Genomic DNA, 57,671 nt, shown 5'->3' with positions numbered 1-57,671 from the left:
CCTGATTTGGCTTTTCAATCGGGTTGTACGGTACATAATCAGTTGGGATCGCCTCATCATCTTCACGTGGTCTTCGAGAAGCTGAGTCAGTGGGTGGACGACGCCTTCTTGGTCTAGGAGCAACATCATCTTCCCGGCTTTCTGGACGTTGAGAACCGTTATTATTACGGCGAGAAGGTTTTCTGACTTCTCCACCCGAACTTTCCCAATCATCAACTTGCCTAGATGAACCCCAATTTTCATCTTCAGAGGTTTCAGAAGGGCGATTCACAGGACGGCCAGAAGTCCGCCGCCGTGTTCTGTCAGTTGGAGGCTGTCTTTCACTACTGCTGCTGCTGTTGCGGCGTTCTGAACGACGGGGGGGTTGCTCCTCGTAGTAGTTATCACGAGTGGAAATCTCATCCCTGCTACCCCGAATCCGCGCACGCACGGGGCGTTCTTCCTCGTCTTCATAAGGTAATGGATCTAAGTCTTCAATTTCAGCTTGATAGTTTCTGCGATTTTTGTACTCATAGTTTCTGCTTACCTCTCGCTCATCGTCCACAATGGGAGTGTTGCGCTTTGCTTGCTGGGTAGCTATACTCCGCAGGCGAATACTTTCAACTGCAAAAAACACAGTTGTGCCAACTAAAAGCAGTTGACCAAATTGCAGAATCGGGTCTAGCCGCCATCCTTGAAACACGAGAATAAAGCCGCAGAGCAAACCAACTGCCGCAAAAAAGATATCTTGATCCCGTGACAATTCTGGACGCACAGTGCGGAGAAAATACAGTGCTGCCCCAGCCACAGCCAGGAAAATTCCTAGAATACTGGCTGAATTTGCCCCAAAATTTACCTGAGCCAGAAAACTGGCTGAGTTCAGCCCAAAATTTATCATTGCTGTTTTCCCAATATCAAATCTATGTTAGCGAGTCACAATTAAAATCACTACTGTAATTAGGCACGATAAATATTGAAGCTTCAAAGCCTCTGGCAAAGAAGCTCTGAAGCTGTTCACCGAAAAATTAAAAAACCCTATGTCTGTTAGCTACAAATGCTTCTAGCGGCAAATACTGCTGCTTGTAGCGCAATTATAAATAGCTGACAGACAATCGGTTGTGAGAGTTAAATTAACTCTCATAAGCATTATGAACGCTGAATTTTATCTTTTTGGCTAATGAAAATTAGACCAACTGTAACGGGAATCACAACAATTGCAGTACCCCATAGCAGGCTCCAAAGAAAATTTGCTAAAGAAGGCGTCATACTTCTAAACCTTTTTTTACACACTTCATCCTAATTTTAATAGTGTATTACTTTCTTGAGAAGCCTCTAACTCGGAACTGCTAAACTTGGAAACTGCTGTAAGCGAGTTTACTTTTTTATTCCAGAAGAAAATCACAGCATTTGGTTAAAATGATGATGAGAGTGCTTTACAAAGCTTAAAGTTTTTGTGGCGTTCGCGAAGCGCGGCTTGCCGTTCGCCTAAGTTTTACTTTCTTTACAGATAGATAGTACCTTAAACCGATGACTGGTGTTGACCTGACTGCTTGGATTCTTGGCCCTGTGTTAGGGGTGATGACATTTTTATTTATATTTCGGATCATTCTCACTTGGTATCCGCAAGTGAATCTGAATCGTTTGCCCTTTAACTTAATAGCTTGGCCTACCGAGCCATTTTTAGTACCATTGCGAAAACTGGTACAACCTATAGGCGGAGTGGACATTACACCTATTATTTGGGTTGGTATCTTCAGCCTGCTAAGAGAAATATTACTAGGTCAGCAAGGATTGCTGACTATGATATCTCGTGCGAATTAGGGAATTGGGGATTGGGAATGGGGCATTTGGAATCGGAGAGAAGTAAAAATTACCTCTTTCCCCTCTGCTCCCCTCTCCCTGCCCTATTGCCAATCCCCAGTCCCTTACCCGTTCATCTCCTGGACAAAATTTGTATAGACATTACCCTGCAAAAATTGTGGAGTTTCCATGATTTTTTGATGAAACCCAATAGTGGTAGGCAGTCCAGTAATTGCACATTCCCGGAGTGCGCGTTTCATGCGGTTAATAGCAGTGGGTCGGTCTGGGGCCCAAACAATTAACTTGCCGATTAAGGAATCGTAGTAAGGCGGGATTTGGTAATCGGTGTAAACGTGAGAATCAATCCTAACACCAGGGCCTCCAGGGGGGAGATAGCCACTAATCCGTCCAGGAGAAGGGCGAAAGTCATGATCTGGGTCTTCAGCGTTGATTCGGCACTCAATTGAATGGCCCCGCAAAACTACTTGCTCTTGAGAAAGCTTGAGTCTTTCTCCTTGGGCAATCCGAATTTGTTCGGCAACCAAGTCTATTCCAGTAACCATCTCTGTTACAGGATGTTCTACTTGAATCCGGGTGTTCATTTCCATAAAGTAGAATTTACCGGATCTATCCAAGAGAAACTCAATAGTACCTGCCCCACTGTAATTAATGAATTGGGCAGCTTTGACAGCAGCTTGTCCCATTTTCTCACGCAGGTCTTGGTCGAGAGCCGGACTTGGTGCTTCTTCTAGTAACTTTTGGTTCCGGCGCTGAATTGAGCAATCCCGTTCGCCCAAGTGAATAACATTACCGTAGTTATCCGCCAAAATTTGAAATTCAATGTGGCGGGGACGTTCAATAAATTTTTCGATGTAAACGCCAGAATTCCCAAAAGCTGCTCCTGCTTCCCCTTGCGCTGCCAAGAAAAGTTTGACAAATTCATCTTCAGAACGGACTAGGCGCATACCTCGCCCACCGCCACCTGCTGTGGCTTTAATCATCACTGGATAGCCGATTTCCTTGGCAAATTTTAATCCTTCTTCCTCGGATTCTACTAACCCCTCACTACCTGGTACTGTCGGGACTCCAGCTTTTTGCATGGTTTCTTTGGCAGTGGATTTATCGCCCATCAGCTTGATAGCTTCTGGAGTTGGGCCGATAAAAGCAATATGATGGTCGGCACAGATTTCCGCAAACCGGGCATTTTCTGCCAAAAAGCCATAACCTGGGTGAATAGCAGTCGCATTGCGCGTCAATGCGGCAGCAATAATATTGGGAATATTCAAATAACTTTTACTGCTAGCAGGTTCGCCAATGCAAACTGCTTCATCAGCAAGTTGGACGTGGAGAGCATTCCGGTCAACGGTGGAGTGAACCGCGACTGTCGCAATTCCCATTTCTTCACAGGCGCGGAGAATGCGAAGGGCGATTTCTCCCCGATTGGCAATTAATATTTTGTCAAACTTCATTTTTTAGTTTCGATATCATTACCAGTAGATTCACATTTTCTCTGATCCAACTTGAAACGACGCTTCCGCATTATTTCAAATTATCACAGGAGATTCGCCACCCTGACTCTAAGCAAACTCGCATATTGCAGGCTTGCTGCCTCTACGGGTTTTACTACACTAACAACATTGCTGCTGTAAGTCTTGGCTAGCTTACCAAACTGGGTTTTTGCGATACGCCATCGCACCGTTTCTCCCACAGTCGCTCTACCCTTTTTAATATCACTTGTGCAGATGCCAAATTTCTGTCAGTCTGATACCGACCTTGAAGAAATTTATATTTTTGAGAAATATAACTTTAGATATCACCTTACTATAATTATTTTCTTATGCTATAGTCTATCTTTAGACAACCCGTGCGGATGTGGCGGAATTGGTATACGCGCACGCTTGAGGTGCGTGTGGGCTATGCCCTTGCGAGTTCGAGTCTCACCATCCGCATATTTTGTTGATTAGTCAAGGGTCAATAGTCAATGGTCAATAGACCTGAGACTGTTGACCCTTAAATCTTGGTATAGCTCTGGTTTTTTATGCTTTTATAGAGATACGTGAAGTTTTGTAAAAAGCATTGAGTATTACTTTTACGCCGACAAACAACTTAACACAGCCAGCAGCTTGGCATCGCCTCACTCCGATTTGGCAAGGAGGGGAGGAAGTAATTCAAAAAAGTTTACCTCACACTCAGCTAGCACCTGCTTGGCAGCTCATGCTTTTGGGTGACGGCTCTCCAACACGTCACCTAGAATTGCTTACAGGCGAGCCTGTAGAAGTAGATGTCATTGATATGTCATTGATTGGCATGGATTTGGATGCTGCACCTGATTTAATCCAAGCTGTTCCAGGGCCGCGACTACGGCGACAAGTGTGGCTGCGGACTGCTTCTGGTCAACGATTAGCTTATGCTACCTCGTGGTGGGAAGCCAGTCATGTAGATGAATATTTGCAAAATCGTTCATTACCAATTTGGGCAAGTTTAGCTCGTCTCCGCACAGAGTTATATCGGGATGTTCGAGGGATTTACTATGGTGACTCATCGGCGCTAGAGTCTGGTTTTGACGTAACTGGGCCTTTTTGGGGTCGCCACTACTTGTTTTGGCATCATGGACAGCCACTAACCTTAATTTATGAAGTTTTTTCGCCTTATTTAACTAAATATTTGGGAGCGATGCAATTGAATTCCCAAAATCGGTAAAAAGCCATGATGTGGTGCGATGGCGTAGGCGATGTCTACGACGGGCTGCGCCTACGCTATCGAGCAAAACCAAGTAGCCGAAATTGTACAGTTAAACATCAAATAACATTGAATTATTGTTGCAGCGATCGCCTCTGATAGTAGTGCTGTTAAATTAGTGAGTTTTCGGTAATGATTTGCCGTTGTTAGTCCTACTGATGTTCACAAGAAAGGCATGAGGAAAGGTTTAATGAATACTGTTGTGCTAAATCTAGAACCAATTGCTCATTTAAGCGATGAGCAATTTTATCAATTGTGTGTTGCCAATCGTGATTTAAGCCTGGAAATGAATGCAGCTGGAGAATTAATAATTATGCCACCAGTCGGAGGAGAAAGCGGGAATCAAGAAGCTGGACTGATCGCTGATTTAGAAATTTGGAATCGTCAAGCTAAATTAGGGAAAGTTTTTAGTTCTTCAACTATATTTATACTTCCAAATGGTGCAAAACGTTCTCCTGATGCTGCTTGGGTAAAATTGGAGCGGTGGGAAGCTTTAACACCAGAACAACGAAAAAAATTCCCGCCACTTGTACCTGACTTCGTGATTGAACTGCGTTCGGAGACAGACCGGCTGTCACAGATTCAAGAGAAAATGCAGGAATATATCAAAAATGGTCTGCGTTTGGGTTGGCTGATTAATCCTCAAGATCGTCAAGTTGAAATTTACCGACTTTTGAAAGCTGTAGAAGTTGTGCAAATGCCGGCGATTGTTTCTGGAGAGGATATATTACCTGGATTTGAGTTGCAATTATAGTTGTCCCAAAAAATATTGTAGTCATTATGTGGTGCGATGGCGTACCCGCCCATCGTAGGCGATGTCTACGACGGGCTGCGCCTACGCTACCGAGCAAAGCCAAATAGCTTAAATTCGCTTGCAGCTTTGTCCAGTTAGTTATATTCTTTAATTGCTTGGAATCACAGATTTACTTGCGGAAATCTTCCGAATGAGGCATTAATCTTAGCGAAACGTCCTACGAAATTCAACAAAGCGTGTTAAAAATGGTAACTGAATCAAAAACACAGCTTTTGAAAGACTAGGGAAGATTGATTACGGAAGTATCATCAACATTTAGGGTGGAAAATTTAATCTAATTAGCTGTCCTAAAGAATGGTTAAACCAGTTGGTGTACTTAACTAATCAAGCAAGTAATAAGTTTGCAAGTATAAGGTATAGGTTTCGATGGCACCGCCTCTTGTGTCTGTTCCAATGAAGAAAAATAAGAAACCCTCTCTGGTGCTGACGCTCTCGGCTGCTGGGCTATTAATTGGTGCAGGGAGTGTCGCATACTGGTTGTTAAGCCAGAGACAAATATCTTCCAGTGATTTGCTCGTAGGTGCAAATATTATTCCTGGTGATGCACTGTTTGCGGTTTCTCTGACCACAGATCCCCAGCAGTGGAAGAAATTGCGGGAGTTTGGGACAAAAGAAACCCAAGCAGAACTGGACAGAAATTTAGTAGAATTGCGCGATCGCTTTCTCACTAATAATGGTTACGACTTCCAGAAAGATATCGCCCCTTGGGTAGGCAATGACATTACAATCGCAATTCTTGCCCCAGCAACAGCAAGCAAAGCTGTACCCAAACCAGTTACCACTAATGAAGATGCTGCTAGCGATCAGCAGTCGATGGTAATGGTATTACCAGTAAAAAACCCAGAAATCGCCAAAAATATTTGGGCACAACCCAAAACCCTTAAACAAGGCAAATGGATTGACCGTATTTATCAAGGGATCGCCATCAAACAAAGTGAAGGGCAAACAGGGGAAAACTTATCAGCAGCATTAATAGATGGGCGTTTTTTAGTCATAACTGATAGTCCCAAAGCCACAGAACGAGCGATCGATGCCTACAAAAATCAAACATCCCTAGCGACAACAGGGGGCTTTGCTGAGAATTTTCCGAAAATTACCAATTATCAACGCTTTGGCCAGTTTTACATCAATGTGCCAACAGCAGCTAAAATAGCCGCAGCTTCTCCAAACCGGCCTTTACCCGCTCAAGTTTTAGCTCAACTGCAAAATAACCAAGGTTTAGCAGGGACAATGACTTTAGAGGCAGAAGGAATCCGCTTCAAGGGCGTTTCTTGGCTAAATCCTAATAGTCAACGTGTGCTGGCGGTGGAAAATAAAGCTGGGAAAATGCAAAGTCGCGTACCAGCAGAAACCTTAATGATGCTTTCGGGAGGAAACTTACAGAGGTTGTGGGGAGATTACGTTTTAACATCTCAAGGAAATCCCCTCTCACCGATCGCACCAGAACAACTCAAAGGTGGGATAAAATCTCTTACCACTCTAGATTTAGATAAGGATTTGCTCAGTTGGATGAAAGGCGAGTTTTCCTTATCAGTGATTCCTAATACTCCCAAAGAAGGTTCACCAAATGATTTTCGTGCGGGTTTGGTGTTCATGGTACAGGCCAGCAATGCCTACGGCGGGCGAAGCCTCCGCAATTCAGCCGAAGCATCCATAAAACAATTGGATGATGTGATGAGAAATCAATACCAATTCCAAGTGCAACCTGCAAAAGTTGCAGGGCAACCTGTTGTCAACTGGGTTTCACCTTATGGTACTTTAACTGCCACCCACGGTTGGTTAGATGGAGATGTCGCCTTTTTAGTAGTGGGCGCTCCCATCACTGATAAAATTGTTCCCAAGCCCAACAACACACTAGCTAGCACGATCCCATTCCAACAAACAGTTCCTACAGAACCAAATCCAACAAATGGTCAATTTTTTCTGGATGTAGAACGAACTGTGAACAATTTCCCTTTGCCAACTCTAATTCCCAATCAACAAACTTTGCTAGCTGCAACACGCTCAATTGGGATGACATCTGCTGTCAGCGACAGTCGTAGTAACCTCTACGACATTTTTATAGCACTCAAAAAAGTTAGTAATACGACTCCCTTGCCTAGTCCAGAAAGCAATAAGAACAACTCTACTAGATAGGAGATTGAAAAATAGGGAGTGGAGAGACAAGGAGAATAACCGATGCCCAATGCCCTATTTCCAATTTCTCCTGTTTCATAACCCTGTAAGCATATAGGATCAGAACAGTCAGAATCCATATTTTAAATTATCCACGGAGAGAACACTTTATGAATCTGGTTGTACTCCAGAACTGGCTGGACAATGCCTCCTTTGCCATATTATTCCTAACAATGCTGGTGTATTGGGGAGGAGCGGCTTTTCCGAATCTGCCTTATCTAGCCGCTTTGGGGACAGCTGGGATGGCGATCGCTAATTTGTGTATGGCGACTCTACTAGGGGCAAGATGGATAGAAGCTGGTTACTTTCCCCTAAGTAATCTCTATGAATCCCTGTTTTTCTTAACTTGGGGTATTACCACTGTCCATCTAATTGCTGAAAGTAGTAGCCGTAGCCGCTTAGTAGGAGTTGTGACATCTCCGGTGGCAATGTTGATTGCTGCTTTTGCGACGATGACATTACCATCCCAGATGCAAGCGTCAGAACCCCTAGTACCTGCCTTAAAGTCAAATTGGTTGATGATGCATGTCAGCGTCATGATGTTGAGTTATTCTGCTTTGATGGTGGGTGCGTTATTAGCGATCGCTTTTCTGATTGTCACTCGCGGTCAAAACATCCAGCTACAAGGCAGTTCTGTCGGTACTGGTGGTTATCGCAGCAATGGCTACCGCTTGCACAAAGCAGCTGAACTAATTTCTCAACCACCAGCCCCTTCTGCTGAAAATAACGGCTTTGCTCGTTTTGAAAGTAGTAGCAACGGCAACGGTAACGCTAACACCGCCGTTTTGAATTTAGTAACTACTTCTGAACCTCAAACAGTAGCATCAGCCGAACCTCTTTCACCTCAGCGCCTTAGCCTTGCCGAAACCCTCGACAACATCAGCTATCGAATTATCGGGCTCGGATTTCCCTTATTGACAATTGGCATTATTGCCGGTGGCGTTTGGGCTAACGAAGCTTGGGGTTCTTACTGGAGTTGGGACCCTAAAGAAACTTGGGCATTAATCACCTGGTTGGTGTTCGCCGCCTATCTTCACGCCCGAATCACTCGCGGTTGGCAAGGTCGTCGTCCCGCAATTTTAGCCGCCACTGGCTTTGTTGTTGTTTGGATTTGCTATCTCGGTGTGAATCTTTTGGGTAAAGGTTTGCATTCTTACGGCTGGTTTTTTTAATAACCTCACCCCTAACCCTCTCCAGCAATGGAGAGGGAGAAAGGAGCAGATTTAAATTTACTATTATCTCTTGGGAATTATTTCGGATGAACTGTTATATCACTGGAAAATATAGATTTAGTGATAGGACATTTTTATGGAAGATGGATTTGAGAGACTTAATCACGATGAAGTTGTGTCTATAGAACCAGACACCTTTAATAAATTAGATATTGCTAAAACTTTTAAAGTCCGTGATTTGATTACCGCAATTAAGGAATATATTGGAGCGGAAGAAACAGACGAAGTAAATTTGTATACCCAAGGATTAAATTGTGAAGTTTTGCAATTTAGTACTCAAGGATGGAAAAAAGGAAAAGTTAGACTTGCTTTAGAATTTTGTCCTGATGAATCAGAATCACCACTTGATGAAATTTTTCAAAAGCTCAAACAAGTAGAAAAATAAAATTATTTGTAATTGATAATTTAATTATCAATTACAAACAGTTATAAGTCCTTTTTTAGCAGATGAACAATATGGTTCAGACTCCAGTGAAAAAACTAACTATTGCTTGAAAACCAATACTAAGTCCAAAAATTTACGCGCAATGACCGAATTATCTCTACTACTTTCCCCGAACTAGAACTAGCTCTTAAAGAAGTTGTAGCTGCCAGCCAAATTCCAAAACTATGAGGATTTATAATTAATTTGTCTCTCCTGGGAAATATAGATTTAGTTACAGGAGCAAGATTTATGAATGATGAATGGGAAACTCTAAATCCTGAAAAAGATGTTGTGCATTTTCACCAAGAAGCGTTTGAAAATTTACCCCGCACTCAAATAGTCTTTCAGCTTTTAAAGGAAGTAAAAAAATTTTGGGCAAAACACTGTACTTCATCAGGTTCAAGAGTATTTGACGAAGGATTTGAATGTTATGTTTTAATACCTGGTAAACAATGGCGGACAGGTAAAATTAGAGTCCGCCTAGAATTTTGCCCTGATGAAACTGAACTTGAAGAAAAACAAGAAAATAATCGCTCAGATATCAATCCAGAAAGTTCTCCGCTCGACGACCTTCGCCAGCAACTTAAGGGAGGTGAAAATTAATACCCAAATCGTAATTGTCGATGCACGTAATATAAGAGACAATTATCTATGTCCGTCGGCGCTAAAAAATCCAAAATGGTATGGACTTCTCTACACGCAAAAATACATCGCACCATCCGATCGCGCCAATTATTTGAGCGCAACCAGCGACTATTAATCGCTGTCTCCGGCGGACAAGATTCTTTGTGTTTAATAAAATTACTTTTAGATTTACAATCCAAATGGGGATGGGCTTTAGGTATTGCTCACTGCGATCATCGTTGGCGTTCTGACTCCCAATCTAATGCTCATCATGTTGAAAACCTAGCTGAAACTTGGGGTACATCCTTTTATTTAGAAACAGCGAACGAACCTATAAATAGTGAGGCTACTGCACGTGATTGGCGCTATCAAGCTTTAAGTGCGATCGCTCAGGCGAACAATTATCAGTATATAGTTACAGGACACACCGCCAGCGATCGCGCCGAAACTCTCCTCTACAACTTAATTCGGGGTACTGGTGCTGATGGTTTACAAGCCCTGACTTGGCAACGCCCTCTGACTACAGGCATTATGCTAGTGCGCCCACTTTTAGAAATCACTCGAATACAAACAGAGCAATTTTGTCAAGAGTTTAAATTGCCAATTTGGGAAGATTCCACCAATCAAGATTTGCAATATGCCCGCAACCGCATTCGCCAAGAATTATTACCATATTTACGAGAGAATTTCAATCCCCAAGTAGAATCAGCCTTAGCTCAAACAGCAGAACTTCTCCAAGCAGAAGTAGAATATCTCGAAAAAGCTGCCCAGCAGTTGCGGGAAAAGGCTTTGGATATGGGGGATGACGAAGATTCCCTTATTCCTCTTCTTCCCTTACGGTTAAATCGTCGGGTCTTGCAGAAAGCACCATTGGCACTGCAACGTCGCGTGATGCGTCAGGTGTTGCAGCAAATACTTACTGATGCAGTGAGTTTTGAACACATTGAGAAATTAACGGCTTTAATTACAGCGCCAAACCGTTCGCAAACCGATCCATTTCCTGGTGGTGCGATCGCTCAAGTAGAAGGTGACTGGATTTATTTAAAATAGTTAGGAGTTAAAAGTTATGAGTTAAAAATCTTTAATTCATCACTCCTAACTCCTAACTTATTAAGACGCTAATAATTCTGGCTGAGGCATTAAACCTTGGAGAGTGTGGCGCAACTGGGCGATGGCTTGGACTTGATGATCGCCAGTTTCCTGGAATTTATCCAAAGATTCTGCAATTCCTTGCAGCTTTTGCCGTAAGCCATCAAGAGAATCCTGAATTGGTTGTAGTGCTTCCTGATAAAGATTTACTCGACCACAACATTCAGCAGTTGTTCTTCGCAGGGAAAGCAAATTTTCTTCGAGCGCTTTCAGTTCTTGGCGCTTTTCATCCAAATCGTGGGTTTGATTGTCAATCATTCCCTGATTTAGCTCAACACCAGAACGGATTTGATCAATTTCACGTTCTAGCTTTTGGATTTCCTGCGAATATTGTTGTCGCTGGGTTTCTATTTGTAATAGAACTGGTTCTAAATTAACTTTATTACCCTCATCTTCCTCAACAACAGTATGTCCTTGTCGCCGTAGCAATACAGCTTGGTGTTGCTTGAGAAACTTCTGATGCTGTAACATATTGCGGCGTTGTCCCACCAAACTGGAGTTTAGCATCTGATAAAGGTCTTTTTCATCTGTTAATTCCAGTTCTAAATTGATGTGATCTTGGTCAGATGCTTGGCTTAATTTATTTTGCAGTTCTTCTATAGCTTCTTGTTTATATTCCAGTTCTTGTTCTTGATCGTGAACAAAGGTAGCATCTATTTCTAGCTTATGCTGCAAGTCTTGGACTATCTTTTGTAGTTCTTCTAAAGGCATTTTATCCAAAGCTTCCACATTAGCTTGCTGGCCGAGAACTACATCACTAGAGGTTGCAGCTAAAGAGTGAATTTGTTGATATAACTCTTCAGCATTTCGTAACTGCTCTTTGATTATCCGGGCATACTCTTGCTTGCTAGTCAGGTCAGCTGTATTTATTTGCAACTGGGCTGTTTGCTGAACTAGAGTATTTTGTGCTTCTTGCAATGCATTTTGGCGATCGCTAAATGTTTGTGACAACCGCTCCACTTCTTCTTGCTGCTGTGTGATCGCAGTTTTTTGTTCTTCTAGTTTTTGCCAGTGCGGGGTAAGAGTTGCTTGCTGCTTTTCTACCAATTCAAAAGCTTTATGCAGGTGTTCTCTGACTGTTTCTGTGGGAGCTACGCGATTAGATAAGCGATCAAGTAACTCACTCATTACTCGACTTTGCTCTTCATCCAAAACCGTCCCTTGTTTAAAATCTGCTTGACGTTCCTCTAGACGGCGCTGCTCACCCCGCAAATGTTCCCAAGCGCCTTCCAATTCTAGGCGGTTGCGTTCAACTTCTGTTTTTAACTGTTCAATTTCCTGGCGGGATGTGTCAACTTCTTGTTTTTGCTGCTCTAGTTGTTGCAACTCCTCTTCCATGTTTTGCAACTGTTCTGAGCGTACTTCCATATCCATTTCACGGCGATTCAACTCTTGCGCCTGAAACGTTAACGACTGTTTCCACTGATCGATTTCATCTTCCTTGAGCTTAAATTTCTCCAATTGGCGGGAAAAATTCTGCAAAATATTGACTAGTGGCCGCCCTGCTTCTTGAATTCGCTGCACTTGACGATTTGGATTCAGTTCAACCAGTACCAAAGCGCCATCATTTAATTTGCTTGCGTCCTCAGCAGCAATCACTTCTTCCGACACAGTACTCCAATTCTGGTCAGTTCGCTGACAAGCTAGCAGTTTCAATTCAGTTTTGCCGCTGCCACTGAGTAAACCACCTTTCTGTTTTTGTACTTCTGCTAAATACAGCACACCGTTAGTCCTTTATTGATGCACTTAAAGTTCGTGTTTTGAGATATACCTTAAATAATTCTGTTAACTTGTCTCCCTGAAACCATGTTTAGGAAAACAAGACAGACAAAACTATAGACGCAATATATTACGCCTTGATATTTATAAAAGCGATTTGGTCACGCCTTTATATTTTGTACTGATGACAGTGATGATGACTTCCGTGTTTACACTAGCTTTGTCAAAGTGTATTACGAAAGATTAAGCTTTATAGTTGAATCTATTCCCTAATGCCAACAAGGAGAAGGGTAAAAATCTTGCCAATACTCCATAATCAATACTTAAACTACCTGCTCTAAAAATGGAAAAATTGCAGGACACAATTCAAAAATAATATTTAACGGTATTACAAGGAGTACTTTTTAGGTAAATGCAGGGAAATTTAAGTGAAATTGATATTTGCAGTATCCTGCAATTAATTGCGTTGGGACAGCGAACTGGGCAACTATGGGTAGAAGCTCATAGCTCTCACCATAACAACAAGCTGAGTGGAGAGGGAGCAAACATTTATCGCCCAAAACAACAGTCTTGGTTCGTATTTTTCCTCAATGGTCAAATTATCTATTGCCGAGAAGGTGAGAGTAATTTATCCAGAATTAATGATTATTTACGTCATTATCGAGTCGAGATCCGACTCACCGACAAACAGATAGCCTCTCTACCATCAACCGACTCACCAGAGTATGCCTATCTGTGGGCACTTTTGGAGCGGAATATTATCAACCCCAAGATAGCTGGTAGTATCATTCACGGCTTGGTGCATGAAACTCTCTTTGATCTGCTGAGTTTACACCAAGGGAACTTCATTTTCCATCAGGGTGCGGCACTTGCCCCACAATTAAACACTTTCGAGATTGCTCCATTTGTTACAAAAATTATGAAGCAGGTGCAAGAGTGGAAGGAACTCTATCCGCACATTCAGTCTCCCGAACAATTGCCAGTGCTATCTGACAAAGTTCAGCTACAATCATCGCTACCAGAAGCAACTGTAGAGAAATTACAACATTGGGCTGATGGTAAAACATCCTTGCGTCAACTGGCTCGCTATCTCAACCGAGATATTTTGACAGTTGCTAAGGCAATATATCCTTATGTACAACAGAGTTGGCTACAACTAGTATATTCAGTCACAACTAAACCAGATACCCACAATGACAACTGGGAATTGAAGGGAAAACACAGAGGGCGGATAGTATGTATTGACGATGCGATCGCCATCGGTGAGACTATAAATTCGATCTTACAACCACAAGGCTATGAAGCGATCGCTCTCACCAATCCCTTAGAAGCACTGAGTCTGGTTTTTCAACTCAAACCCGATTTAATTTTGTGCGATATAGCCATGTTGGAATTGGAAGGGTACGAAGTTTGCGCCATGTTGCGACATTCCACAGCATTTCGGCTCACACCGATTATCATGCTTACTGGTAAAGATGGATTTATTGATCGAGTCAAAGCTAGTATGGTCGGGGCAACAGATTATTTAACAAAACCATTTACCGACACTGAATTACTCATGATTGTAGAGAAATATCTCAAAATAGAATTCTATGAAAATGGGGATTAGGGAATAGGGAGTAAGGGCTGGGGGAAAACATAACTTGTTGATCTACTAAAAGATCAGTTAAAAGATGTTATCACAGAGTCAGCCAACTCAGTGAAACCTCAATATCCAGGAAAATAGTGAGAACATACAATTAATTTATACAGTTAATAATTGCGGAGGAATCAGGGAATGTTCCAAATAGGAACGTCTACATCAGGAGGTAAATAGACATTTATGAGTACAGTTCTGATTGTGGAAGACAGTATCGCGCAAAGGGAGATGATTACAGACCTCCTAAAAGCAACTGGCCTAACAGTTACCCATGCCAGCGATGGATTAGAAGCATTGGAGGCAATCCAAATAGCACCTCCCGATTTAGTGGTGTTAGATATTGTCATGCCCCGAATGAACGGCTACGAAGTTTGTCGGCGGTTAAAATCCGATCCCAAAACCCAAAATGTCCCGGTGGTGATGTGTTCTTCCAAAGGCGAAGAATTTGATCGCTACTGGGGCATGAAGCAGGGTGCAGATGCCTACATAGCCAAGCCGTTTCAACCAACCGAGTTGGTAGGAACAGTCAAACAACTGCTGCGAGGATAAGGATAAAAGCAATATGGTCAGCAAACCGGACTTTTTAAGTGGTAGCGGTCAAGACCACTTCCGACCAGAATTACAAGTGGAAAGTCCTGAAGGTGAGTTACATTTGAGATTTTACATTCCCTCGCATCAGGAGTTTGCATTACAAGCTACTGGCATCCGGGAGGTAATTGAACTAAGTCCTGATAGAATCACCCCGATTCCTAATGCTTCTCCTTTACTTTTGGGTACTCTAAATTTACGAGGTCGAGTTATTTGGGTGGCTGATTTGGGTCAATTTCTGGGGGAAGCAAGTGCATTAAACACGGATAGAGCAGAAATTTCAGTGATTGCCATCGAGGAGCAAGACACAATAGTGGGTTTAGCAGTAGAGGAAATAGGTGGTATGGACTGGTTGGATGTCCAGAATCTTATGCCACCAACTGGTGTTCCAGATACTATGGTTCCCTTTTTACGTGGAGAGTGGTTACTAAGTGCTAAAAATAATCAGTGTCTACGACTGCTCGATCAAATGGCAATTGTACGGAGTGCTAGGTGGGCAGGATGAAATTGGAGGAGGAAATGGCAGCAAGTATTGATAATTACGAACCAACATATCAACAGGCGATGACCGCCTATGTTCAAAGGAATTATGAGGTTGCGGCCACTTTAGTTGACCAAGTGGTGCAAAATCTACCAAATGACCCCAACACTCATTTGTTAAGGGGTCACATCTACTATGTTTTGCAACAGTACGATGTTGCAAAAGAAGAATATCAACAGGTATTAAGCTTGACTAACGAACAAGAAATTATTGGTTTTGCCAATAATGGAATTGAGAATATCAATCAATATTTACAGTCATTCGGTGGACAGATTGATACATCAGGAAGTCAAGAGCAGATAAATTCCTCAGAGATGTCCGATCCACTGGCATATAGCGAACCAGAATTAGAAGATTTGGGCGCTAGTGAGGAGTTTGACAGTAATAACCTTGATTTGAACTTTTTTGGAGAGCATCAAGAAACTGTGGATGGGGTTACAGAACTATCTTCAAATAGTCCATTTGACATCCCCACGGAAGATAGTATTGGAATGGGAAAAATATCAGATTCTTCTATAACTTTTGGTGACGACCCTTTTGCTTTGGATGAAGAATCAGAGGAACAAAATTTATATAGCAGTAGTTATGAGGAAAAAACAGAATTAGATTTGCCTGCTTTTTGGCAGGAAGATATTTCAGAAGAGAGGCAAGAAGAATCATTAGTAAATAGTCAGTTTTCAGAGAAAGAGATAAATCTCGATGGTGGAAATTCAGCTATTGAAAATAATAGCTATTCATCTTTTAATTCACAAACTAGTACTAGCGAAAATAATTTCTCTGATTTGTTGAGTGAGCCAAAGTCTTCAGAGCCTCGGATTGGGAATTTAGAATATAATAAATCTAATTTTGGAGACGAGACTTTACTTATTGTTGTTGAAGAAGAACCTATAAATAGTTCAACAGCTACAAATAACAATAGTAGATATGATTTGCCTGAAACCGAAGCACATGATTGGTTGAAGTCACAAGATTTAGAAACAGAGCAAGAGTTTCAACCAGAATCATCTGATAATTATTCATCTTTTAAGAGCGATATTCCTCTGAAAGAAAAGCAGATTAAATCAAGTGAAATCATCAGCAAAAATAGCTTTGATGATGAAAATTTTGATATGGAAGCATTTGAGTCTGCCTTTGGCTCAGATGGTTTAAGTTCTTATGAAGACTCAAACAATATACTGAATGGAGAAAATTCTAAGAGCAATATTGACTTTTTAGATGACTTTGAAGAATTTGACGATTTAGGAAACATTCCAGGGTTTGACCTGATCGAAGAAGATTCTAACTTCGGTGATGCAGCAATGTATTCTGCTCCAGCAGAAACTAGTGGCAGCATACGCTCTCAAAGCACGGATACTTCTGGAAGCAATGCAGCCGATCGCGAAGAGGAACTATTTTCGATGACTGGTTCCCATGAAGGAGTTCCAGTCTTTAGCCAAACAGATGTCTCGAAACTAGAACCCAACGTTAGTGTCGAGCAAGGCTGGTTAGCACCATTAGAAAATGCTTCTATAGAACGGAAACAATGGTTGATTGCTGGAAGTGTGGGCATTGTCTCAGCGCTAGTTGTAGCCACAGTTAGCTTTGTCGCCACCACATTTTCGCCAGCCCAACAACGTGAATCAGTACGAAACACAGGTTGGGCAATGTCCCTAGCAGCCGGGATTGCCGGTTTTACCACCGCAGGCTTTATGGGAAATCTTGCACTCAAACAAATTCGGCGCACAACCAATGATCTGCAAGCTCAGTTTGAAGCTGTACGCCAAGGAAATTTGAATGCTCAAGCCACAGTGTTTTCTGAAGATGAATTGGGGCATTTATCCACTGGCTTTAATGAAATGGCACGGGTAATTTTCACAACGACAAGTGAAGCCCAACGGAAAGCCGATGAACAAGAGGAAGCCAAGGAAAACCTGCAACGTCAGGTGATTCGCCTTTTGGATGATGTGGAAGGAGCTGCTAGAGGCGATTTAACAGTCCAAGCTGAAGTGACAGCCGACGTACTAGGAGCCGTAGCCGATGCTTTTAACCTGACAATTCAAAATCTGCGAGATATTGTGCAACAGGTAAAAGTGGCAGCGAAGGATGTAACAAAAGGTGCAACCAACTCTGAAACCTTTGCTAGAGCCTTATCTAGTGATGCTTTGCGTCAAGCAGAAGAGTTAGCAGTAACGCTGAATTCTGTACAGGTAATGACCGACTCGATTCAGCGAGTGGCAGAGGCGGCGCGGGAAGCTGAAACCGTTGCTCGTGATGCTAGTACGATCGCTCTCCAAGGTGGTGAAGCGGTAGAAAATACCGTCGCAGGTATTTTAGAAATTCGAGAAACCGTTGCCGAAACCACTCGCAAAGTGAAGCGGTTGGCGGAATCTTCTCAAGAAATTTCTAAAATTGTGGCGTTGATTTCGCAGATTGCTTCCAGAACCAACTTGTTAGCACTCAATGCTAGTATTGAGGCGGCAAGAGCGGGAGAAGCTGGACGCGGTTTTGCGATCGTAGCAGACGAAGTGCGCCAGTTAGCAGATAAATCTGCCAAATCCCTCAAGGAAATTGAACAAATTGTGATGCAAATCCAAAGCGAAACAGGTTCTGTAATGACCGCGATGGAAGAGGGCACACAACAAGTAATTAAAGGGACAAAATTGGCAGAAGAAGCCAAGCGATCGCTCGAAAATATTATTCAAGTGGCGAATCGCATTGATATTCTTGTGCGATCTATTACTAGCGACACTGTGGAACAGACTGAAACCTCCCGCGCTGTCGCTCATGTAATGCAATCAGTAGAACTAACTGCACAAGAAACTTCCCAGGAAGCACAGCGAGTTTCAGGTGCCCTACAACACTTAGTAGGTGTATCCCGTGACTTGATCGCTTCCGTTGAACGTTTCCGAGTGGAAACGATGGAAACCAGATAAAAAAGTTAGGAGTTAGGAGTGAGGAGTTAGAACTAAAAATCACAACTCACTACTTGAAATAAAGTTAGGAGTTAGGAGTAAAAAGTTAGCAATAAAAATTACAACTCATAACTCATAATTCATAACTCACAACTCATAACTCATAACTCACAACTAACAACTAACAACTCATAACTCATAACTTTTGCTATGCTGCCGGAACAACAACAGCGGATTTTGGGTTACTTTATCGAAGAAGCCAGGGATCACCTGAATACCATTGAGCAGGGGTTACTGAATCTAGAAGGTACCCTGAACGACCCGGAAATGATCAGTGAAGTCTTCCGGGCGGCTCACTCCATCAAAGGAGGAGCGGCGATGCTTGGATTGACTAGCATCCAGCATACCTCCCACCGTCTGGAAGATTGTTTTAAAGTTCTTAAAGATAATCCGGTTCAGATTGACCAAAAGTTAGAGTCTTTATTTCTTGGTGTATCTGATACCCTGAAATCGCTGTTAGAGCATTTGAGCGGGCCTTACGGTCTTTCTGAAGATGCAGCGAATACTTTGATGTCAGAAACAGAGCCAGTCTTTCAATGGCTATATGAACATCTAGAACTACTTGTACAACAAGGAAAAAGTGGGGTATCTAGCAATCCTGACGCAACAGAACTACACACAACCTCTGTAGAGAATGTCTCCACACTTACAGAACTTTTCCTGCGGCGAGATATTCCTAGCTTGGTAGAAGACACCCATCAGGAATCTCCAGAAATATCTGTCTCAGTAGCACCTCAGCAGGTGCGAGACGCTCGCGGACTCGCTAACGCTGCGCTATCGCCAGTCACCGCCAAAGAACATAATAATTGGGGCGAGTTTCAAGCCCAAGTGCTGCAAACACTGCGAGAAATGTTGCAACTGTTTAAGCAAACTACAACACCCTCAACTCGGCAAAACCTTCAACAATGCTGTTATCAGTTAGTCAAACTTGGTGAGACTTGGAATTTGTCCAAGTGGTGTGGTTTGTGTCAAGCAGCAGCCAGTGCGATCGGCAATCCTGAAAATAGTTATCTGACTTTAGCTAAAATTGTCATTACCGAAATCAAGCAAGCTCAAGAATTAGTCCTGCAAGGTAGAGAAGCCGAAATTGCAATTAGTCAGCAACTAGAAGCACTTTTGAGCTTGGCAGAAATTGATCTGTTAGAAGTTACTCCTGATTTGTTTGATGAACAGTCTGCGGTTTTGACAGAATCATCAACTACGTCAGAGGCAATTTTTGAGGGTAACACCGAGCAGTTAGACCTAGCCCAAACAACCGAGGAACTTGATCTAGATAAGGATACTAGCGATAGTACAGCATTAGTGAGTGGCTACGCCAACGTCAAGGGCGATCGCCCCTATGTTCAACAAGGGACACCACTCAACGCTGCAACTCACAATAGTTTTTCTTTCACCACACATGACGAAGCACATCCAATCAGTAACAATCTTGACCCCAATGGGCCAGAGGTAGGAATAGCTGAGTTAAATACTCTTGCCGATTTATTTGCAGGTGAGACTCCCGAACTAGATGAAAGTTGGCATCAAGAAGAAACTTTAGATATTGTTGCCAGCGATGATTTTGGAATTGATTTCAGCAGCACTGACGCTGAGGATGCTCATAGCGATTTATCTGATTTACTCTCCTTGGATCAAGTAGCAACTAAAGCCACGACGGAAGATTTATCCCTGTTATTTGGCGACAATTTCCTAGAAAAAGAGAATTCAGAACCGCAATATCAACAAACATCTACTACGATTCCAGAGTTAAGTTCTATTAACGTACTTGATATAAATTTAGACTCTTCTTCCGAAGATTTACAAGAATTTATTGATATTCCAAGTGAGACAAACCAGCTTGCTGGTGTCAACAAAAATGATGATGTAGTTGAAGATTTGTTGACACTAGGACTAGATGATATAGAAATATTGCCTACAGACGAAGTGACTCAACCAGAAACTGAAGCATTCGCCAGTGTGGAACTATCGACCAATCAACCAAATAGTTTTGATAACTTATTCTCAGAAAATAGAAATGCAAATTGGGTAGAAGAAATTACCCCTAGTGACTATATAGAATTCCCCCAAGAAACAGGCTTCTCTTCAGACAATCTGTTTGCTGAAATGGAAGAAGAGACATTACTGCCTACAAGTGAATCAGAAATCGTTGATTTATTTGATATATCTACAGTGACAACACCTGAATTCTCTCAATCAGAAAATGATCTGAGTAGCTTCTGGAATCAGGAAATTACAGAGGAACAGGACGATTTCAATTCCTTAATTGAGCAGAATGTAGAAAGAGCGTTAGAGGAAAGTTTGTTTGCTACGACTGATGATATTTTTAGCGACAGTCAGCAGCCTATACCTTCTGATAGAGCTAGTTTTGGCTTGGAAGAATTGGATATCAATTTCCAGCACGAAGAGCAGCTAGATTTGATATTCTCATCAGATTCTGGAGATGATTTATTTGATGAATTAGCACAGAGTGACTCAAGTATTTCCTCGGTAATCAGCAATACCTCCACGCCGGAAACTCCTTTTTTCACGCAGCATCTAGGGGAAGAAACTCTCAGACCGCAACAACCAGAAGCTTTAGATTTTGCTCCAGAATTTACTCATCAGCCCCCAGAAATATCTGCTGTTGATCTGGAACTTGATTCATTCGGCTCTTTCGATGAAAATTCACAACTGCTGTTTGAAGATGTAGCTATAGACTCAACCTATATTCAGGTGGAAACCACAGAGAATACTGTGGATGAACTATCTCTTACAGAAACTTTAGATTCAGTCCAAGCACAACCAGATGATTTGTTCGGCTCTTTCGATGAAAATTCACAACTGCTGTTTGAAGATGTAGCTACATCAACCTATATTCAGGTGGAAACCACAGAGAATACTGTGGATGAACTATCTCTTACAGAAACTTTAGATTCAGTCCAAGCACAACCAGATGATTTGTTCGGCTCTTTCGATGAAAATTCACAACTGCTGTTTGAAGATGTAGCTACATCAACCTATATTCAGGTGGAAACCACAGAGAATACTGTGGATGAACTATCTCTTACAGAAACTTTAGATTCAGTCCAAGCACAACCAGATGATTTGTTCGGCTCTTTCGATGAAAATCCGCAACTGCTGTTTGAAGATGTAGCTATAGACTCAACCTATATTCAGATGAAACCCACAGAAAATACTGTGGATGAACTATCTCTTACAGAAACTTTAGATTCAGCCCAAGCACAACCAGATGATTTGTTCGGCTCTTTCGATGAAAATCCGCAACTGCTGTTTGAAGATGTAGCTATAGACTCAACCTATATTCAGATGAAACCCACAGAAAATACTGTGGATGAACTATCTCTTACAGAAACTTTAGATTCAGCCCAAGCACAACCAGATGATTTGTTCGGCTCTTTCGATGAAAATCCGCAACTGCTGTTTGAAGATGTAGCTATAGACTCAACCTATATTCAGATGAAACCCACAGAAAATACTGTGGATGAACTATCTCTTACAGAAACTTTAGATTCAGCCCAAGCACAACCAGATGATTTGTTCGGCTCTTTCGATGAAAATCCGCAACTGCTGTTTGAAGATGTAGCTATAGACTCAACCTATATTCAGATGAAACCCACAGAAAATACTGTGGATGAACTATCTCTTACAGGAACTTTAGATTCAGCCCAAGCACAACCAGATGATTTGTTCGGCTCTTTCGATGAAAATTCACAACTGCTGTTTGAAGATGCAGTTACAGACTCAACCTATATTCAGATAGAACCCACAGAGAATACTGTGGATGAACTATCTCTTACAGGAACTTTAGATTCAGCCCAAACAAACTTAGAAAATTTAGGAGCGGAAGAGAATAATAACTTAGAAACTGCTTTTGAATTACCAACAAACCCGAATTTGGAAGACACACATCTGGGTTTTGCAAATGCTTTATTATTTACAGAAACTGCTCTATTAGAAGCAACAAACCAGGAACAATTAGAAGAAAATGCGGCAACAATTGATTCGCAAGATGTCAATGATTTCACACAAACGATTATTCAGGAAGATGTAGAAACCGATTTATATGATTTAGGAGAGATATCTGAATCTGTAACAGTGTCAGAGGACGAAAATGCTATTGTTGCCTCAACGGAAGAATTGGTAACTACAGAAACCGTTGAAGTAGTTGCTCCAGAAGATAATTTTGCAGACTTGGAAGCATTACTAGGAGAGGAAGTAACACTTAACCCCAAAGCTACCTCAATACCAGAAGTAGATTTTGCAGCCCTGGAAGAATTGCTCGGTACAGATAACGACAGCAATGTCCAAGACGGGCTACGCCAACGCCAACCCTTCAATACTCAACCAGTCTTGGCGAAAAATGACGTTCCATCACCAGCTATAGATGAATTTGGTGACTTGGAGAAGTTATTGGCAGAAGCGGATCAAACAATATCCCATTCACCAGCAGCAAAATCCAACACCAGCAAACCTCCCCGTCCCTCTACTCGTCGGGCTGCAAGATTTGAAGAAACGATGAAGGTTCCAGTTAAGCAACTGGACGATATGAGTAATTTAGTCGGGGAGTTGGTGGTAAATCGCAATACCTTAGAGCAAGATCATGAACGACTACGGCAGTCATTAGATAATTTGCTGATTCAGGTACAACAACTCTCGGATGTGGGCGCAAGGATGCAAGAGTTGTACGAGCGATCGCTTCTAGAAGCCTCTCTATTAGCTGGACGCAAACAGAAAGACTCTGGCTTACAAGCGCCTGATTCCAATGCTGATAGGGGTTTTAGTGAGTTAGAAATGGATCGTTTTACTCCCTTCCATACACTCTCCCAGCAGATGATCGAACGCATTGTGCGAGTCCGTGAGTCGGCAAGTGATATTGATTTTGTCACCGAAGAAACCGAGCGAGTCGCAAGGCAGTTCCGCCAAGTAACCACCCAGCTACAAGAGGGATTAACAAGAGCGCGAATGGTTCCTTTTGCCCAAACTATCGATCGCTGGCGGCGAGGAGTACGCGACAACGCCATCAAGTGTGGCAAACAAGTGGAGTTGGTAATCGAAGGTGGCGATACCTTAATTGACAAGATGATTTTGGATCATCTGACCGATCCATTAACTCACATGCTGAATAATGCGATCGCTCACGGTATTGAAACGCCAGAAGAACGACAAGCTGCTGGTAAACCACCTGTGGGAATCATTACTATCCGTGCCTTCTACCAAGGCAACCAAACGATCATTTCTGTAGGCGATGATGGCGCAGGTATCGATTCCGCCAAGGTTAAGGCTAAGGCGGTGAAGATTGGCATGATTACAGAAGCGCAAGCAAAAGCTATGTCTCGCCTGGAAGTCTACGATCTGCTATTCCAGTCTGGTTTTACAATCAAAGACCAAGCAGATGAAATTTCCGGTCGTGGTGTCGGTATGGACGTAGTGCGTTCTGAGATTAGCGAAATTCGGGGGACGGTGAACACCGATTCTGCGATCGGTAAGGGAACCACCTTCACAATTCGTCTACCACTGACTTTGAGTATTTGTAAAGCTCTCTGCTGCGTCTCCGATCGCTCCAGGATCGCCTTCCCGATGGATGGTGTGGAAGATACGCTGGATATTCCCGTCAAAAATATTCAGCACGATGCCAATGGACAATCATTTATTTCCTGGCGCGATACAGTGCTGCCATTCCGACCCCTGAAGGAGCTTTTAACCTTCAATCGTCAAATCAGTCGCGGTAATGTCTATGGTGGTACGCGAGATGATGATATGGTTTCTGTGGTTGTGGTGCGATCGGCAAATACCTTGATTGCTCTACAGATTGACCTGGTGTTAAGTGAACAAGAAATTGTAATTAAGCAATTTGAAGGCCCAGCGCCTAAACCCATTGGTGTCGCTGGTGCTACAGTCTTGGGTGATGGTCGGATTATGCCTATTGCTGATGTGCTGGAAATAATTGACATCTTCCAGGGACGGATTTCTACACAAATAGGTGGCAATTCTTGGCAACAGAAAGGGGCTCCCATAGACACCTCTCCTGCGAAGATTGACCCGACAGTGCTGATCGTCGATGATTCGATTACAGTCCGAGAATTGCTATCCCTGACATTTAACAAAGCCGGTTATCGCGTAGAACAGGCGCGTGACGGACAGGAAGCTTGGGATAAACTCCGCTCCGGTTTGCCTTGTGATATCGTATTTTGCGACATCGAAATGCCCCGTTGCGATGGTCTGGAATTACTCTCTCGCATTCAAAAAGACTCTAACCTCAATCACCTACCGATCGCTATGCTCACCTCGCGGGGTGCAGACAAGCACAGACAAATTGCAGCTCAACTCGGTGCTAGTGGCTACTTTACCAAGCCTTATCTCGAAGAAGCTCTCCTTGAAGCTGCGGCGCGGATGTTAAAAGGGGAAAAACTTGTTAGCACTACGAGCAATGTTTAGTTAGCAATGAAAAACTCCATCCTCTTATGGGTGGAGTTTTGAGGTATGGGGAAGAGTTAACAATACCCCTGCCGACTTTCAATAAAAAATAATTACTCAGTTTGAATAAATAATCGAAATACACTATACATACATTTTTTGTGGCAAAACCAAACTAAGATAATTATCTTTCCAAATTTATCTGCTTTGGTTCATACCACTTTTTGAGGATAATCCCAAAATAGCTGAAAATATTGCCTAAATGGCAACATCGCTCTGCTGAGTTTAGCTACTGTCAGTGTTAAGTTGATCCATTCTGGATTCTACACTCCGACTTGTCTATCTGTTACGTGAAGCTTGTATAAAGTACTGTACTTAATCTACTTTTAGTACTGAATCTCAAATTTGCACTGTCATCTGCTCAACTTTATATATACGGGAGGAAGAAATTTGGTATACCTAATTATTGGTTTATACCAAAATCTACGTTAGAAAGAGAACAGATTAAACATCTAAGCAAGAGAGACTATAACGATGCAAAACTACGTTATAGCCTTAAATAACACTTAAATTGGCTGCACATCATCCGTAAAAACTAAATATGAAGCTTTTCTGTACTTGACTAGTGCTAGATTTAAGTTACTCTTAAAGCGGAATGCTTCATGTAAGAATCTACCCTGACAGAAGTGTATAAAGATATAGTTAAATTTAGCAATTCTGTCCGAGATTTTTAATTTGCAAACTGAATAGTTTGATACGGCGCTCAAAACCTTGATCTACTACCCTAAACAAGGTAGTCAATTAACGACTCAATATTATCTGTCTGGTAATTGTAGTGAATAGTTTACAATACCAGTGGATGAGAAAATCTAAAGAAAATATAAAAGAAACTCAAATGACTGTGGTGTCTGGAGGACAAAAGTGTTTCTGAGACTAGCACATCAACATCGACAATTCGTCCAAGACTTGGTAATGAACCTGCAAGCCTTGGCGGTCGTATTAGAGCGGCGCGGGTATCCTGCTTCTTGTTATACCTGTGGCGACCAAATGAATAGTGCATCGTTTATGGTTAGCTTGGGTGATAACCACCTGATTCGGTTTTTGGTGTCCGATTACGGGATTACTTGGACGGAAATGCGGGATGACCGCGAATTAATGAAGCTAGAAGGCGCAGAGGCAATTAGCCAACTGGACGAACTGGCTGATCTTGTCAAGCAATCTATGCAAACCGATACAGACTCTAAAATTCTTGCCAAGAAATATTAAGGTTCCAAAGGTCGATCGCAAATTAGAAATCGATTATCGGTAATTGGTAATGATGGCTTAGTTAGCGATCGCTCTTAGTCTGTTCTCCATTACCATCAAGTGATTGGCTCGTAGCCCATCGCCTATTTTTTCTATCTGCTAAAACCTCACGAGCCTGATTTTGAGCTTTTAGCTGAAAGTTAAAAAGCACTGTTAATCAGAATCAACATAATAATTAGTAATTACTAATTCATAATTCCTAACTAAAAAATAGGTTAAGAAAAATTGCAACTATCAAGCAACCAACATAATTATGCTTGGGTTAAAACCTATTTACATAAAAAAATTATGAATTATAAGTCATGAATTATGAATTTTTAATGAATTTTCTCGGTGGCAATCAGCCACAAAGTTGAACAAGCCATCCTTTGACAGAGATGGGAAACGATCAATACCTAAAGTCCATTGCCAATTAAAATAAAGGATGCCCAGTAGTACGGGTGGCTAAAATTACTAACTGCTGCCACGGGTACATTGCGGCTTCTTATTTTCCAGTCTCCAGTAATTAATGAGACTTGGGCTTGCCGTAAGGTTTCAGCTTTAGTCAACTTATCTGTGGTAAGTATCCCATAAAAAGCACTCATAAGCGCTTGTGTCCCACCATCATCTACAGACCACAGCGAGGCGATCGCGGCTCTTGCGCCAGTTTGTTGCATCTGATAGCCAAAGCCCAAAATTTCCTCACCGTTACCTAACTTACCTCCCAAGCCGGTTTCACAGGCGCTCAACACTACCAAATCTACATTGGGAAGTGACCAAGTAGCGACATTTCTGAAGTTAACGCGATCGCCATTTCCGAATAAAATAAACGAATCTTCTGGTTTACCGACTACAAAGGCTGCATGAGTCGCTAAATGGACAATTGTATAATCATCCATTTGGGGTACAGCGACTTTGGGGCTAAAAGCATCGTCTAAAAGCTTCGTAGTTTCAGGAACCGTAGCAGCTAAGTTTTCCACTTCTTGCGTTGCAAAGGGCAAACCAGCAAAAGCAACCTGTCGATTCCCAACTTTAATTTGATAATTGCCTTTAGTAAAAGCACCAGCTAAAACCCGCAAAGTAGATTCTTTTGGGGTATTTAAGTTAGTCAGACTGGCAGATGTAATGTGATTGACACCCAAACGCTGCACTAGCCATTGTTTGCCATCATATAAAGCTGTTAAAGGAATATAACGTAACTGCTCATCTGGAGCGTAAATCAGAGTTTGTGTACCTGATTGCTTCAGGTCTTTTTCTATAGGTTTAATTAGCCAGTCATACAATTGGCGTGCAGGTGCTTTGATATTCCGGCTGGGGTTGATTAAAGCTTGGCGGAAAGCAGCAATTGTTTGATGGAGGTTTTCGCGTTTTATAGCAACAGTGCGATGAATCGGTGGGGATTCAGGAGTGACTAATACCAATTCCAAGCTATCTTTTAAAATCAGTGGATAGAGGATTGCAGATTTTTGAGGCAATCTCGCCAAATTATCCCGAAGTTCGTTGAGATTCTCCAAATCTAAATTTTGCCGCCTAGCTGTACGGCTAATTTGCTCTATCTGTGATTTCACTGAAGGACTATTGATAAATTCGTTAAATTTATCCAAAAGTTGCTGTTGATTTAAGACTAATTGCTCAATGCGTTGTTTCTGTTCGAGCGATCGCTCCTTGGGAGAAATTTTCCGTAGTTTTGTCAGTTCTTTACCCAACGCAACAGCACTATCCAAGGTTTGATCCAACTTTTGCTTAATTGGTTTTTCTGTAGCTGCTATATTAATACCTTTGACAGTACGTTTATTACCTGGCACAGTCTGGAGATATTCTTCTAGTTCTTCAACTTTGAGTAAATCCATTGTCCTTTGTGCTTCAGCAACACGTTCTTGTTTGAGCAATCGTTCACCCAAAATCCGATATGTCTGGCTAACAGTTATGCTGTAAGCATTTGGTTGTGGCGCACTCAGTGCTGATGGATTCAAGCGAGCTTTTTCACGGTTAATTAAGCAATGCTTGTAGAAAAAAATTGCTAATTCTGGTTGATTTTGGATATCAAATAAGTAACCTATGTTACTGTAGGTTTTGCCAAGTCGAACGAGATCGCCAAGTTCTCTATTAATTAATAGGGCTTGCTGATAGAATTGAAGTGCTTCAGGATACTTTCTTTGACTTTGGTAGATTCTGCCGATGTTATTGAATGTTACCGCTTCCCAAGAGCGCTCTCCATGTTCTCTTGTAATGGCTAGTGCTTGCTGTAATCTCTGCAACGCTTCTTCCGATTGACCTTGCCGAGATTCTTTGATAGCTTCTTCATTGAGCCTTTCAATTTCTAAAAGCTGATTATTCTGGGGTAAAGCTTGAGCTTTTTCTCCAAAGTTGTATTTCAACCTTGTATTTGTACTTACCTGGTTATTGTCTGGGTATGCCATCCCAAAACCGAGTAAACTAAGTAGAGTTAAAGTAATAAGACTAACATACCGGAGATTAGGCTGCATAACAAAACACTCCCTATACTCGGAAGTGTAAATATTAAATCAATAAGTTATGGAACGCAATTAATTTTTATGCTATTCCATATTTGAAAAATTTATAGGTGCTTAAAAAAGTGAAAATGTCACAAGAAAAACCCAGCCAACCAAAATTACCACCCACCACTGCCCTTGACAATCCATCAAGTCATGAATTTGGGAATTGGTTTGAATATCCTCTAAGAGTGCAACCCCACCACACTGACTATGCTGGTGTTGTCTGGCACGGTTCTTATCTAGCTTGGATGGAAGAAGCGCGGATTGAATGCTTGCGATCTATAGGGATTGAATTTGCTGATTTAGTTGCGATCGGTTGTGATTTACCAGTTGTAGAGCTGTCGTTGCGTTATCATCGTTCAATTCAATTGGGTATGGCAGTGGTAGTAAAAACACGCATGGCTGAGGTAACAGGTGTCCGAATTAATTGGGATTATGCCATTGTCTCAACTGATGGGCAAGAATTATACGTTACTGCCAAGGTGACTTTAGTAGCTTTAGATCGCGAAAGAGGCAAGATTATGCGTCAGTTGCCGCCAAGTTTTAAGGATGCATTAGCCAAGATTTCAGCATTAAATAATGATTGAGCAGTACGCTGTATCAGAGTTTAACTATCCTTAATAAGTTGCTAAAGTAGGGGCAATTCATGAATTGCCTCTACTTGTCTAGTAATATAATTAATCTTACTTTTTACTTGCCACTTTGGATATTTGATAAACTTTGAGTAAACTGCATGATGTGATGCCAAATATCTTGCGGAGTAATGCCAAAACTAATGTTTAATAAAATCAGAATTGCGGCAATGGTTAATGCGTTCTTCAGAGTGGCTTTCAACAACTTCCACAATATTACGAAGACAATCCAAGCTACAATCAACGTAGCAATCATAATATATAAATTCCTTAACAATAGCCCTTACCTGAAAGGATATTTATTCAGAAAGGGTAATTTTATCTGAACTAAAAATTACTAGTGCTAAAGCTATTAGACCTAATTTTAAATAGCTACTAAAGCCAAAATTTTTTGTCTAACTGTACCAATGTCATATTATCTGAAAATGAGACAATAATTCAGAAGAGAGGCAACTTATTTGGCAATTTGGCAGAATTTATGCAATATTTTTTACTGGTAGCTTTGTATTAATCATTACAATAATATAATAGTTATATTTTTAGAAGGATATATTTTGTTCGATTTCTAACGAATCAAAAGGCTCAAAGTAGAACGTATGACCGGAAAAGTATATACCAAACTTGGAAAGTGGTACAGCCTAGTATATTTATTGTTAGTTGCCCTAGCTTGTGCAACTGGTGCAATGATAAATTGGATTATAACTCGAAGTCAGACTGCTGGTGGTGAGACATCTTTTGCTACAACATTTTTTCTAGCGATCGCTTCTGTGGTGGCGGTTGCCGCAATAGTTGGAATATTTCAAGAAAAGATGTGGGCAAAATGGATTACACTGGGAATCTATAGTTGGTATATTTTTGGTAATGTTTATTCAATCATCCAGCCATCTTTATTAGGCTCATTGGGAATAGATGCAAGAGGCTTTAAAGTAACGCATCTAATCGCTTTACTTTTCCCGGTTTTAGGAATTATTTTCTTATTAGAAAAGCCAAAAACAAATGTCTCTAGTTAATCAATAGGTTTTTCAGATAAAGAGTCTAGTAACACATGGTAGAGGATGGGAAAAAATGAATTTAGCTGTTAGCCTTCAGGCTAATGCCGAAGGCTAAATAAGAATTGGTCAAAAGCCAGAAAATCTGCCTTTTGGGTATCTGATTGAAGGTTTTTATCGCAGAGAAATTATCCGCGAGTGAGTTTCTAATTTTTCAGTCGCTGTTAAAACTTCTTGTCTTGCCCATTTATCTGCTGCCAAAATGTCATCTAAAGAGGGATTTGCCCGGTTATCATTTTGATGGCGATCGCACACCAATTCGATACACCGGGGAATATCTAAAAAGCGAATTTTTTCATCTAAAAATAAAGCTACAGCTTGCTCATTTGCAGCGTTTAACACAGCTGGCATCGAACCACCAGCTTTACCCACAGCATAAGCCAACTGCATACAAGGATACTTTTGGTGATCTGGTTCCCGGAAGGTTAAATTTCCAGCTTTGACTAAATCTAGTCGTTCCCAGTTGGTATAGATGCGATCGGGCCAAGATAGAGCATACAGTAAAGGTAAGCGCATATCAGGCCAACCGAGTTGGGCTAAAACGGAAGTATCTTGCAGTTCAATCAGCGAGTGAATAATGCTCTGGGGATGAATGACAATTTCGATATTGTCATAATCCAACCCAAACAGGAAGTGAGCCTCAATTACTTCCAGTCCTTTATTCATCAAAGTAGCAGAGTCTACTGTGATTTTCCGCCCCATCGACCAATTAGGATGCTTGAGAGCGTCAGCAACGGTTACATCTGCTAACTTTTCTACATCCCAGTCCCGGAAAGCTCCACCAGATGCAGTGAGCAAGATTTTCCGCAAGCCAGATTTTGGTACACCTTGGAGACATTGAAAGATTGCCGAATGTTCGGAATCGGCTGGGAGTAATTTTACACCGTGTTTTTCAACTAGGGGTAGAACCACAGGGGCCCCAGCAATCAGGGTTTCTTTGTTCGCTAAGGCAATATCTTTACCAGCTTCAATAGCTGCGATCGTGGGTAGCAAACCGGCACAACCAACAATCCCAGTGACAACAGTTTGAGCATCGCCATAGCGAGCTACTTCTATCACTCCAGCCTCGCCTGCTAGTAAAATCGGTTGGGGATCGAGGTCAATGATAGCTTCTTTGAGCGCTGGTAATTTATCTTCTGAGCAAATTGCTGCTATTTTCGGTCGAAATTGACGAATTTGAGCAGCCAACATCTCTACATTGTTCCCAGCTGCCAATCCCACAATCCGAAACTGATCTGGGTACTGAGTGACAATATCTAAAGTCTGAGTACCGATAGAACCAGTGGAACCAACAAGAGTAATCGCTTTCACAATTGCTTAAGGATTTACAGACAACTCCCACTATAAATTGCGGGGGACTCTTTAATAACAGCAATGACTATAATCGATACACTGACGCAGACGAGTAGAGACGCGGGGAGGGGGAGATCAGAGATACAAAGGGAAATTTATCCATGCTTTCCTGGCTGCGCCAACCCCAATCGGTTGATTTTAACTCCATAGACTGCTAGCCATAAAGTACTAAATTTGCTCAAATTTCATATAACTAGACAAAAAATGTACTTATAAATACTATATTTTTAAAGATAAACTCTGAGAGAATTGGCAAAAGTAACCAAATAGGAAATAATTTCAATTAATTGCTAATTTGTCCAGTTTGTTAATTATGTTGGTGGAGGATTTAATATGCAAAATGTTACTCATAAATTGCTGTGTTACAGCCATAGGTAAAAGGATGCAGAAAGGAGTTTGTTGAAGTACTCAACCCTATGGTCAAAGTTCAAATAGTTATAAAAAAAGTTTTATGGAAAAATGATTTCCTATTTCCAGCAGCAATATGGCTTGCCAGTCGAATATTCATCTGGACTGTTATGTTGCTGGTTGCGCCAAAACTACCGTTACCACCAGAAGAATTTTTGCCTCATTTTGGCTGGGGGGTTTTTGATGCCTGGGATAGTATGCATTATCGAGCGATCGCAACTTCTGGATATGAATTTGTGAATGACGGTAAGCAACATAATCTTGCCTTCTTTCCCCTGTTTCCCTTAAGCATCTGGGTTTTGATGAAACTGGGCTTGCCGTTTGAATTAGCAGGTACGTTGGTCAACAATCTGGCATTTTTCGCAGCGCTTTACTGTTTGTATTTTTGGGTTAAGGAGCATTATGGTATCAATGCGGCGCACTGGACTGCTGCTGTAGTTTCTTTATATCCATCATCCATGTTTACGGGGGTGGTTTACACAGAGGGGCTGTATTTGTTTTTGAGTACATCGGCTTTGCGGGCGTTTGATCAAAAGCAGTATGGCTGGACTGGGCTTTGGGGAGCGATGGCGACAGCAACACGTCCTACAGGTATGGCACTAATTCCAGCATTAGCGATCGCAGCGTGGAAAGAACGCCGACCACCAATAGCCTATATTGCTGGTTTTGTTACTGCCACTGGCATACTGCTATTCAGTTTGTATTGTGCGATTTATTTTGGCAACCCTTTAGCTTTTATCGAAGCACAACGAGGATGGCGACCAACTCTAGGATTTGATTGGCAGGGTTGGTTAAATATGCTGATGCAAATTGCAGTTGGCACACAAAACTGGCAATATGGTTGGGTTCAAAACTCCTCTGGCGGGATTCAAGACCCTTGGTATCTCTTGTTGTTAGGCGTGATTGTTGTCAGTGGCTATCTTTTATGGCACTTCCGTCAACATTTGAATTTTGTGAAATTATTCTATGGCTTTTATGCTTTAGTCTTATCTCTATTGCTCCTAGCAAGCGAAGAGTGGATCAATAACTTGCTCAACTTATTCATGGTCTTGGGTGGTGGCTATGTGTTATGGCGCTTACGCACGCAACTGACCGCAGTTACCGTTATTTATGGCTTTTGCGGTATTGGTTTGCTGCTAGCTTCGGGAGGTACTATCTCCTTGAGCCGTCTCGCTTATGGTATTGTGCCTTTGAATATAGCCATTGGTGTACTGCTATCTCGCCATCCTCGTCAGGGATATTTAATTTTGGGTGCTTTTATGACACTACTAGCCAAAATAGCTATAGGATTTGCCCAAGAACGTTGGGTTGGTTAGAGGTTTGATTCTTTATTGGTGAGAAGTTGAATTTAAATTCCCTAATGAATGTATCCAATCAAAGGAAGATAGCCCTAGCTGCATTATTTGTCGGTGTAGGTGCCATATCTTTTGGCTCTATTTTTGTGAAATTGAGCGAAACTCAACTCAGCCCCAATGCTACTGTATTTAATCGCTTGTGGCTTGCGAGTGTGTTCTTCTTGCTCTGGAATGGATACAAGGCTATACGTCAGCGACTTTCCTTAGACAAACCTGAAGAACAGCAATTTTACACCAGCCAGGATCTCTGGCTACTGGGAAGTGCTGGGATCTTTTGGGCTGGCACTTTAGTTTCTTTGGCTTGGTCTTTGACTGAAACTAGCGTCGCGATCTCTAGTGTTTTACATAATCTCGCCCCCATATTTACTAGCTTAGGGGTGTGGCTGTTATATCGTAAGAGTTTTGAGAGCCAATTCCTGATTGGGATGGTCATCGCCCTTGGGGGAGCGATCGCTATAGAATTTGAAGAGTTGCAAATCGCCACAGACGAGGTTCAAGGGGGCTTTGCTGCGATCGTTTCTGCAATTTTCTTGAGTGGATACCTGCTAATCGTAGAAAAATTACGAACTAAATTTTCTCCGGTCACAATCCAGTTGTGGATCAGTGCGATTAGTGCCCTAATTATCTTACCCATACTTTTGTTTACTCAAGATCAGCTTTTCCCTTCTACAGTAAGTGGGTGGCTTTGGGTCATTTCTTTAGCGCTGATCTGCCAAGTTTTAGGTCATGGGCTTTTGACCTATTGCCTTGCCAAGTTTTCCTCTGTGGTTGTTTCATTGGTGCATCTGTTAGAGCCAGTATTTAGTGGCATTTTCGCTCTGATCATATTTTCGGAAAAATTAACTTTCTCGAATTGGATAGGTTTCGCTGTAGTTTTAATGGGTTTATACTTAGCCGTATCTAGCCAAGGTGTTGTTAATTTCCCGTTCCAGAAATCAGTTACAAATATAGTTAACACTTTCTTTAAAAGTATGACGAGCAAACTGTCATTACTAAAGCAACAATTCTCCGAAACACCAGCTTTATTAGGAACTGCATCATTATTATTTGCCCTAATTCCCATATCTTTAGCACCATCTCTGACTAAATTATGTCAACAAGAAATTGGTGCAAATGCTGTAGTATTTCATCGCAGTTGGATCGCCACAATTGTCTTTGCCTTGTGGAATTTACTTGAGGCTTTCCGTAGCCAACAATCTGAGAATGAACCTATAGAAAATGAGCCTTTTACCAGTCAAGAAGTGTGGCTATTGTTGGCAATGGGAACCTCTGCTGGAACCTACCTTCTTTTGTGGGCTTGGTCGCTGAGTCAAACTAGTGTTGCTAATGTTGCTTTACTCTCTAATTTGAACTCCTTATTTGTTGCTTTGGCTGGATATGTGTTATTCGGTCGGCGCTTCGATAACAGATTCGTGATTGGACTGGTCATAGCCTTGGCAGGAGCGATCGCATTTGAACTCAATAAGGTGCAATTTGCAACTGATCAAATACTGGGTGATACCTTAGCATTGTTAACTGCCATTTTCATGGCTACGTGTATGCTGCTGATAGAACGACTCCGAACCCGTTTTAGCACGGCAACTATCATGCTGTGGCGCTGTGGAGTGACAACAATGTTTCTACTACCCGTACTCCCATTCCTGGAAGATCGGCTGTTACCCTATTCCTGGACGGGTTGGTTTTTCATCATTTTCCAAGCCCTCTTCTGCCAAGTATTGGGTCAGGGACTTTTAGCTTATAGCCTCAGCAGAATCTCTTCCAGCGTCGTCGCCGTCACACTTCTCCTCGAACCAGTCTTAGCTTCTATTTTTGCTTGGTTCATTTTTTCAGAACAGGTAGGTTTGTTTGATTGGGCGACTTTCGCTGTAGTTTTAGTGGGTATCTATCTAGCGCAATCTAGCCAATCCATTGTTCAAATAACAAACGAAGGATCTTAGTATAGAGCTTCCGGCACGCTGAAGCGAACGCTAATACACAAAAATCATGAAAAATCAATAGTTTTAACCCCACGAGATGGGAAAATTTTTGTAGCCGCGATTTCTAATCGCTTTCTCTTGATTTAATATTTCGACACCGCCAACTTGACTGATACAATTTATAACGAAAACTTCCGGCAATACATTATTAAAATTGGTGAAACATCAGTTCAATAGGCTGTTAAACTCTTTCCCATCCCAGGTTAATAGATACTTTACTATTGGTATTATATTAGCAGTGGTAATTCGATTAGTTTGTGTTCCGAGTAAATCGCTTGATTATAAATATTTTTTAGAGCCTTGGTATGATTTCATTGCATCTCATGGCGGCTTCAGCTCTCTAAAATATAGTTTTGCCGATTACACACCCCCTTACCTCTACTGGATTTTAATCTCTGCAACCCTGCTGTCTGGATTACCGAAAATCTTCGCCATCAAGCTTTTTGCTATAACTGTTGATTTTCTTTGTGCCTTTTTTACTTACAAAATTGTCAAACTAAAATACCCAAAAGGGAAAATACCAATTTTTGCTTTTTTGGCAGTTATATTGAGTCCAAGTGTTATTTGTAATAGTGCAATTTGGGGACAATGTGATGTTATCTATACAACAGGATTGGTTGCCTGTATTTATTTTTTATCTCTTCAAAAACAAGTTTTAGCATTAATTAGCTTTGGCATAGCACTTTCTTTTAAGTTCCAAGCTATGTTTTTAGCACCTTTATTATTAATAATGTTGCTAAAAAAAAGAATTTATTGGTATTATTTACCATTGATTCCATTAGTATATGTAGTTTTAATATTGCCAGCTTGGTTTGCAGGCAGACCAATGTCAGAATTGCTGCTAATATACTTTAACCAAGCTAATAAATATAAAGAACTCACTAAAAATGCACCTAATATTTATCAATGGGTTCCCAGTAATTTTTATAATATTGTTTTTCCTATAGGTTTAGCCTTAACTATATCTGCGATATTTTTATTTGTATACATTGTCTATAAAAGTAGACTAGAAATTACTCAAGATAGACTGATACACTTAGCGACAATATCAGTTTTCTTTATGCCATATATCCTACCCAAGATGCACGACAGATATTTCTATCCTACCGATATATTTTCTCTTATCTTTGCCTTTTACTTTCCTCAATATCGTTGGGTAGCTATCGTAGTACAAATGTCCTCATTTTTTGGCTATTTGGGAACTCCTATATATATCCAATTGTTTTCTATACCTTTAGGTTTTACACTCTGGTTTGTTGTGCGAAATTGTGACATGATTTATCCAAAATTAAAAGCTGAATTTTTCTAACGCATCAATTAAAACTTAATTTATCTATTTAAAAGAAATGAATATAGAGAGAAAAATTTTGCCGGATGGCTTATTTTTTGTCATAGCAATGTGGCTTTCTAGTAGGCTTTTAATAGCAATCGCTATGTTACTGATAGCCCCATTATTTCCAAGTTCATCAAATGGCGTGGCTTCCACATTCAGTTGGGATGTTTTTCATGCTTGGGATAGTGTTTGGTATGAGAAAATTGTGACTTCTGGTTATGATTTCTCTAGTGAAGTAAAGGAAATTCATACAGTTGCATTTTTTCCCTTATTTCCATTGTTAAGCCGGATCATTATGTTCACTGGCTTGCCTTTTAAAGTGGCAGGTATATTAGTTAACAATTCAGCTTTTTTAGCTGCCTTAATCATACTTTATTTTTGGGTGCAGGAGCTTTACGACACAAGCACAGCACGATGGGTAACAGCTACTTTAGTATGGTGTCCCTATTCTCTTTATGGAACTGTAATTTACACCGAAGGCCTGTTTTTGTTGTGTACCACATCTGCCTTACGAGCTTTTGATAAAAAGCAATATATTTGGGCAGGATTCTGGGGAGCATTATCTACAGCAACCCGACTACCTGGAGTTGCTCTTATCCCCGCTTTTGTATTTGTTTCTTGGAAAGAACGTAGAGGTATAAAAGCATATATTGCCAGTTTAACTGTTGGTTTTGGTATATCTCTGTATAGCCTTTATTGTCAAATTAAATTTGGTGATGCTTTGGCTTTCATCCATGCACAAAAAGCGTGGCGTGGTGATGCAACAGGGTTTGCTTGGGAAGGTTGGTGGAAGATGCTGATGCAAATTACGGTAGGTTTCACTAATTGGAAATCTGGTTATATTAAAGACCCTTTATATCCGTTATTATTTTTAATAATTATTGGTAGCGGCTATTTATTATGGCGCTTTCGTATATATCTGGGAATAAGTAAATTCCGCTATGGAGTATATTTTTTATGGCTATTGTTGTGGTCATTGACAGGCGATGAATTATTTAAAATCGCACTAGTTTTTGGCGGTATTTATTTACTATGGTTATCACGCGCTAAAATTCCCCTTGTTACTGTTATCTATGGGTTTTCTTCCTTCGCTTTGATTTTAAACACCGGGATTACAGCCTCGGCTGAACGCTACGCTTACGGTATTGTATCGCTGTCAATAGCATTTGGGTTATTACTTGCTAAGTATCCTCGCTGGGGATACCCAATTATGTACTTTTTTGGAATACTAATGTTTACATTTTCTATTCGATTTGCCCGCGATCTTTGGGTAGCTTAGGCTTAATTATTAATTTTGGCTCATGAATTCTATTTTGTTAATTTTTGGTAATTAGTGTAAATCCGTTAACTGCACCTATAATTTTACTACCAGTTAAATTTATTTGCTGTAAAGCCTCATTGTCTAATAGCAAATAAGATTTATTAGATAGCATTTTTTGTAGAAGTGGCACAGTTGTAGCAGTTACTTTGCAATCACTATAGAAATCTAAACTAGGACGACTATAAGCAAAAGAAGTATAAATTTGTGTTCCTGGTAAAACATTTGCCCGAATTAATGCTGCTACTGGTTTAACTGGAAAAGCTTCATTCAATTCCCAAATCCATGATTGCGAACTTACCAACAGGGTTAACACTAAATACATACCTATAAATAACACTGGAATAAAGTTGCGATTGCGCTGTTTAACTAGCCATGCTGCGATACCCATACTTATTACCAAAACAATAGTCATAACTATCAAAATAGGCTGTTTCTTAATAAAAAAGTAAACACAACCTCCTAAACCAGCAATAGAAATAATAGCTAGAAATATTGTCCAGCTTCGCACTCGAAAATGACGATTCTGCCAAACTTCACTCAAATTAGCACCAATTGCCAAGGCTAAAAATGGATATACAGGCATGACATACCACGGAAGCTTAGTTCTCATAAAAGAAATAGTTCCTAAGTAAATAATTGTAACCAAAAGAACTAGAGAACCCCAAGTTTCATAACGTTTTTTCCAAGCTAGATAAAGCCCTCCAGGTAAAAATAACAGCCAGGGAAAACCATATTTGAGTAATTCTAATAAATAGTACCAAACAGGCCCACTATTACCTTCAACAGTTTGTGTAAGGCGGTCAAAAGCTTGTGCTTGAAAATGCACCTCTAAAAAAGTATTACCATAATGTTGCCATTGGGCAATATACCAAGCGATCGCAGGAGCATTTCCTAATAAAATTCCTACCCATAGATAGGGAATTTTCAACAAAGCTAATTGCCGATCTGCAAGCAAGAATAAACAGGCTATCGCCCCCAATAGTAAAACTATCGTTCCCTTAGTCAGAATAATTAACCCCAAACAAAATCCCACACCTAGAGCATATTTTCGGTTCTGACGTGCCTTTAAAAGACAAAATAACAGCAATAAGAAAAAAGAAATAGTCATCCCATCTAACATTGCCAGTCGTCCATGACGCACCACAGGCAACATTGTCAAGTAAACTAAAGCAGCAAATAGAGCAGGTAAATTTTGTTTAAAAGCCAAACGCCCCACTAAATAAAGCAAAGGCACACCCAAGGCAGTTAAAATCGCACCAGGTAAGCGTGTGGTTAACTCTTGCACTCCTCCTAGTTGGTAGCACAAAGCAATTAACCATTGCATCAAAGGCGGTTTTAATAAAAATGGTTCTCCCTGAAGGGTGGGATAAAGCCAGTTACCAGTTCGGTAAATTTCTCTGGCGACTAGAGCATAAGTGCCTTCATCCCAGTCTCGTAAAGGGGAGTTTCCCAAAAATATCAGCCAGAGAACTAGAGATATTACCAGCAAGCTAAATAACCATTTTTTTGGTGCGAAAATTATAGTTCTTTTTGTGAATAGCTTTACAATATTTGGGCGATACATTTAAGGCTGATTAAGGTAGTGAATAATATTGCTAATTATGTATCTAAAATACTCACGATGAATACTTTTTTGATCCCTACAAGGAATAAAGCCTTTAGTAGGTGCTATTCCTTGTTTGGCACTCAACATTCTGGCTGATTACCAACCTCAAAAAGACTTGGTACATCAGTACTCTATTCCAGCAATGCCATTCCTGTTATTGGCGGTAATTTCTACTCTCGCCGCAGGTAGGAGATGGCTACAAAATAGACGGGGGATTATCCTGTGGTCATTGGTGGCGTTTTTAAGTCTGGCAAAATTTACCCATTTTGGAGGTAAGTACTTGGTGTCTATAAATATTTATCAAGCTACACAAGAAGCGATCACTCAGGTTCAAACTCAAGGAAGTGTTTACACTACGTCACAAATTGCTCCTCATTTAAGCCATCGCAAACTGATTACTTTGACCAGTGCCGATTTCCTAACTGCTAATTTAGATGCTTTTGATTATATATTGCTTAATATCCATCAACCTGGCTTGCGAAGTAATCAGGAGTTTCCTGTTAACTTGGTCAATCAACTTAAAAATAATCAAAAATTTAATTTTAAATATCAGGGTGATGATGTGTATTTGTTTGTCAAAGTGCCTTGATAAGTTTTAGTTAAGCAGCCAATAAGTTTGCTGGATAGTCACCAGCTTCATCACTACTATAAGCATGGGATTTCACTTCCGGCGACATTTCGACAATTTTTCCTTTGAGTAGTTCAACTTTGCGATCGCTCAAAATGCCAGCGTCAATCATGCGGTGATATTGTCAATTGTCCACTTCGTTACAATCACGTCATGACGATTGATTCCAATAATTCTTTATATTCTTCCATTTTAAAGGGACTTCAGGTCTGATCCAGAATCAATCGATTGATTGAAGATAAAGACACACTAGAAAGCATGTGATAAAACTGATATACAGGCTGGGGTTATAGCTTGGTAAGTATAAAATAGTCGAGTATGCAATTATGTTAAGAGAAATTTTGTTGGCGTTGGCGAAGCCCGCCGTAGGCATCGCTACTTTTGTTGTTCCCTTGACTAGTTACACCCATAATCAAGTAACTGCTACCACTACTTACTATCAAATTTCTCAGAATACTAATAATCAATCAACAGGAATAACTATTGAACGTCTAGGAATAGGTGGAGTAAAACTTTCTATGTCCGAGGCACAAGTCAGAAAAATTTTAGGTAAACCTGTAAAAGTAGAAAATGGTTTTATACCTGCTATTGGTAAAGTTCGTACTCTTAAATATGCAGGCATCACACTTGATTTAGATGAAGGTGCTAAACTAGGTAACTTTACTGTTTATCAAATTAAAGCAACTAGTTCTAAATATTCGACCATAGATGGACTAAAAGTAGGTGATAGACAATCAAAAGTGATTAGAACCTATGGAAAAACTGAAATATCTCAAGATGGTAAAGTTACCAATTTAAATTATATAGTTGAAGAACCCAGCCCTGGAGGTTTAAATTTTTCTGTTGAAAAAGGTAAAATAACAGAAATTTTCTGTTTTTATCTGATGAATTAAGCAATTTTTACAATTAAGCACCAATGCAATTTTAATCGCCTCACTTCATCTACAGAAATCTCCCAATTCAATTTCATAACTTCTAAATAACTATCAAAACTGGATCAGGAAAGCTAAAACTCTTCAATTGTTACCAATCCACCCTCGATAATAGTGAACAATATACTACCGCAGACCAAATGCTACTAGATCCAAATTTGAAGTAGTTAATGAATATTTAGTGAATAAAAAACGGTAGAGCAATAAATACTCTACCGTTTTCTAATTTTCTATTTGAGATTTAATCCCAAACCCTAAATCTTACTCAACACCTTGGGGTAACAATTCCCGGCGCTGTTGAGAACTAACTTGGACAATGCCATTTTCATCCACATCAACAAGGGCTGTATCGCCATCTTTGATACGACCAGACAGAATTTCTTCTGCTAGGCTATCTTCTAACAGGCGCATAATTGCCCGACGTAATGGCCTTGCGCCGTAGCTGGGACTGTAACCTTCTTGGATCAAACGATCCTTGAAGCGGTCTGTGACTTCTAAGGTGATACCCTTTTCCGTCAGACGACCAAATACTTCCTTGAGCATAATTTCGGCGATTTGGGTCACTTCCGGCTTGTTCAACTGACGGAAGACGATAATTTCATCGAGTCGGTTGAGGAACTCTGGACGGAAGTACTGCTTGAGTTCTTCGTTGACTAAAGAGCGAATCCGGTTGTAAGTTGACTCGCTTGCATCTTCGGAGAATTCAAAGCCGATACCGCTACCGCCTTTTTCAATTACCTTAGAACCAATATTGGAAGTTAAAATCAGCAAGGTGTTCTTGAAGTCTACCGTGCGACCTTTGGCATCAGTTAACCGACCGTCTTCCAAAATTTGCAACAGCATGTTGAAGACATCGGGGTGCGCTTTTTCGATTTCGTCGAACAACACCACGGTGTAAGGTCGCCGCCGCACGGCTTCAGTCAGCTGACCACCTTCGTTATAGCCAACATAACCTGGAGGGGAACCAATCAGCTTGCTGACGGTGTGACGCTCCATGTATTCGGACATATCTAAGCGGATCATCGCTTCTTCGGAACCGAAGAAGTAAGCAGCTAAGGATTTCGCCAACTCGGTTTTACCCACACCAGTAGGCCCAGAGAAGACAAAGCTAGCTATGGGTCGATTGGGATTTTTCAAACCGACACGAGCGCGACGAATTGCCCGTGAAACTGCTTTCACAGCTTCATCTTGACCAATTAAACGCTGATGCAAGGTGTCTTCCATGTGCAGCAGCTTTTCAGATTCAGATTCGGTGAGTTTGTTCACCGGTACTCCAGTCCAAGAAGCGACAATATGGGCAATGTCTTCTTCTGTAACTACAGGTTCTTCACCTTCTGTGCCAGTTGCATTGGTCTTGCTTTGAGCGATCGCCCGGATTTCGGCTTTGATTTCCATTTCGCGATCGCGCAGTTCTCCAGCTTTGTCAAAGTCTTGAGAGCGCACTGCATCATCTTTTTCTTTTAATATCTGACGCAGTTCTTTATCTAACTCTTTGGCTGCGGGTGGCAGCTGGGAGTTAATCAAGCGCACTCTAGAACCAGCTTCATCAACTAAGTCGATGGCTTTATCTGGGAGGAAGCGATCGCTAATGTAACGGTCTGATAACTTCGCCGCCGCCACTAATGCTTCGTCGGAGATTTTCAGTTTATGGTGTTGCTCGTAGCGTTCGCGCAGACCATATAAAATTTCAATTGTTTCATCAACTGTAGGTTCGCCAACCATCACTGGTTGGAAACGCCGCTCTAGCGCTGCATCTCGCTCGATGTGCTTCCGGTATTCATCTAGGGTTGTAGCACCGATGCACTGCAACTCACCTCTGGCCAAAGCTGGCTTGAGGATATTTGCTGCGTCTATAGCACCTTCGGCTGCACCCGCACCAATTAAGGTGTGTACCTCATCAATCACGAGAATGACATTACCCGCCGAGCGGATTTCATCCATGATTTTTTTCAAGCGTTCTTCAAATTCACCCCGGTACTTGGTTCCTGCTACGAGCAAACCAATATCCAGCGTGACGACGCGTTTATCTTCAAGGATGTCAGGGACATCTTTAGTGGCAATGCGTGAAGCTAAACCTTCAGCGATCGCAGTTTTACCAACCCCTGGTTCCCCAATCAGCACTGGGTTATTTTTAGTTCGGCGACCCAATATCTGAATCACCCGCTCAATTTCCTTGGCGCGTCCCACCACTGGATCGAGCTTATTGTCTATCGCCATCTGGGTCAGGTTTGAGCCAAATTCATCCAGAGTCGGGGTTTTTGTGCGCCCGGATGAGCCGCCTGGTGAAACTTCGGCAGTTTCTCCCAACATACGGATGACTTGGGTTCTTACCTTAGATAGATCCACACCGAGGTTTTCTAGCACCCTGGCTGCGACACCTTCCCCTTCGCGGATTAGGCCCAACAGCAGATGCTCGGTGCCAATGTAGTTATGCCCCAGTTGGCGTGCTTCTTCCAAGGAGAGTTCTAGAACTCGCTTTGCCCGTGGCGTAAACGGAATTTCCACGGCAACAAAGCCTGATCCCCGTCCTATAATTTTTTCAACTTCAATTCGGGCATCTTTGAGATTGACGCCCATTGATTTCAGCACCTTGGCAGCCACTCCAGTGCCTTCGCCAATCAGACCCAGGAGGATCTGCTCGGTTCCGACAAAGTTGTGACCTAAACGGCGGGCCTCTTCTTGGGCCAGCATGATTACCTTAATGGCTTTTTCTGTGAAGCGTTCAAACATGGCATTTTTCCCATCACCTGCGGTCGTGCCGGTATGCTGATTTTAGCACAGGCAAAGCTTTTGGATGCCTGTATAACAGATTATAGACATCCTGAAGCTATGACTTTAGTTGATGGGCTAATTGTTAACTATTGACTGCTTTTATTTGGCTAGTGTACTGAGGAGCTTTAGTTCACCAGCGTTTTTGGGACTTTTTGAGATTTATTACAAATAGCTGACTGCTTATATTGAGAGTTTATTCACTTAATCCCAAACATCTACATATACCACATACACTTGTAAATATCAAGCATAATAAGCTTATATATATTTTCCTTATAATTTATAAATTATCTATAGAATATTTAAATCTAATTAAGCGCAGCAAAGTTGCTTTTCTTGCTGAAGCTGATCGCAAGCCTTTAATTCCAACTACTTAAAAAGTAAGTGCCAAGAGGATTTGCTAAGGCGATCGCTGATTGTGGCATACCACTGGTCTAAAGTTGTTTGAAATTTGGAGTGTTGTAAATCGGGGAGCCAAAGGATTAGCGCATCCTCACCGTTATCTTGGTAGTAACCCCGCCGCCGTCCGGCTGTTTTGAAGCCAAATTTTTGATATAAAGATATTGCTGCCAAGTTGGAAGCTCGGACTTCGAGGGTAGCTCGCTCCATTCCGCGATCGCAAGCTGTCTTAAGGAGTGAATATAGTAAAGCCGCACCTAAACCTTGACGGTGATATTGGGGATGAACCGCCAAAATTGTAATGTGGGCTTCCTCTAAAATTGACCAAAAGCAACCCATTCCTAACAAACTAACGTTCGAGAATGGGGAAAATAAACCGAGTAAATCGCTGTTGGGGCTATCCAATTCTCGTTTGTAGCCTTCCATTGTCCAAAGTCCACCAAAACAGGCTTGATCTAGTTCCAGAATTGCACTGAGATTATCTGGTGTCAGTAATTTAATTTCTAAGTCTAATGAGATCACATTTATTGAATAAGATTACAAACCCTTTGTAAACTGGGAATCGGGAGACGAACTCAAAGCCCGCAATTTGAACAAGGACAACTTTTATATTTATGGTATCGACTCACCCCACTGGGGTTCAACATTCTGGAAGTCAATATTTACCTCAAAGGCGTGACACTAACCCAAATCTCTCGCCCAATCAGGAACTTTTACCCTTAACTGCTAGAGTTCATAATCATGACTCCCTAGAAATTGGTGGATGTGATGTCACAACCCTAGTTAAGCAATTTGGTTCACCTTTATATATTTTAGATGAAGAAACCCTGCGTTCAGCTTGTCAGCAATACCGAGATGCTTTCAAGCAGTATTACAAGGGCGAATCTCAAGTATTGTACGCCTCAAAAGCTTGGAATTGTTTAGCAGTTTGTGCGATCGCCGCATCAGAGGGTTTAGGAATCGATGTAGTTTCTGGGGGCGAACTTTACACCGCCCTACAAGCGGGTGTTAGTCCCAATAAAATCTACCTCCACGGCAATAATAAATCTCGTGAAGAATTAATTTTAGCGATCGAGTCTGGTGTCACCATTGTGGCGGATAACTGGTATGAGTTGCGTACCCTTGTGGAAATAGCAGGGGAGCAAGGGAGCAGGGGAGCAGGGGGAGAAAATGTTACCTCATCCCCTCTGCCTATACGTATCATGCTACGGCTAACTCCCGGTATTGAATGCCACACTCACGAATATATCCGCACCGGACACTTAGATAGCAAATTTGGCTTTGATCCCAACGATTTAGATGAAGTTTTTACCTTTGTCAGTCAAGAAACCGCCCTTAATTGCGTAGGAGTACATGCTCATATTGGTTCCCAAATTTTTGAGCGCCAACCGCATCAAGATTTAGCTGCTGTGATGGTGCAATGGCTACGGGATGCGGGGAAGTATGGTTTAAATATTACAGAGTTAAATGTTGGTGGTGGTTTGGGGATTAAGTATACAGAATCAGATGATCCTCCCAGCATTGAAGAGTGGGTGAAGGCAATTTGTGAAGTTGTCCAAGAAGCCTGTGCGGTCGAAAATCTGCCTTTGCCGAAATTACTGAGTGAACCAGGGCGATCGCTAATTGCCACAGCTTGCGTCACTGCCTATACTATTGGTTCATCCAAAGTTATTCCAGAAATTCGTACCTACGTAGCGATCGATGGAGGAATGTCCGATAATCCTCGCCCGATTACTTACCAATCAATTTATCGGGCAGTAGTTGCCAATAAAATGTCTTCTCCTTTAACTCAAACAGTCACAATTGCTGGTAAACATTGTGAATCAGGAGATATTCTGATTAAAAATGCTCTACTCCCAAAGACTGAACCAGGAGATATTCTCGTAGTTATGGGAACTGGTGCGTACAATTACAGTATGGCATCTAACTACAACCGCTTGCCTCGACCGGCAGCAGTTGTAGTGGCGAATGGCGAAGCAAATTTAATTTTGCAACGTGAAACTTATCAAGACTTAATTCGACAAGATAGCCTACCAGAAAGGCTAAAAAATAGTCATTAGTCCTTGGTCATTGGTCATTAGCTAGGAGCTAAACCCCGTCTATTTTGAAACCTAGAGTTTTTGAAGAGAGTATATTATTCTGTCGTGGCTTGAGTTTTGAACTTTAGCCTCATTACAAAAAACTACGGTTTTCACAGTAGACGCGGTTTAATAACAAATGACAAATGACAAATAACAAATGACTAAATGTAATTAGAGGCAAAAGTGTAATCCAGATGTCATGAGAGATTGGTGGAAGCAATGGCTGATAAACCTGGGGTGGTCACAGTCCTTGCTGCTTGGGACTCTGGATATTGTGTTAGTGCTGGCGCTGACTTACATGATACTAGTTATTATTAGTGAGCGCCGAACACTGTGGATGGTGCGGGGATTCATTATTTTAATGCTAGCCTCAGCACTAAGTGGCAGATTAGGACTACCTCTGCTAAGTTTTGTACTAGAAAAGTTGGTGATTGGTTGTGCTGTAGCGATGGCAGTTGCTTTACAGTCAGAGTTTCGGCGGTTTTTGGAGCAATTGGGGCGTGGCGAATTCCGCCAGTTGTTTCAACCCGATCGGCTGGCAATCCCCAAATCTGATAGTGTAATTGATGAAATTGTTGAGGCTGTTAAAGAATTGTCAAAAAACCGGATTGGGGCTTTACTAATTGTGGAAACCACAGGGCCAATTGATGAGCGAGATTTTTCTGTGCCAGGAGTAAAGCTAAATGCGGAGGTTTCTAAAGAACTAATCCAGACAATTTTCCAGCCGAAAACTTTGTTACACGATGGAGCGACATTAATCCGTGGCTCACGGATCATATCATCGGGTATAATTTTACCACTTTCGGGACGCACAGCCTCGCGCCAGTTGGGAACACGCCACCGGGCGGCAATGGGAATTACTGAGCGGGTCGAAAATTGCATTTGTGTCGTTGTATCTGAAGAAACGGGTTCCATTTCCTTAGCGGAACGGGGAACTCTAAATAGACCACTGACGATTAAGAAACTAAAAGAGTCATTAGAGGCTCTTTTGTCACCAACCGTGGATAGGGAAGCTGTTGCTCCTGGTCTGTTGAGTTTTGTTCGTCGGATAGGTGGGAAGACACTAGCACTGGTTTCACGTTTACTCGGATTACCATCGACCGCTTCTCGAGATAAAAAATGACAGCACAACAAACTAAACTGCAAGATTTGCCTACTGACTTAAAACGAGAACTATTGCCGCAGCACGTTGCGGTGATTATGGATGGCAATGGTCGATGGGCTAAACGTCAGGGTCTACCTCGAATTATGGGTCATAAGCGAGGAGTAGATGCTCTTAAGGATTTACTTCGTTGTTGTCAGGATTGGGGGATTCAGGCGCTGACAGCTTATGCTTTTTCAACGGAGAACTGGAAAAGACCTCAGGAAGAAGTGGATTTTTTGATGACTCTGTTTCAAAGAGTTTTGCGCCAAGAACTGCGGGAAATGGTCGAAGAGAATGTTCAAATTAAGTTTGTCGGAAATTTGCAGGCTCTGCCACGATCGCTCCAGCAAGAAATATCCCGTTCAATGGAAGAAACCAAGGATAATCGCGGTATCCGGTTTTCAGTGGCAACTAATTATGGCGGACGGCAAGAAATTTTACAAGCTTGTCAAGCGATCGCAAAACAAGTCCAGCAAGGTCTGCTACAACCCGATGAAATTAATGAGCAGGTGTTTGAGAGCCACTTGTATACAGCAGGAATCACTGACCCAGATTTGTTAATTCGCACCAGTGGAGAAATGCGTCTCTCAAATTTCCTTCTCTGGCAAATGGCTTATGGAGAAATTTACATCACTGATGCTCTCTGGCCCGATTTTGATCGCGCCGAGTTTCATCGCGCCTTGTGTGCCTACCAGCAACGTGAGCGGCGATTTGGGAAAGTATAAAATAGTACGTTTGCTGCGCCAGTAGGATGCGTTAGCGATGCTGCAAGATCGGCGATCGCACTAAAATTTAATAAACTCAATGATGGCTACTGATATGGTATCGATTCCTATCACGCTGGCACAACTCATTAGAGCTGTGCAACAGTTGCAACTAGACGAACGGGCACAGGTTGCCAGAGCCTTGCTTCTAGTGGATTTACGTTCAGATTTGACCGCTTTAATTCAAGAACTTTATGCTCAACCCCCCGTTGATGACATTACAGACGATAATATCATGGCTGAAATTAAGGCTGTGCGCCAGCAAGCTCACCAAACATGATGTTCCGAGTGGTCATCGACACTAACATTTGGATTCGTATTTTGCTGAAAGGGCGAGTTACATTGCCCATCTTGGAAGCATTTAATGAAGACAAATTCCAGTTGGTGATGAGTCAACCCCTAATGGAAGAACTTCATTTAGTTTAGAATCGCCCCCGATTAAGAGAACGGATTGACCCAATTATTGCTATTCGCCTTGAACAGCAGTTGCAGCACCGAGCAATATGGATTGAGTTGGAAACGATTCCTCCTAATTGTCGAGATCCCAAAGATTTAGCTGTGCTTGCTACGGCTATTGATGGCGAAGCGGAGATTATTGTGTCTGGGGATGATGATTTACGTGCTGATGATGAGTTGAGGGCGGTAATGGCAACTTATGGCATCCGATTGTTGGGTGTTCATTCTTTTTTGAAATATCTGGATGAAAGAGATGGGTAAAGATTATCATCTACCATTCCATTAATGCCCACTCAACAAGATCGGCGACGTACTTTAACATGATTGCGGCTTGATTTACGTACCCTTTTTACGGTGAATAGTACTTAGCACTATGGCCCAGAAAACACAGCTTGTTCTACGTCATCCCGACTCAGGGAATACTTGAATGAACGTTGGATATCTTGTCCATTTTCCCCAGATTGGACATATCGCACTACGATTTGCTCAACATCGAGCCATAGTTCAGCTTTCCAACTAGGCCGCTGCACATGCCAGCAATGCCTCTGGGTGTCGTCTTGTTGACAGCCTTGGTCTTTTAACCACTGTTCAATTTGTGGCAGGGGATGATTATATAGGGGAGTATCAGAGGGAAGAAGAGGCATAGGGATTTGGGATTTGGGATTAAATTTTTTAATTTTTAATTACCATAAAGGTAATTAGTTGCGATACATAGTTAATCTGCTGTTGTGCAGATGGGGTTGACTGTAGCAAACGGGTTTCAAAAGCAGCATCACCACGAGTTAAGCCAATGGCAACTGCTAATAACAAACAACCTACAAATGTTAACACCAGCATAAATAAAGCAAAAATTTCGCCAGATGATAAAGGGCGATCGCTAGCATCAAGGTAAGCTGATTTTGACCAGTCATGAGAACGCGAGACCGGATGATTCAAGTCAGGGGGTGGTTGAATCACTCCAAAGCGGGAATAGCCAATTTTTAAATCGTAGCTTAATCGCCGTTCTGGATGGCTAAGGGTGGCGTAGGCTTCATTGATTTGCTGAAATTTGGGAGTGGCGATCGCAGTAGGCAAGTCTGTAGTATCAGGATGATAGCGTTTGCTCAGTTCTCGATAAGCGCGACGAATATCAATTACTGATGCCGAGGGATGCAGTCCTAGCAGGGAGTAATAAGTTGGTTTACTGCTTTGTGGCATTGCCCCGTTCTGATTCACGGCTGTTTGAGTCACTTTGCTCAAAGATATTTTTTATATTTTAAATCCTTTGTGAATTGCAGAAGACACAGCAGGTCTAGCATCTGATAAGATATCTTAATAAAGCATTTAATTAGATGCGATGCAGATCAAAATTAATCTCGAAAATATTCAAACTCTTACCGACTTTAAGCGTAATGCCAAAGATTACTTAGAACGGATCAAGGTAACAAAGTCTCCGATTGTACTAACGGTGAATGGGAAAGCTGAGGTTGTGGTGCATGAAGCGCAAGCGTTTCAACAGATGATAGATGAACTCCAGCGCCTTGAAGAAGAACTGCAAAAACTCAAGTTAGAAGCATTACGCAGTCAGATTGACATTGGTATGAAGCAACTCGATAGTGGACAGTATACTGAATATAACGACGAGTCACTTCCAGCTTTTTTTGCAAATATTAAAGCACTAGGACAGCAAAATTTGGCTAACAGCGATTCTGTATGAGTCGATTTCGTATTTCTACTCAAGCAGTGCAAGATATTGAGGATATATGGAAATATCTTGCTCCAAATAACTTAAAAGCTGCTGACAAACTTTTTGATATTTTGCGAGAAAGCTTTCCAAAACTGGCCAAATTCCCCAAAATGGGCAGGCTACGAGATGAAGTGGCTCCTTTTTTGCGAAGTTTCCCGGTAAAGAATTATTTAATTTTTTATCGTCCAATAGACGAAGGCATAGAAATTGTACGTATCTTGCACGGTTCACAAGATATAGAAACGATTTTTCAAGATGACGAAGACTAATTAGAAATTAATCTTTGCTCTGGTCAATAGCTTCATTAAGATTGATATTTTATCCCTAACGTATTAAATCAGCACGGGGTTTAAAAGTTTCAATTTGCCGTAACTTTTCGTACAATTCCTGTTCTTCTTGACTAATATTTTTCGGTGTAACTATTTGAATTTCTACTAATTGATCGCCACGTTTACCGTCATCGCCGGGGTAGCCTTTATTCCCTAGTCGGAATTTTTGACCAGACCTAACTCCTGGAGGAATGGTCATTTTCACTGGGCCATCCAAAGTTGGTGCTTCTACCTGTCCTCCTAAAACTGCTTCGCTGGGAGTAACTGGTACTTGGCAAAGAATATTTAAACCTTCTAGCTTAAATAATGGATGAGGCTCAACGGTAATTTTTAAGTATAGATCGCCACCACCAACACCTTGGTTTCGCAAACGAATGGTTTGACCTGTCACCATCCCTAGTGGCATATTAACTTCTAGCGATCGCCCATCTTCCAAACGAATGCGTTCATTACCGCCTTGATAAGCTTTTTCTAGTGGTAGCGTTAATCTGGCTTCTATATCTCGGCGGGTAGTGCGAGGTGGAGTGTTAACTGTATAGGCAACTTTTGTTCTGGGGGAACGAAACGGATCGCTAGTATTGCCATTACTAGACTTACTGGCCCCACTCTTATTTTTGACACCGATAACTTGATTAATAAAGCTTTCAAAGTCGGAGAATTGACTTGGATCTACGTCTTGATTGCCGTTGCGATCGCTAGCGCCACTCTGCCAAGTTTTAGCCTTTGGCGTTTGTTTGTTGCCTGCAAAGCCTTTTTGCTTCCAGTAGCGGCTAAACTGGTCGTATTGCGATCGCTTGGCTGAGTCTGAAAGGACTTCATAAGCCTCGCCGATATCTTTAAATTTTTCCTCAGATTCTTTGTTACCCGGATTCAGATCGGGGTGATATTGTCTTGCTAACCGCCGATAAACCTTTTTAATTTCCTCACCAGAAGCGTCTTTAGATACTCCTAAAATTTCGTAGTAATCGCGGAAATTCGGCAAATTTTGCATAGTTAGTTATTTAAATTTTAGATTTTAGATTTTGGATTAATTAGAAGTTAGGAGTTAGGAGGTGAAAAATTAATTTTTTAGCTTTTAACTTCTACTTCTCACTCTTATCAGAAGTACTAATTAGGTAGACATAATTAAATGTAAATGCCAACCACTTAAATCAGCTTTCTGAGCAGCTTCTGCCTCTTGCCGACGCTCGCGGACTCGCTAACGCTGCGCTATCCTGCCTCCTGCCTTCTACTTACAACCAATCATTGTCATCTTCATCATCCCAGTTATCTTGGTAGCTGGGACGAGATTTGCGTGGAGGACGGCTTTCATAAGAGGAAGAACGACTGTCTCGGCTATTGTCTCGGCCATAGTCTCGGCTATTGTCTCGGCCATAGTCTTTACCGTAATCTCTGCCATAGTCCTTACCGAATGAATCGCGTTCCCGATATGTATCTCTAGGAAATTCGCGTTCTTTATCCTTATCACCGCCAGTAAAGATGTCACGGATAGTACCTAACAAATCGTCATCTTCATCTTCAGCATAAGTCTGGCGGACTTCCCGATTTAGCTCATAGAGAGCATCTTGCAAATCGGCGTAGGCTTGATCGATACCGCGATCGCTATTTTCCTTCAGACTCTCTTTTAAGTCTCGGCAAATATTATCAATTCTTTGGCGACGGTTGCGGGCAAACTGCATACCAAATTCGAGTGCAACTTCTCTAAGTTGCCGTTCTGCTTGAAAAATCAGCGCCTCAGAACGAGTCCGCTTTTCTACCCTTTCTTTACGTTCGCGATCGACATCGGCGTATTTCTGTGCATCTTGAATCATCCGATTCACTTCTGACTCGTTCAAGGTGGAAGCGCCTTGAACAGTGATACTCTGTTCTCGCCCAGTGGTTCTATCTAAGGCTGTTACCTGTAAAATACCGTTAGCATCAATATCAAATGATACCTGTATTTGGGGAATTCCTCGTGGCGCTGGGGGGATACCATACAGCTTGAAACGACCTAAAGACTTATTGTTTCCTGCCATTTCCCGTTCGCCCTGAACTACGTGAATTTCCACAGTGTTTTGGTTATTTTCAGACGTAGAAAAAATGTCAGAACGGCGGACTGGGATGGTGGTGTTGCGCGGAATGAGTTTTTTCATCACGCCGCCGATGGTTTCCAACCCCAAAGAAAGGGGGGTGACATCCAAAAGCAGCACATCTTTGAGTTCGCCTGCAAGAATTCCGGCTTGAATTGCTGCACCCACTCCCACTACTTCATCAGGATTGACGTTTTCGTTAGGTTCTGTACCAATCAAGTCTCGCACTAGCTGCTTCACCATTGGCATCCGTGTAGAACCGCCAACTAACACCACTTCTTCAATATCTCTAGGTGAAAGTCCGGCATCTTTGAGGGCGCGTTTCACTGGTGTCCGCAATCGCCCTACCAAATCACCACACAAGCCTTCAAACTGGGAACGAGTTAAACGAGTTTCTAGATGTTTGGGGCCATCTTCCGTGGCGGTGATGAAGGGTAAGTTAATATCAGTAACGCTGACAGCAGAAAGCTCAATTTTGGCTTTTTCCGCAGCTTCCATCAGACGTTGCAAAGCTTGGCGATCGCGTCTTAAGTCTATTTCTTCAGTTTCCAGAAATTGCTCTGCTAACCAATCTACGATTACTTTGTCAAAGTCATTACCACCAAGTTGCGTATCTCCACTGGTAGCTTTGACTTCAAATATCCCATCGCCCACTTCTAAAATCGACACGTCAAAAGTACCGCCACCCAAGTCAAAGACTAAGATAGTTTCCGTGTCACCCCGATCTAATCCATAAGCCAAAGATGCGGCAGTTGGTTCATTGAGAATCCGCAGCACCTCTAAACCAGCAATTCTGCCAGCATCGCGGGTTGCTTGCCGTTGAGAATCGTTAAAATAAGCGGGGACTGTAATCACTGCCCCTGTGACTGGTTCACCCAAATAGCGACTAGCATCGTCTGCCAATTTCTTCAGCACCATTGCCGAAATTTCTTCTGGGGCGAAATCTTTATTGAGACGGGGACAAGCAATTTTAATATTACCTACTTCATCTTTGCGGATGGTGTAGGGTACACGCTTAGAATCTGGACTAAGTTCGGCATATTTGCGCCCAATGAAGCGTTTCACTGCAAAAAAGGTATTTTGGGGATTGAGGACGGTTTGGCGGCGTGCCATTTGCCCAACTACCCTTTCGCCTTCTTTGCTAAAGCCAACTACGGAGGGGGTTGTTCGCATTCCTTCTGCATTGGCAATCACCACCGGCTTGCCACCCTCCATAACGGCGACTACTGAGTTGGTTGTACCCAAGTCGATGCCGACTACCTTGCCCATGCGTTACTCTTCTCCTAAAGTGTCTTATATATTTATTATGATTGGGCGAAACTACCTCTAGCTTTGTGCTATGGGATGAAAACACCTCAATGGTATAATAGTCATCATTAAGGCAATGAGCTAAGAAGTTCAGCTAGAGGAGATAGTTGCAAGACTAGGATAGCATTGACGATGATTGCTGTGTCTAAGCAGCCTCAATTCTTGTTATCCGGTTACTTCTATGCACTGAATCTGTAAGTTGCTAAATGCACCTTAATAAAAAAATTCTGCTTATTTGAGTGCCTGAAAACCTTAATATTACCGCTATTTTAAACATTTGAATTTAACAAAGCGATTACAAACTTCCCTGAGTGCGATCGCGCGAGAACGCGATCCTTACATGGCAACAGCTGGACATTTTTTCGTCCAAGAATACATCCGCCAGGAATTTTCCCAATGGGGGAGTGTGGAAATCCACACCTTTGAAGTCAGGGGTAAAGCTTGTAAGAACTTGATATTAAATTTACCCTCTCAAACTAGAGGGCAAAAAAAAGATTTACCACCGATTTTAATTGGCGCTCATTATGATGGCGTTCCGGGAACGTCTGCGGCTGATGATAATGCCACAGGTGTGGCAGTTTTGCTGGAATTGGCGAGAAAGTTTGCCGCCCAAGCTATAAGATATCCTTTAAGGCTGGTTGCTTTCGATATGGAAGAATACGGCTTACTGGGTAGCGCTGACTATGCAGCCCTGTTGCACCAACAAAAGCAACAGCTACGCTTAATGATCTCCCTAGAAATGCTGGGTTATAAGGATTCTACGCCTGGTTCTCAAAGTTATCCCCCTCCTCTGGAACGCTTCTATCCAGATACAGGTGATTTTATTGCTTTAATTGGCAATTTGCGGACATTGCCTGACTTAATTGCCATGAGCCGTAATATTCGCAAAGCTGGCGTAGCTAGTCAATGGCTACCCGTGCCGAATCGAGGTTTAATAGTTCCCCAAACCAGACTTAGCGATCATGCACCTTTCTGGGATTTGGGTTATCCGGCAATGATGGTGACAGATACGGCATTTTTGCGAAATCCCCATTATCACAAACCTAGTGATGCGATCGCTACTTTAGATTTAGATTTTCTTAGTGGTGTATGTGAAGGGTTGGAAATTGCAATTCGGCGGTTATGAAAAATATTAGACATATCCAGAAATTAAATATGCGTTATCCAGAACTCTTGTAGAGACGTAGCAGTGCTACGTCTCTACATTATTTTTGACCAGATGTACTATGCCCAATACCCCATTCCCAATGCAGTTGTTACCAATTACCACTTTGTGACTATGAGGATTGTACGAATTGACACGAAACAATGAGGCTAATGAATGCCAAGATCAAAAAAAGAATGCCCCAAGGATATTAAAAGTACTATGCCAGAATTACACCAATCAATTGCCCAGCATTACCACGAACGTACTAAATACAACCCCGAGACTCTTGCCTCCAAAAGTCAGCAGTTAGACTGGACTAAACAGCCAGTGCCTTTCAAAGAATACAAAATTGGCTCTAATATTGATCTCAAACCCTATATCCAAGAAAAATCAGAGGGATTTGCCAACAACCCAGATGCTCAATGGTGGCAAAGACTTTCACGGTTGCTGTTTCGCAGCTATGGATTGACAGCGAGAATGCCTTCTATGGGTAGTGCGGTATATTTACGCGCTGCTCCCAGTGCCGGCGGATTGTACCCTGCCGAGGTGTATGTGGTTTCCCGTGGCACGTCGTTATTGCCACCTGGTTTGTATAACTACCAGTGTCGGACTCATTCGCTGATGCATTATTGGGAAAGTGATGTTTGGCAAACTCTCCAAGCAGCTTGTTTCTGGCATCCTTCTTTAGAAAACACCCAATTAGCAATTATTGTCACTGCGGTATTTTATCGTTCTGCCTGGCGCTATGAAGATCGGGCTTATCGCCGGATTTTTCTAGACACAGGACATCTATTGGGTAATATCGAATTGGCTGGCGCGATTACTGACTTTCGCCCTCATTTAATCGGCGGCTTTGTGGATGAATCGGTAAACGATCTGCTTTATATCGATCCGCAACAAGAAGGTGCGATCGCTGTCTTACCTCTGGCAGACTTGTTAGATGTCAATCAAAATTTGCCATTGGGATGTACTGCTTTACCTTCCGCCACCGAAACCAATTATCCCCAAATCCCCGATGGTGAATTGCTGACATATTTCCATCGACACACCCAGATTCAATCAGGTATAACTGGCAATCTCAATCTCCCAGTTATCAAACAAGAAAAATCTTTAGAGGATAAATATAACTTTCCTTTCTGTTTGAAAATCCCCACCACCACTACACCTATAGACTGGGGACAAAAGCTGTCAGAACTGGAAAATACAATGTACAAGCGACGTTCTACCCGCGCTTACAATGGTGATGATTTAACTTTTGATCAATTAAAAAGCCTACTCGATTTCACTTACCAACCGCAAAATTACATTGACCAAAGTTTAGATATTTCTCCAGACTACTTTGATTTGAATTTAATAGAAACATTTATTGCTGTTTGCGGAGTTAAAGGACTGGAGGCAGGTTGTTACTATTACGCGCCCAAAGCCCAAGAATTACGCCAAATTCGGTTTAAAAATTTCCGGCGAGAGTTACATTTTCTCTGTTTGGGACAAGAATTAGGGCGGGATGCAGCAGCAGTATTATTTCATACAGCCGATCTGAAAGCTGCGATCGCTCAATATGGCGATCGCGTTTACCGTTATTTACATCTGGATGCCGGTCATTTGGGACAGCGCCTGAATTTAGCCGCAATGCACCTAAATGTAGGCGTTAGCGGTATCGGTGGGTTCTTTGATGACCAAGTAAATGAAGTTTTGGGTATTCCCCCTGATGAAGCTGCTCTATATATCACTACATTGGGACACCCAAGATAAAACGTAGATGTGCATAAGCTTACCGCAGGCTACCGCAAATTACCTGAAACACATCTAAATTAGATATAACAAGGGTCTTAAGCCCAAGTGTTACCAAAACTGACTGATTTTGTGCAGTTTCACAAAAAATTGGTATAAACTCATCTATCAATTATGTTGCAAAAAGTGCCCATGATTTGATAAAAATACTGATGGGGAATATGAACTTTTTTGAAACTCATACCAATTCTAGGTGAGGCTACGCTTTATTTATATAGGGGTAATTCATAAATTGCCCCTACAGCCTGTAGTTTTGCATCACTTTTATAGTTGCATTTTCATATCACCTTTAAGCAACCTCAAGTGCCTATTAAGATGGAATAAATTATTCCAAGAAAACATAAATATTTTAACAGTGTTGTGGAGTAAAAACTTTGGTTAAGGGATGTTCAATAAGTATATTATCTAATTTTGTGGAGTGGTTAACATGAGCACCATCGATTATAGGCATTCATGTTATCTACCCTAGAAGAATAAATAGTTATATGTTTTTTGATTTAAAAC

At 41.7% G+C, this 57,671-nt stretch carries 49 protein-coding genes, 1 tRNA gene and 1 pseudogene (1 of these 51 running past the window's edge); 35 read left to right on the top strand and 16 right to left on the bottom strand.

All coding sequences use genetic code 11. From position 1 onward, the window contains the following. On the bottom strand, positions 1–877 hold the 5' portion of the coding sequence (locus G1O98_RS03385; protein ID WP_163927248.1) for a Ycf66 family protein. The gene continues 38 nt to the left of window position 1, outside the view; 877 of the gene's 915 nt are visible here — the first part of the coding sequence; its start codon is at positions 875–877; its stop codon lies beyond the left edge, outside the window. Positions 878–1,125: 248 nt separating this feature from the next. Beyond that, positions 1,126–1,245, bottom strand: a complete 120-nt coding sequence (locus G1O98_RS03380) for a photosystem II reaction center X protein (RefSeq protein WP_012412183.1) — start codon at positions 1,243–1,245, stop codon at positions 1,126–1,128. 261 nt (positions 1,246–1,506) lie between these two features. Between G1O98_RS03380 and G1O98_RS03375 the strand changes: the two genes are divergently transcribed. Continuing rightward, positions 1,507–1,800: a YggT family protein gene (locus G1O98_RS03375; RefSeq protein WP_012412184.1), complete on the top strand. Its 294-nt coding sequence runs from the start codon at positions 1,507–1,509 to the stop codon at positions 1,798–1,800. A 104-nt stretch (positions 1,801–1,904) separates the two neighbouring features. On the opposite strand, the gene accC is transcribed toward G1O98_RS03375, so the two are convergent. Further along, complete coding sequence (accC, locus tag G1O98_RS03370; protein ID WP_114083791.1) at positions 1,905–3,248, bottom strand: acetyl-CoA carboxylase biotin carboxylase subunit; 1,344 nt, start codon at positions 3,246–3,248, stop codon at positions 1,905–1,907. Positions 3,249–3,645: 397 nt separating this feature from the next. Between accC and G1O98_RS03365 the strand changes: the two genes are divergently transcribed. The 9 genes from G1O98_RS03365 to tilS all read left to right on the top strand — a co-directional run bounded on the left by G1O98_RS03365 (position 3,646) and on the right by tilS (position 10,837). Further along, a tRNA-Leu gene (locus G1O98_RS03365) sits at positions 3,646–3,728 on the top strand. A 127-nt stretch (positions 3,729–3,855) separates the two neighbouring features. Continuing rightward, positions 3,856–4,479: a chorismate lyase gene (locus G1O98_RS03360; RefSeq protein ID WP_012412186.1), complete on the top strand. Its 624-nt coding sequence runs from the start codon at positions 3,856–3,858 to the stop codon at positions 4,477–4,479. Positions 4,480–4,485: 6 nt separating this feature from the next. After that, the gene (locus G1O98_RS40585; RefSeq protein ID WP_265578550.1) at positions 4,486–4,617 is read left to right on the top strand and encodes a hypothetical protein; all 132 of its coding nucleotides are present in this window, start codon (positions 4,486–4,488) and stop codon (positions 4,615–4,617) included. 91 nt (positions 4,618–4,708) lie between these two features. Continuing rightward, a complete protein-coding gene (locus tag G1O98_RS03355; protein WP_163927246.1) occupies positions 4,709–5,272 on the top strand; it encodes a Uma2 family endonuclease in 564 nt (187 codons plus the stop codon). 426 nt (positions 5,273–5,698) lie between these two features. Continuing rightward, complete coding sequence (locus tag G1O98_RS03350; RefSeq protein ID WP_163927244.1) at positions 5,699–7,468, top strand: DUF3352 domain-containing protein; 1,770 nt, start codon at positions 5,699–5,701, stop codon at positions 7,466–7,468. Between the two features lie 149 nt (positions 7,469–7,617). Next, entirely contained in the window at positions 7,618–8,679 is a 1,062-nt protein-coding gene (gene ccsB, locus G1O98_RS03345) for a c-type cytochrome biogenesis protein CcsB (protein ID WP_163927242.1), read from the top strand. 136 nt (positions 8,680–8,815) lie between these two features. Continuing rightward, positions 8,816–9,124 (top strand): KGK domain-containing protein, encoded by a 309-nt coding sequence (locus tag G1O98_RS03340; RefSeq protein WP_012412190.1) that lies wholly within the window; start codon positions 8,816–8,818, stop codon positions 9,122–9,124. Positions 9,125–9,412: 288 nt separating this feature from the next. After that, on the top strand, positions 9,413–9,766 hold the full coding sequence (locus G1O98_RS03335) for a KGK domain-containing protein (protein WP_163927240.1): 354 nt from the start codon (positions 9,413–9,415) through the stop codon (positions 9,764–9,766). A 75-nt stretch (positions 9,767–9,841) separates the two neighbouring features. Further along, positions 9,842–10,837 (top strand): tRNA lysidine(34) synthetase TilS, encoded by a 996-nt coding sequence (gene tilS / locus G1O98_RS03330; RefSeq protein ID WP_163927321.1) that lies wholly within the window; start codon positions 9,842–9,844, stop codon positions 10,835–10,837. A gap of 60 nt (positions 10,838–10,897) precedes the next feature. Here tilS and hmpF read toward each other — a convergent pair whose 3' ends face one another. Next, positions 10,898–12,658: a pilus motility taxis protein HmpF gene (hmpF, locus tag G1O98_RS03325; protein ID WP_163927238.1), complete on the bottom strand. Its 1,761-nt coding sequence runs from the start codon at positions 12,656–12,658 to the stop codon at positions 10,898–10,900. Positions 12,659–13,067: 409 nt separating this feature from the next. On the opposite strand from hmpF, the gene G1O98_RS03320 reads away from it, so the two are divergent. The 6 genes from G1O98_RS03320 (at position 13,068) to G1O98_RS03295 (ending at position 26,054) form a co-directional block, all read left to right on the top strand. Continuing rightward, the gene (locus G1O98_RS03320) at positions 13,068–14,264 is read left to right on the top strand and encodes a response regulator (protein WP_163927236.1); all 1,197 of its coding nucleotides are present in this window, start codon (positions 13,068–13,070) and stop codon (positions 14,262–14,264) included. 213 nt (positions 14,265–14,477) lie between these two features. Further along, a complete protein-coding gene (locus G1O98_RS03315; RefSeq protein ID WP_069073698.1) occupies positions 14,478–14,843 on the top strand; it encodes a response regulator in 366 nt (121 codons plus the stop codon). A gap of 13 nt (positions 14,844–14,856) precedes the next feature. Beyond that, positions 14,857–15,387, top strand: a complete 531-nt coding sequence (locus tag G1O98_RS03310; RefSeq protein WP_163927234.1) for a chemotaxis protein CheW — start codon at positions 14,857–14,859, stop codon at positions 15,385–15,387. Positions 15,388–15,401: 14 nt separating this feature from the next. Then, complete coding sequence (locus G1O98_RS03305) at positions 15,402–18,335, top strand: methyl-accepting chemotaxis protein (protein ID WP_163927232.1); 2,934 nt, start codon at positions 15,402–15,404, stop codon at positions 18,333–18,335. Positions 18,336–18,524: 189 nt separating this feature from the next. Continuing rightward, a complete protein-coding gene (locus G1O98_RS03300) occupies positions 18,525–24,809 on the top strand; it encodes a response regulator (protein ID WP_163927230.1) in 6,285 nt (2,094 codons plus the stop codon). 900 nt (positions 24,810–25,709) lie between these two features. Then, positions 25,710–26,054: a DUF1815 family protein gene (locus G1O98_RS03295; protein ID WP_012412199.1), complete on the top strand. Its 345-nt coding sequence runs from the start codon at positions 25,710–25,712 to the stop codon at positions 26,052–26,054. Between the two features lie 61 nt (positions 26,055–26,115). On the opposite strand, the gene G1O98_RS40580 is transcribed toward G1O98_RS03295, so the two are convergent. Both G1O98_RS40580 and G1O98_RS03290 read right to left on the bottom strand, forming a co-directional pair. After that, complete coding sequence (locus G1O98_RS40580) at positions 26,116–26,244, bottom strand: hypothetical protein (protein ID WP_275941760.1); 129 nt, start codon at positions 26,242–26,244, stop codon at positions 26,116–26,118. A 244-nt stretch (positions 26,245–26,488) separates the two neighbouring features. Continuing rightward, a complete protein-coding gene (locus tag G1O98_RS03290; protein WP_163927228.1) occupies positions 26,489–28,558 on the bottom strand; it encodes a CHAT domain-containing protein in 2,070 nt (689 codons plus the stop codon). 116 nt (positions 28,559–28,674) lie between these two features. Between G1O98_RS03290 and G1O98_RS03285 the strand changes: the two genes are divergently transcribed. Beyond that, a complete protein-coding gene (locus G1O98_RS03285) occupies positions 28,675–29,175 on the top strand; it encodes a thioesterase family protein (protein WP_163927320.1) in 501 nt (166 codons plus the stop codon). A gap of 103 nt (positions 29,176–29,278) precedes the next feature. Here the strand turns inward: G1O98_RS03285 and G1O98_RS03280 are convergent, their stop codons facing one another. Further along, on the bottom strand, positions 29,279–29,476 hold the full coding sequence (locus G1O98_RS03280) for a hypothetical protein (protein WP_114083805.1): 198 nt from the start codon (positions 29,474–29,476) through the stop codon (positions 29,279–29,281). Between the two features lie 340 nt (positions 29,477–29,816). Here G1O98_RS03280 and G1O98_RS03275 point away from each other — a divergent pair, with 340 nt between their 5' ends. Continuing rightward, positions 29,817–30,230, top strand: a complete 414-nt coding sequence (locus G1O98_RS03275; protein WP_163927226.1) for a DUF2127 domain-containing protein — start codon at positions 29,817–29,819, stop codon at positions 30,228–30,230. Between the two features lie 153 nt (positions 30,231–30,383). Here the strand turns inward: G1O98_RS03275 and dxr are convergent, their stop codons facing one another. Continuing rightward, complete coding sequence (dxr, locus tag G1O98_RS03270; protein ID WP_163927224.1) at positions 30,384–31,580, bottom strand: 1-deoxy-D-xylulose-5-phosphate reductoisomerase; 1,197 nt, start codon at positions 31,578–31,580, stop codon at positions 30,384–30,386. A 458-nt stretch (positions 31,581–32,038) separates the two neighbouring features. On the opposite strand from dxr, the gene G1O98_RS03265 reads away from it, so the two are divergent. From G1O98_RS03265 to G1O98_RS03245, 4 genes are all read left to right on the top strand, one after another. After that, entirely contained in the window at positions 32,039–33,346 is a 1,308-nt protein-coding gene (locus G1O98_RS03265) for a mannosyltransferase family protein (RefSeq protein WP_163927222.1), read from the top strand. A 44-nt stretch (positions 33,347–33,390) separates the two neighbouring features. Continuing rightward, the gene (locus tag G1O98_RS39230; RefSeq protein WP_202985781.1) at positions 33,391–35,322 is read left to right on the top strand and encodes an EamA family transporter; all 1,932 of its coding nucleotides are present in this window, start codon (positions 33,391–33,393) and stop codon (positions 35,320–35,322) included. Positions 35,323–35,599: 277 nt separating this feature from the next. Further along, positions 35,600–36,670, top strand: coding sequence for a hypothetical protein (locus tag G1O98_RS03250; RefSeq protein ID WP_345940523.1), 1,071 nt, complete (start codon positions 35,600–35,602; stop codon positions 36,668–36,670). Between the two features lie 37 nt (positions 36,671–36,707). Continuing rightward, a complete protein-coding gene (locus tag G1O98_RS03245) occupies positions 36,708–37,973 on the top strand; it encodes a hypothetical protein (RefSeq protein WP_163927220.1) in 1,266 nt (421 codons plus the stop codon). Between the two features lie 37 nt (positions 37,974–38,010). On the opposite strand, the gene G1O98_RS03240 is transcribed toward G1O98_RS03245, so the two are convergent. After that, positions 38,011–39,579 carry a glycosyltransferase family 39 protein gene (locus tag G1O98_RS03240; RefSeq protein WP_163927218.1) on the bottom strand — a complete coding sequence of 523 codons (1,569 nt, stop codon included), beginning with the start codon at positions 39,577–39,579 and terminating at the stop codon, positions 38,011–38,013. A gap of 85 nt (positions 39,580–39,664) precedes the next feature. On the opposite strand from G1O98_RS03240, the gene G1O98_RS03235 reads away from it, so the two are divergent. Next, entirely contained in the window at positions 39,665–40,210 is a 546-nt protein-coding gene (locus tag G1O98_RS03235) for a DUF2079 domain-containing protein (RefSeq protein ID WP_163927317.1), read from the top strand. 19 nt (positions 40,211–40,229) lie between these two features. Here G1O98_RS03235 and G1O98_RS03230 read toward each other — a convergent pair. Continuing rightward, a pseudogene (locus G1O98_RS03230) lies at positions 40,230–40,399 on the bottom strand (Uma2 family endonuclease); the annotation flags it as partial. 176 nt (positions 40,400–40,575) lie between these two features. On the opposite strand from G1O98_RS03230, the gene G1O98_RS03225 reads away from it, so the two are divergent. Beyond that, positions 40,576–41,142, top strand: coding sequence for a hypothetical protein (locus tag G1O98_RS03225; RefSeq protein ID WP_163927215.1), 567 nt, complete (start codon positions 40,576–40,578; stop codon positions 41,140–41,142). 300 nt (positions 41,143–41,442) lie between these two features. Here G1O98_RS03225 and G1O98_RS03220 read toward each other — a convergent pair whose 3' ends face one another. Further along, a complete protein-coding gene (locus G1O98_RS03220) occupies positions 41,443–43,911 on the bottom strand; it encodes an ATP-dependent Clp protease ATP-binding subunit (RefSeq protein ID WP_069071487.1) in 2,469 nt (822 codons plus the stop codon). Between G1O98_RS03220 and G1O98_RS39420 the strand changes: the two genes are divergently transcribed. Further along, positions 43,861–44,046: a hypothetical protein gene (locus tag G1O98_RS39420; protein ID WP_167755962.1), complete on the top strand. Its 186-nt coding sequence runs from the start codon at positions 43,861–43,863 to the stop codon at positions 44,044–44,046. The two genes, G1O98_RS03220 and G1O98_RS39420, sit on opposite strands and share 51 nt — an antisense overlap. Positions 44,047–44,322: 276 nt before the next feature. Here G1O98_RS39420 and rimI read toward each other — a convergent pair whose 3' ends face one another. Further along, positions 44,323–44,874 carry a ribosomal protein S18-alanine N-acetyltransferase gene (gene rimI, locus G1O98_RS03215; RefSeq protein ID WP_114083813.1) on the bottom strand — a complete coding sequence of 184 codons (552 nt, stop codon included), beginning with the start codon at positions 44,872–44,874 and terminating at the stop codon, positions 44,323–44,325. Positions 44,875–44,966: 92 nt separating this feature from the next. On the opposite strand from rimI, the gene lysA reads away from it, so the two are divergent. The 6 genes from lysA (at position 44,967) to G1O98_RS39220 (ending at position 49,058) form a co-directional block, all read left to right on the top strand. Further along, positions 44,967–46,412 (top strand): diaminopimelate decarboxylase, encoded by a 1,446-nt coding sequence (lysA, locus tag G1O98_RS03210; protein WP_163927214.1) that lies wholly within the window; start codon positions 44,967–44,969, stop codon positions 46,410–46,412. A 220-nt stretch (positions 46,413–46,632) separates the two neighbouring features. Then, on the top strand, positions 46,633–47,556 hold the full coding sequence (cdaA, locus tag G1O98_RS03205; RefSeq protein WP_163927212.1) for a diadenylate cyclase CdaA: 924 nt from the start codon (positions 46,633–46,635) through the stop codon (positions 47,554–47,556). Next, positions 47,553–48,302 carry an isoprenyl transferase gene (locus G1O98_RS03200; protein WP_012412222.1) on the top strand — a complete coding sequence of 250 codons (750 nt, stop codon included), beginning with the start codon at positions 47,553–47,555 and terminating at the stop codon, positions 48,300–48,302. The genes cdaA and G1O98_RS03200 overlap by 4 nt, the downstream gene beginning before the upstream one ends. Positions 48,303–48,381: 79 nt before the next feature. Further along, positions 48,382–48,621: a hypothetical protein gene (locus tag G1O98_RS03195; RefSeq protein WP_163927210.1), complete on the top strand. Its 240-nt coding sequence runs from the start codon at positions 48,382–48,384 to the stop codon at positions 48,619–48,621. Next, positions 48,618–48,767: a PIN domain-containing protein gene (locus G1O98_RS39225; RefSeq protein WP_202985780.1), complete on the top strand. Its 150-nt coding sequence runs from the start codon at positions 48,618–48,620 to the stop codon at positions 48,765–48,767. The genes G1O98_RS03195 and G1O98_RS39225 overlap by 4 nt, the downstream gene beginning before the upstream one ends. 60 nt (positions 48,768–48,827) lie before the next feature. Further along, the gene (locus G1O98_RS39220) at positions 48,828–49,058 is read left to right on the top strand and encodes a putative toxin-antitoxin system toxin component, PIN family (RefSeq protein ID WP_202985779.1); all 231 of its coding nucleotides are present in this window, start codon (positions 48,828–48,830) and stop codon (positions 49,056–49,058) included. Between the two features lie 110 nt (positions 49,059–49,168). Here the strand turns inward: G1O98_RS39220 and G1O98_RS03185 are convergent, their stop codons facing one another. Both G1O98_RS03185 and G1O98_RS03180 read right to left on the bottom strand, forming a co-directional pair. Next, on the bottom strand, positions 49,169–49,441 hold the full coding sequence (locus G1O98_RS03185; protein WP_069071493.1) for a DUF3143 domain-containing protein: 273 nt from the start codon (positions 49,439–49,441) through the stop codon (positions 49,169–49,171). Positions 49,442–49,469: 28 nt separating this feature from the next. Continuing rightward, complete coding sequence (locus G1O98_RS03180; protein ID WP_163927316.1) at positions 49,470–49,994, bottom strand: J domain-containing protein; 525 nt, start codon at positions 49,992–49,994, stop codon at positions 49,470–49,472. 139 nt (positions 49,995–50,133) lie between these two features. Here G1O98_RS03180 and G1O98_RS03175 point away from each other — a divergent pair, with 139 nt between their 5' ends. Next, positions 50,134–50,493 carry a type II toxin-antitoxin system Phd/YefM family antitoxin gene (locus G1O98_RS03175; RefSeq protein ID WP_163927208.1) on the top strand — a complete coding sequence of 120 codons (360 nt, stop codon included), beginning with the start codon at positions 50,134–50,136 and terminating at the stop codon, positions 50,491–50,493. Next, entirely contained in the window at positions 50,490–50,792 is a 303-nt protein-coding gene (locus G1O98_RS03170; protein WP_163927206.1) for a type II toxin-antitoxin system RelE/ParE family toxin, read from the top strand. Before G1O98_RS03175 ends, G1O98_RS03170 begins: the two co-directional genes overlap by 4 nt. A 55-nt stretch (positions 50,793–50,847) precedes the next feature. Here the strand turns inward: G1O98_RS03170 and G1O98_RS03165 are convergent, their stop codons facing one another. Together G1O98_RS03165 and dnaK are read right to left on the bottom strand one after the other, a co-directional pair. Continuing rightward, positions 50,848–51,843 carry a J domain-containing protein gene (locus G1O98_RS03165; protein ID WP_163927203.1) on the bottom strand — a complete coding sequence of 332 codons (996 nt, stop codon included), beginning with the start codon at positions 51,841–51,843 and terminating at the stop codon, positions 50,848–50,850. Between the two features lie 241 nt (positions 51,844–52,084). Beyond that, on the bottom strand, positions 52,085–54,190 hold the full coding sequence (gene dnaK / locus G1O98_RS03160; protein WP_163927201.1) for a molecular chaperone DnaK: 2,106 nt from the start codon (positions 54,188–54,190) through the stop codon (positions 52,085–52,087). 316 nt (positions 54,191–54,506) lie between these two features. On the opposite strand from dnaK, the gene G1O98_RS03155 reads away from it, so the two are divergent. Continuing rightward, positions 54,507–55,355, top strand: a complete 849-nt coding sequence (locus G1O98_RS03155; protein WP_163927199.1) for a M28 family peptidase — start codon at positions 54,507–54,509, stop codon at positions 55,353–55,355. 240 nt (positions 55,356–55,595) lie between these two features. After that, positions 55,596–57,128: a SagB/ThcOx family dehydrogenase gene (locus tag G1O98_RS03150; protein WP_163927314.1), complete on the top strand. Its 1,533-nt coding sequence runs from the start codon at positions 55,596–55,598 to the stop codon at positions 57,126–57,128. The last annotated feature ends 543 nt before the right edge of the window (positions 57,129–57,671 follow it).

This window comes from Nostoc sp. UIC 10630 (genome assembly GCF_010747425.1).
In the GTDB taxonomy this organism is placed as follows: domain Bacteria; phylum Cyanobacteriota; class Cyanobacteriia; order Cyanobacteriales; family Nostocaceae; genus Nostoc.
Note: the sequence above shows the minus strand (reverse complement) of the source record. Positions and strands in the feature narration are given on the sequence as shown.

What these genes read in the sequence shown, in the direction of transcription:
- G1O98_RS03375 (WP_012412184.1), top strand. Translation starts at nt 1,507, where the DNA reads ATGACTGGTGTTGACCTGACTGCTTGGATTCTTGGCCCTGTGTTAGGG.
- G1O98_RS03225 (WP_163927215.1), top strand. Translation starts at nt 40,576, where the DNA reads ATGTTAAGAGAAATTTTGTTGGCGTTGGCGAAGCCCGCCGTAGGCATC.
- tilS (WP_163927321.1), top strand. Translation starts at nt 9,842, where the DNA reads ATGGTATGGACTTCTCTACACGCAAAAATACATCGCACCATCCGATCG.
- dnaK (WP_163927201.1), bottom strand. Translation starts at nt 54,190, where the DNA reads ATGGGCAAGGTAGTCGGCATCGACTTGGGTACAACCAACTCAGTAGTC.
- G1O98_RS03320 (WP_163927236.1), top strand. Translation starts at nt 13,068, where the DNA reads ATGCAGGGAAATTTAAGTGAAATTGATATTTGCAGTATCCTGCAATTA.
- G1O98_RS39230 (WP_202985781.1), top strand. Translation starts at nt 33,391, where the DNA reads ATGAATGTATCCAATCAAAGGAAGATAGCCCTAGCTGCATTATTTGTC.
- G1O98_RS03165 (WP_163927203.1), bottom strand. Translation starts at nt 51,843, where the DNA reads ATGCAAAATTTGCCGAATTTCCGCGATTACTACGAAATTTTAGGAGTA.
- G1O98_RS03380 (WP_012412183.1), bottom strand. Translation starts at nt 1,245, where the DNA reads ATGACGCCTTCTTTAGCAAATTTTCTTTGGAGCCTGCTATGGGGTACT.
- G1O98_RS03150 (WP_163927314.1), top strand. Translation starts at nt 55,596, where the DNA reads ATGCCAGAATTACACCAATCAATTGCCCAGCATTACCACGAACGTACT.
- G1O98_RS03300 (WP_163927230.1), top strand. Translation starts at nt 18,525, where the DNA reads ATGCTGCCGGAACAACAACAGCGGATTTTGGGTTACTTTATCGAAGAA.
- G1O98_RS03355 (WP_163927246.1), top strand. Translation starts at nt 4,709, where the DNA reads ATGAATACTGTTGTGCTAAATCTAGAACCAATTGCTCATTTAAGCGAT.
- G1O98_RS03305 (WP_163927232.1), top strand. Translation starts at nt 15,402, where the DNA reads ATGGCAGCAAGTATTGATAATTACGAACCAACATATCAACAGGCGATG.
- G1O98_RS03175 (WP_163927208.1), top strand. Translation starts at nt 50,134, where the DNA reads ATGCAGATCAAAATTAATCTCGAAAATATTCAAACTCTTACCGACTTT.
- G1O98_RS03180 (WP_163927316.1), bottom strand. Translation starts at nt 49,994, where the DNA reads ATGCCACAAAGCAGTAAACCAACTTATTACTCCCTGCTAGGACTGCAT.
- G1O98_RS03340 (WP_012412190.1), top strand. Translation starts at nt 8,816, where the DNA reads ATGGAAGATGGATTTGAGAGACTTAATCACGATGAAGTTGTGTCTATA.
- G1O98_RS40585 (WP_265578550.1), top strand. Translation starts at nt 4,486, where the DNA reads ATGATGTGGTGCGATGGCGTAGGCGATGTCTACGACGGGCTGCGCCTA.
- cdaA (WP_163927212.1), top strand. Translation starts at nt 46,633, where the DNA reads ATGAGAGATTGGTGGAAGCAATGGCTGATAAACCTGGGGTGGTCACAG.
- G1O98_RS03185 (WP_069071493.1), bottom strand. Translation starts at nt 49,441, where the DNA reads ATGCCTCTTCTTCCCTCTGATACTCCCCTATATAATCATCCCCTGCCA.
- G1O98_RS03310 (WP_163927234.1), top strand. Translation starts at nt 14,857, where the DNA reads ATGGTCAGCAAACCGGACTTTTTAAGTGGTAGCGGTCAAGACCACTTC.
- G1O98_RS03335 (WP_163927240.1), top strand. Translation starts at nt 9,413, where the DNA reads ATGAATGATGAATGGGAAACTCTAAATCCTGAAAAAGATGTTGTGCAT.
- G1O98_RS03220 (WP_069071487.1), bottom strand. Translation starts at nt 43,911, where the DNA reads ATGTTTGAACGCTTCACAGAAAAAGCCATTAAGGTAATCATGCTGGCC.
- G1O98_RS03200 (WP_012412222.1), top strand. Translation starts at nt 47,553, where the DNA reads ATGACAGCACAACAAACTAAACTGCAAGATTTGCCTACTGACTTAAAA.
- G1O98_RS03170 (WP_163927206.1), top strand. Translation starts at nt 50,490, where the DNA reads ATGAGTCGATTTCGTATTTCTACTCAAGCAGTGCAAGATATTGAGGAT.
- G1O98_RS03245 (WP_163927220.1), top strand. Translation starts at nt 36,708, where the DNA reads ATGAATATAGAGAGAAAAATTTTGCCGGATGGCTTATTTTTTGTCATA.
- G1O98_RS03285 (WP_163927320.1), top strand. Translation starts at nt 28,675, where the DNA reads ATGTCACAAGAAAAACCCAGCCAACCAAAATTACCACCCACCACTGCC.
- lysA (WP_163927214.1), top strand. Translation starts at nt 44,967, where the DNA reads ATGGTATCGACTCACCCCACTGGGGTTCAACATTCTGGAAGTCAATAT.
- G1O98_RS03350 (WP_163927244.1), top strand. Translation starts at nt 5,699, where the DNA reads ATGGCACCGCCTCTTGTGTCTGTTCCAATGAAGAAAAATAAGAAACCC.
- G1O98_RS03275 (WP_163927226.1), top strand. Translation starts at nt 29,817, where the DNA reads ATGACCGGAAAAGTATATACCAAACTTGGAAAGTGGTACAGCCTAGTA.
- accC (WP_114083791.1), bottom strand. Translation starts at nt 3,248, where the DNA reads ATGAAGTTTGACAAAATATTAATTGCCAATCGGGGAGAAATCGCCCTT.
- G1O98_RS39225 (WP_202985780.1), top strand. Translation starts at nt 48,618, where the DNA reads ATGATGTTCCGAGTGGTCATCGACACTAACATTTGGATTCGTATTTTG.
- G1O98_RS03290 (WP_163927228.1), bottom strand. Translation starts at nt 28,558, where the DNA reads ATGCAGCCTAATCTCCGGTATGTTAGTCTTATTACTTTAACTCTACTT.
- G1O98_RS03280 (WP_114083805.1), bottom strand. Translation starts at nt 29,476, where the DNA reads ATGATTGCTACGTTGATTGTAGCTTGGATTGTCTTCGTAATATTGTGG.
- ccsB (WP_163927242.1), top strand. Translation starts at nt 7,618, where the DNA reads ATGAATCTGGTTGTACTCCAGAACTGGCTGGACAATGCCTCCTTTGCC.
- G1O98_RS03265 (WP_163927222.1), top strand. Translation starts at nt 32,039, where the DNA reads ATGGTCAAAGTTCAAATAGTTATAAAAAAAGTTTTATGGAAAAATGAT.
- G1O98_RS03195 (WP_163927210.1), top strand. Translation starts at nt 48,382, where the DNA reads ATGATGGCTACTGATATGGTATCGATTCCTATCACGCTGGCACAACTC.
- G1O98_RS03315 (WP_069073698.1), top strand. Translation starts at nt 14,478, where the DNA reads ATGAGTACAGTTCTGATTGTGGAAGACAGTATCGCGCAAAGGGAGATG.
- G1O98_RS03240 (WP_163927218.1), bottom strand. Translation starts at nt 39,579, where the DNA reads ATGTATCGCCCAAATATTGTAAAGCTATTCACAAAAAGAACTATAATT.